Annotated in this window: 56 protein-coding genes, 3 tRNA genes, 1 pseudogene and 1 riboswitch (1 of these 61 cut by a window edge); of the genes and pseudogenes, 29 read left to right on the top strand and 31 right to left on the bottom strand. The window is 55.6% G+C overall.

Annotation, left to right across the window (positions count from 1 at the left end; translation table 11 throughout):
• Positions 1-12: the beginning of an ABC transporter substrate-binding protein gene (locus ACNQ0W_RS13515; RefSeq protein WP_116329902.1), read on the bottom strand. It extends 996 nt beyond the left edge of the window; the window shows 12 of its 1,008 coding nt (coding positions 1-12); the start codon lies at positions 10-12; the stop codon falls past the left edge of the window.
• A 173-nt stretch (positions 13-185) separates the two neighbouring features.
• On the opposite strand from ACNQ0W_RS13515, the gene ACNQ0W_RS13510 reads away from it, so the two are divergent.
• Positions 186-1,799: a mechanosensitive ion channel family protein gene (locus ACNQ0W_RS13510; RefSeq protein WP_062932074.1), complete on the top strand. Its 1,614-nt coding sequence runs from the start codon at positions 186-188 to the stop codon at positions 1,797-1,799.
• A gap of 30 nt (positions 1,800-1,829) precedes the next feature.
• Here the strand turns inward: ACNQ0W_RS13510 and ACNQ0W_RS13505 are convergent, their stop codons facing one another.
• Positions 1,830-2,357 carry a LuxR C-terminal-related transcriptional regulator gene (locus ACNQ0W_RS13505; protein WP_062932073.1) on the bottom strand — a complete coding sequence of 176 codons (528 nt, stop codon included), beginning with the start codon at positions 2,355-2,357 and terminating at the stop codon, positions 1,830-1,832.
• A gap of 254 nt (positions 2,358-2,611) precedes the next feature.
• On the opposite strand from ACNQ0W_RS13505, the gene ACNQ0W_RS13500 reads away from it, so the two are divergent.
• Positions 2,612-2,699, top strand: a tRNA-Ser gene (locus tag ACNQ0W_RS13500).
• 42 nt (positions 2,700-2,741) lie between these two features.
• On the opposite strand, the gene ACNQ0W_RS13495 is transcribed toward ACNQ0W_RS13500, so the two are convergent.
• Entirely contained in the window at positions 2,742-3,743 is a 1,002-nt protein-coding gene (locus ACNQ0W_RS13495) for a magnesium transporter (protein ID WP_062932072.1), read from the bottom strand.
• Positions 3,744-3,803: 60 nt separating this feature from the next.
• A riboswitch (M-box (ykoK) riboswitch) is annotated at positions 3,804-3,973 on the bottom strand.
• 159 nt (positions 3,974-4,132) lie between these two features.
• On the opposite strand from ACNQ0W_RS13495, the gene ACNQ0W_RS13490 reads away from it, so the two are divergent.
• Positions 4,133-4,636, top strand: coding sequence for a DedA family protein (locus tag ACNQ0W_RS13490; RefSeq protein ID WP_017693670.1), 504 nt, complete (start codon positions 4,133-4,135; stop codon positions 4,634-4,636).
• A gap of 2 nt (positions 4,637-4,638) precedes the next feature.
• Here ACNQ0W_RS13490 and ACNQ0W_RS13485 read toward each other — a convergent pair whose 3' ends face one another.
• Positions 4,639-5,388, bottom strand: a complete 750-nt coding sequence (locus ACNQ0W_RS13485; RefSeq protein ID WP_062932071.1) for an SDR family oxidoreductase — start codon at positions 5,386-5,388, stop codon at positions 4,639-4,641.
• A gap of 100 nt (positions 5,389-5,488) precedes the next feature.
• Here ACNQ0W_RS13485 and ACNQ0W_RS13480 point away from each other — a divergent pair, with 100 nt between their 5' ends.
• The gene (locus ACNQ0W_RS13480) at positions 5,489-5,848 is read left to right on the top strand and encodes a winged helix-turn-helix transcriptional regulator (protein ID WP_059295308.1); all 360 of its coding nucleotides are present in this window, start codon (positions 5,489-5,491) and stop codon (positions 5,846-5,848) included.
• A gap of 71 nt (positions 5,849-5,919) precedes the next feature.
• Here ACNQ0W_RS13480 and ACNQ0W_RS13475 read toward each other — a convergent pair.
• A pseudogene (locus ACNQ0W_RS13475) lies at positions 5,920-6,021 on the bottom strand (winged helix-turn-helix transcriptional regulator); the annotation flags it as partial.
• A 152-nt stretch (positions 6,022-6,173) separates the two neighbouring features.
• On the opposite strand from ACNQ0W_RS13475, the gene agp reads away from it, so the two are divergent.
• Positions 6,174-7,415, top strand: coding sequence for a bifunctional glucose-1-phosphatase/inositol phosphatase (gene agp / locus ACNQ0W_RS13470; RefSeq protein ID WP_017693667.1), 1,242 nt, complete (start codon positions 6,174-6,176; stop codon positions 7,413-7,415).
• A gap of 32 nt (positions 7,416-7,447) precedes the next feature.
• Here agp and ACNQ0W_RS13465 read toward each other — a convergent pair whose 3' ends face one another.
• Complete coding sequence (locus ACNQ0W_RS13465) at positions 7,448-7,675, bottom strand: YccJ family protein (protein ID WP_006809324.1); 228 nt, start codon at positions 7,673-7,675, stop codon at positions 7,448-7,450.
• Between the two features lie 18 nt (positions 7,676-7,693).
• Positions 7,694-8,290, bottom strand: a complete 597-nt coding sequence (wrbA, locus tag ACNQ0W_RS13460) for an NAD(P)H:quinone oxidoreductase (protein ID WP_003858109.1) — start codon at positions 8,288-8,290, stop codon at positions 7,694-7,696.
• A gap of 391 nt (positions 8,291-8,681) precedes the next feature.
• Here wrbA and ACNQ0W_RS13455 point away from each other — a divergent pair, with 391 nt between their 5' ends.
• Together ACNQ0W_RS13455 and ACNQ0W_RS13450 are read left to right on the top strand one after the other, a co-directional pair.
• A complete protein-coding gene (locus ACNQ0W_RS13455; RefSeq protein WP_001273664.1) occupies positions 8,682-8,852 on the top strand; it encodes a general stress protein in 171 nt (56 codons plus the stop codon).
• A gap of 116 nt (positions 8,853-8,968) precedes the next feature.
• Positions 8,969-9,895, top strand: a complete 927-nt coding sequence (locus ACNQ0W_RS13450) for a DMT family transporter (protein WP_116329901.1) — start codon at positions 8,969-8,971, stop codon at positions 9,893-9,895.
• A 110-nt stretch (positions 9,896-10,005) separates the two neighbouring features.
• Here the strand turns inward: ACNQ0W_RS13450 and rutG are convergent, their stop codons facing one another.
• Genes rutG through rutA form a run of 7 tightly spaced genes read right to left on the bottom strand, consistent with a single transcriptional unit; the run spans position 10,006 to position 15,440 of the window.
• Positions 10,006-11,328: a pyrimidine utilization transport protein G gene (gene rutG, locus ACNQ0W_RS13445; RefSeq protein ID WP_017384776.1), complete on the bottom strand. Its 1,323-nt coding sequence runs from the start codon at positions 11,326-11,328 to the stop codon at positions 10,006-10,008.
• Positions 11,329-11,349: 21 nt separating this feature from the next.
• Positions 11,350-11,841, bottom strand: coding sequence for an NADH-dependent FMN reductase RutF (rutF, locus tag ACNQ0W_RS13440; RefSeq protein ID WP_047726852.1), 492 nt, complete (start codon positions 11,839-11,841; stop codon positions 11,350-11,352).
• 12 nt (positions 11,842-11,853) lie between these two features.
• Positions 11,854-12,444 carry a malonic semialdehyde reductase gene (locus ACNQ0W_RS13435; RefSeq protein WP_047052687.1) on the bottom strand — a complete coding sequence of 197 codons (591 nt, stop codon included), beginning with the start codon at positions 12,442-12,444 and terminating at the stop codon, positions 11,854-11,856.
• 9 nt (positions 12,445-12,453) lie between these two features.
• Positions 12,454-13,254: a pyrimidine utilization protein D gene (gene rutD / locus ACNQ0W_RS13430; protein ID WP_062932069.1), complete on the bottom strand. Its 801-nt coding sequence runs from the start codon at positions 13,252-13,254 to the stop codon at positions 12,454-12,456.
• A 7-nt stretch (positions 13,255-13,261) separates the two neighbouring features.
• Positions 13,262-13,648: a pyrimidine utilization protein C gene (gene rutC / locus ACNQ0W_RS13425; RefSeq protein ID WP_015570870.1), complete on the bottom strand. Its 387-nt coding sequence runs from the start codon at positions 13,646-13,648 to the stop codon at positions 13,262-13,264.
• 11 nt (positions 13,649-13,659) lie between these two features.
• On the bottom strand, positions 13,660-14,349 hold the full coding sequence (gene rutB, locus ACNQ0W_RS13420; protein ID WP_062932068.1) for a pyrimidine utilization protein B: 690 nt from the start codon (positions 14,347-14,349) through the stop codon (positions 13,660-13,662).
• Positions 14,349-15,440 carry a pyrimidine utilization protein A gene (gene rutA / locus ACNQ0W_RS13415; RefSeq protein ID WP_062938613.1) on the bottom strand — a complete coding sequence of 364 codons (1,092 nt, stop codon included), beginning with the start codon at positions 15,438-15,440 and terminating at the stop codon, positions 14,349-14,351. Before rutA ends, rutB begins: the two co-directional genes overlap by 1 nt.
• 245 nt (positions 15,441-15,685) lie before the next feature.
• On the opposite strand from rutA, the gene rutR reads away from it, so the two are divergent.
• Positions 15,686-16,324 (top strand): HTH-type transcriptional regulator RutR, encoded by a 639-nt coding sequence (gene rutR / locus ACNQ0W_RS13410; RefSeq protein ID WP_023324433.1) that lies wholly within the window; start codon positions 15,686-15,688, stop codon positions 16,322-16,324.
• Here rutR and ACNQ0W_RS13405 read toward each other — a convergent pair.
• Positions 16,321-16,716: a lysozyme inhibitor LprI family protein gene (locus ACNQ0W_RS13405; protein WP_062932066.1), complete on the bottom strand. Its 396-nt coding sequence runs from the start codon at positions 16,714-16,716 to the stop codon at positions 16,321-16,323. The genes rutR and ACNQ0W_RS13405 overlap by 4 nt on opposite strands.
• Positions 16,717-16,816: 100 nt before the next feature.
• Positions 16,817-20,779, bottom strand: coding sequence for a trifunctional transcriptional regulator/proline dehydrogenase/L-glutamate gamma-semialdehyde dehydrogenase (putA, locus tag ACNQ0W_RS13400; RefSeq protein WP_062932065.1), 3,963 nt, complete (start codon positions 20,777-20,779; stop codon positions 16,817-16,819).
• 422 nt (positions 20,780-21,201) lie between these two features.
• On the opposite strand from putA, the gene putP reads away from it, so the two are divergent.
• Positions 21,202-22,710, top strand: a complete 1,509-nt coding sequence (putP, locus tag ACNQ0W_RS13395; RefSeq protein WP_047052682.1) for a sodium/proline symporter PutP — start codon at positions 21,202-21,204, stop codon at positions 22,708-22,710.
• A gap of 76 nt (positions 22,711-22,786) precedes the next feature.
• The gene (locus tag ACNQ0W_RS13390; RefSeq protein WP_062932064.1) at positions 22,787-23,206 is read left to right on the top strand and encodes a DUF3574 domain-containing protein; all 420 of its coding nucleotides are present in this window, start codon (positions 22,787-22,789) and stop codon (positions 23,204-23,206) included.
• Between the two features lie 81 nt (positions 23,207-23,287).
• Here ACNQ0W_RS13390 and ACNQ0W_RS13385 read toward each other — a convergent pair whose 3' ends face one another.
• Entirely contained in the window at positions 23,288-24,472 is a 1,185-nt protein-coding gene (locus ACNQ0W_RS13385) for a NupC/NupG family nucleoside CNT transporter (protein ID WP_062932063.1), read from the bottom strand.
• Between the two features lie 251 nt (positions 24,473-24,723).
• Between ACNQ0W_RS13385 and efeU the strand changes: the two genes are divergently transcribed.
• The 5 genes from efeU to ACNQ0W_RS13360 all read left to right on the top strand — a co-directional run bounded on the left by efeU (position 24,724) and on the right by ACNQ0W_RS13360 (position 31,230).
• Positions 24,724-25,557 (top strand): iron uptake transporter permease EfeU, encoded by an 834-nt coding sequence (gene efeU / locus ACNQ0W_RS13380; protein WP_062932062.1) that lies wholly within the window; start codon positions 24,724-24,726, stop codon positions 25,555-25,557.
• A 40-nt stretch (positions 25,558-25,597) separates the two neighbouring features.
• Positions 25,598-26,725, top strand: a complete 1,128-nt coding sequence (gene efeO / locus ACNQ0W_RS13375; protein ID WP_062932061.1) for an iron uptake system protein EfeO — start codon at positions 25,598-25,600, stop codon at positions 26,723-26,725.
• Between the two features lie 3 nt (positions 26,726-26,728).
• Positions 26,729-28,012 (top strand): iron uptake transporter deferrochelatase/peroxidase subunit, encoded by a 1,284-nt coding sequence (gene efeB, locus ACNQ0W_RS13370; protein ID WP_062932060.1) that lies wholly within the window; start codon positions 26,729-26,731, stop codon positions 28,010-28,012.
• 501 nt (positions 28,013-28,513) lie between these two features.
• Positions 28,514-29,305, top strand: coding sequence for a phosphate starvation-inducible protein PhoH (phoH, locus tag ACNQ0W_RS13365; RefSeq protein WP_169802588.1), 792 nt, complete (start codon positions 28,514-28,516; stop codon positions 29,303-29,305).
• Between the two features lie 419 nt (positions 29,306-29,724).
• Complete coding sequence (locus ACNQ0W_RS13360; RefSeq protein ID WP_062932058.1) at positions 29,725-31,230, top strand: alanine/glycine:cation symporter family protein; 1,506 nt, start codon at positions 29,725-29,727, stop codon at positions 31,228-31,230.
• A 244-nt stretch (positions 31,231-31,474) separates the two neighbouring features.
• Here the strand turns inward: ACNQ0W_RS13360 and ACNQ0W_RS13355 are convergent.
• The 3 genes from ACNQ0W_RS13355 to ACNQ0W_RS13345 all read right to left on the bottom strand — a co-directional run bounded on the left by ACNQ0W_RS13355 (position 31,475) and on the right by ACNQ0W_RS13345 (position 33,258).
• Positions 31,475-31,562, bottom strand: a tRNA-Ser gene (locus tag ACNQ0W_RS13355).
• A gap of 137 nt (positions 31,563-31,699) precedes the next feature.
• Positions 31,700-32,377, bottom strand: a complete 678-nt coding sequence (locus ACNQ0W_RS13350) for an isochorismatase family protein (RefSeq protein WP_003858068.1) — start codon at positions 32,375-32,377, stop codon at positions 31,700-31,702.
• Between the two features lie 20 nt (positions 32,378-32,397).
• On the bottom strand, positions 32,398-33,258 hold the full coding sequence (locus ACNQ0W_RS13345) for a pirin family protein (RefSeq protein WP_062932057.1): 861 nt from the start codon (positions 33,256-33,258) through the stop codon (positions 32,398-32,400).
• A 109-nt stretch (positions 33,259-33,367) separates the two neighbouring features.
• Here ACNQ0W_RS13345 and ACNQ0W_RS13340 point away from each other — a divergent pair, with 109 nt between their 5' ends.
• A complete protein-coding gene (locus tag ACNQ0W_RS13340; protein WP_417933206.1) occupies positions 33,368-34,273 on the top strand; it encodes a LysR family transcriptional regulator in 906 nt (301 codons plus the stop codon).
• A gap of 125 nt (positions 34,274-34,398) precedes the next feature.
• Here the strand turns inward: ACNQ0W_RS13340 and ACNQ0W_RS13335 are convergent.
• Positions 34,399-34,486 (bottom strand) — tRNA-Ser (locus tag ACNQ0W_RS13335).
• A 229-nt stretch (positions 34,487-34,715) separates the two neighbouring features.
• Here ACNQ0W_RS13335 and ghrA point away from each other — a divergent pair.
• From ghrA to ACNQ0W_RS13315, 4 genes are all read left to right on the top strand, one after another.
• Positions 34,716-35,654, top strand: coding sequence for a glyoxylate/hydroxypyruvate reductase GhrA (gene ghrA, locus ACNQ0W_RS13330; RefSeq protein WP_062932055.1), 939 nt, complete (start codon positions 34,716-34,718; stop codon positions 35,652-35,654).
• Between the two features lie 84 nt (positions 35,655-35,738).
• Positions 35,739-36,476, top strand: coding sequence for a phosphatase (locus ACNQ0W_RS13325; RefSeq protein ID WP_003858061.1), 738 nt, complete (start codon positions 35,739-35,741; stop codon positions 36,474-36,476).
• A 19-nt stretch (positions 36,477-36,495) separates the two neighbouring features.
• Positions 36,496-37,050 (top strand): TorD/DmsD family molecular chaperone, encoded by a 555-nt coding sequence (locus ACNQ0W_RS13320; protein ID WP_003858059.1) that lies wholly within the window; start codon positions 36,496-36,498, stop codon positions 37,048-37,050.
• Positions 37,051-37,146: 96 nt separating this feature from the next.
• Complete coding sequence (locus ACNQ0W_RS13315) at positions 37,147-37,629, top strand: DUF1097 domain-containing protein (protein WP_074135656.1); 483 nt, start codon at positions 37,147-37,149, stop codon at positions 37,627-37,629.
• A gap of 43 nt (positions 37,630-37,672) precedes the next feature.
• Here the strand turns inward: ACNQ0W_RS13315 and csgG are convergent, their stop codons facing one another.
• From csgG to csgD, 4 genes are read right to left on the bottom strand one after another with little or no spacing between them, the layout of a single operon-like run.
• Positions 37,673-38,506 (bottom strand): curli production assembly/transport protein CsgG, encoded by an 834-nt coding sequence (gene csgG, locus ACNQ0W_RS13310; protein ID WP_062932053.1) that lies wholly within the window; start codon positions 38,504-38,506, stop codon positions 37,673-37,675.
• A 26-nt stretch (positions 38,507-38,532) separates the two neighbouring features.
• On the bottom strand, positions 38,533-38,949 hold the full coding sequence (gene csgF, locus ACNQ0W_RS13305; RefSeq protein ID WP_062932052.1) for a curli production assembly/transport protein CsgF: 417 nt from the start codon (positions 38,947-38,949) through the stop codon (positions 38,533-38,535).
• A gap of 26 nt (positions 38,950-38,975) precedes the next feature.
• Complete coding sequence (gene csgE, locus ACNQ0W_RS13300) at positions 38,976-39,365, bottom strand: curli production assembly/transport protein CsgE (protein ID WP_003858052.1); 390 nt, start codon at positions 39,363-39,365, stop codon at positions 38,976-38,978.
• A 4-nt stretch (positions 39,366-39,369) separates the two neighbouring features.
• The gene (gene csgD / locus ACNQ0W_RS13295) at positions 39,370-40,020 is read right to left on the bottom strand and encodes a biofilm master transcriptional regulator CsgD (RefSeq protein WP_006809293.1); all 651 of its coding nucleotides are present in this window, start codon (positions 40,018-40,020) and stop codon (positions 39,370-39,372) included.
• A 742-nt stretch (positions 40,021-40,762) separates the two neighbouring features.
• On the opposite strand from csgD, the gene csgB reads away from it, so the two are divergent.
• The 5 genes from csgB (at position 40,763) to ymdB (ending at position 43,193) form a co-directional block, all read left to right on the top strand.
• Positions 40,763-41,218 (top strand): curli minor subunit CsgB, encoded by a 456-nt coding sequence (gene csgB / locus ACNQ0W_RS13290; RefSeq protein ID WP_023299774.1) that lies wholly within the window; start codon positions 40,763-40,765, stop codon positions 41,216-41,218.
• A gap of 39 nt (positions 41,219-41,257) precedes the next feature.
• Complete coding sequence (gene csgA / locus ACNQ0W_RS13285; RefSeq protein ID WP_003858043.1) at positions 41,258-41,713, top strand: curli major subunit CsgA; 456 nt, start codon at positions 41,258-41,260, stop codon at positions 41,711-41,713.
• A 56-nt stretch (positions 41,714-41,769) separates the two neighbouring features.
• Positions 41,770-42,102 carry a curli assembly chaperone CsgC gene (csgC, locus tag ACNQ0W_RS13280; RefSeq protein ID WP_062932050.1) on the top strand — a complete coding sequence of 111 codons (333 nt, stop codon included), beginning with the start codon at positions 41,770-41,772 and terminating at the stop codon, positions 42,100-42,102.
• Between the two features lie 153 nt (positions 42,103-42,255).
• A complete protein-coding gene (locus ACNQ0W_RS13275; RefSeq protein WP_003858038.1) occupies positions 42,256-42,576 on the top strand; it encodes a type 1 fimbrial protein in 321 nt (106 codons plus the stop codon).
• A gap of 80 nt (positions 42,577-42,656) precedes the next feature.
• Positions 42,657-43,193 (top strand): O-acetyl-ADP-ribose deacetylase, encoded by a 537-nt coding sequence (gene ymdB / locus ACNQ0W_RS13270; RefSeq protein WP_062932049.1) that lies wholly within the window; start codon positions 42,657-42,659, stop codon positions 43,191-43,193.
• 41 nt (positions 43,194-43,234) lie between these two features.
• Here the strand turns inward: ymdB and mdoC are convergent, their stop codons facing one another.
• Positions 43,235-44,374: a glucans biosynthesis protein MdoC gene (gene mdoC, locus ACNQ0W_RS13265; protein ID WP_047052420.1), complete on the bottom strand. Its 1,140-nt coding sequence runs from the start codon at positions 44,372-44,374 to the stop codon at positions 43,235-43,237.
• Between the two features lie 255 nt (positions 44,375-44,629).
• Between mdoC and mdoG the strand changes: the two genes are divergently transcribed.
• The 3 genes from mdoG (at position 44,630) to ACNQ0W_RS13250 (ending at position 48,995) form a co-directional block, all read left to right on the top strand.
• Positions 44,630-46,183, top strand: a complete 1,554-nt coding sequence (gene mdoG, locus ACNQ0W_RS13260) for a glucans biosynthesis protein MdoG (protein WP_062932048.1) — start codon at positions 44,630-44,632, stop codon at positions 46,181-46,183.
• Entirely contained in the window at positions 46,176-48,704 is a 2,529-nt protein-coding gene (gene mdoH, locus ACNQ0W_RS13255) for a glucans biosynthesis glucosyltransferase MdoH (RefSeq protein WP_015570846.1), read from the top strand. The genes mdoG and mdoH overlap by 8 nt, the downstream gene beginning before the upstream one ends.
• Before the next feature lie 63 nt (positions 48,705-48,767).
• The gene (locus tag ACNQ0W_RS13250; RefSeq protein ID WP_062932047.1) at positions 48,768-48,995 is read left to right on the top strand and encodes a YceK/YidQ family lipoprotein; all 228 of its coding nucleotides are present in this window, start codon (positions 48,768-48,770) and stop codon (positions 48,993-48,995) included.
• Positions 48,996-49,002: 7 nt separating this feature from the next.
• Here the strand turns inward: ACNQ0W_RS13250 and ACNQ0W_RS13245 are convergent, their stop codons facing one another.
• From ACNQ0W_RS13245 to ACNQ0W_RS13235, 3 genes are all read right to left on the bottom strand, one after another.
• Complete coding sequence (locus ACNQ0W_RS13245; RefSeq protein WP_062932046.1) at positions 49,003-49,377, bottom strand: MysB family protein; 375 nt, start codon at positions 49,375-49,377, stop codon at positions 49,003-49,005.
• Between the two features lie 79 nt (positions 49,378-49,456).
• Entirely contained in the window at positions 49,457-50,692 is a 1,236-nt protein-coding gene (gene mdtG, locus ACNQ0W_RS13240) for a multidrug efflux MFS transporter MdtG (protein WP_062932045.1), read from the bottom strand.
• Between the two features lie 141 nt (positions 50,693-50,833).
• Positions 50,834-51,760: a Kdo(2)-lipid IV(A) acyltransferase gene (locus tag ACNQ0W_RS13235; protein ID WP_003858019.1), complete on the bottom strand. Its 927-nt coding sequence runs from the start codon at positions 51,758-51,760 to the stop codon at positions 50,834-50,836.
• 218 nt (positions 51,761-51,978) lie between these two features.
• Here ACNQ0W_RS13235 and ACNQ0W_RS13230 point away from each other — a divergent pair, with 218 nt between their 5' ends.
• Positions 51,979-53,028, top strand: a complete 1,050-nt coding sequence (locus ACNQ0W_RS13230; protein WP_062932044.1) for a rhodanese-related sulfurtransferase — start codon at positions 51,979-51,981, stop codon at positions 53,026-53,028.
• A gap of 38 nt (positions 53,029-53,066) precedes the next feature.
• Here ACNQ0W_RS13230 and ACNQ0W_RS13225 read toward each other — a convergent pair whose 3' ends face one another.
• Both ACNQ0W_RS13225 and ACNQ0W_RS13220 read right to left on the bottom strand, forming a co-directional pair.
• A complete protein-coding gene (locus tag ACNQ0W_RS13225) occupies positions 53,067-53,645 on the bottom strand; it encodes a YceI family protein (RefSeq protein WP_022650779.1) in 579 nt (192 codons plus the stop codon).
• A gap of 1 nt (position 53,646) precedes the next feature.
• Entirely contained in the window at positions 53,647-54,213 is a 567-nt protein-coding gene (locus tag ACNQ0W_RS13220) for a cytochrome b (RefSeq protein ID WP_017384743.1), read from the bottom strand.
• Between the last annotated feature and the right edge of the window lie 136 nt (positions 54,214-54,349).

Below are 54,349 nucleotides of genomic sequence, written 5' to 3'. Positions count from 1 at the left end.
TTTGAGTAACATAGAACGCAATCCAAAATTGTTATGTTATAACATAATACATATATTGTGATTGAGAGCAACACGCTCACCGTCGCTTGTTGCAGAAACGAAAGGCTGGACTATTCTCAACATACCCACCTGGCATTCGCGGGTTGCCTGAAAAATAACAAGATTTCTGACCTGGGGTAGTGAGGATGAATAAGATCCTGCTCGCGTTTGCGTTCTGTTTTGCCGCCCTTAGCGCCTTCTCATCGTATGCCGCAGAGCCCCGCCAGGCGCCTACGGAGCAGGAGCGCGCCCGAACGGTCTATATCTTCCATCAGCCTATCGTCATGCTACAGGCGAAATTTGGCCTGACCACGCCGGAAGAGCGCGTTTTACGCATCCGCAATACCCTGCGCAATTTTACCGAGGCGGATGTGCGTGAGCCGCTCAGCATCGTCCCCGTGACCCGCTATAACCAGCAGGGACGGCTGATAGTGATGAACGGGAAACCTGTGATGCTGCTGACCGAAGGGGATTTGGACGAAGGGGACGATCTTACCCTCGATCAGGCCGCACAGCGCGTGCTGGCGCGCATGGAAGCGCAGAGAATGGCGCTGCGCGATCAATACGATACCGGCTGGCTGGCGCTGTCGACGGTAAAAACTGCCGCTGGCCTGCTGGGGCTGTTGCTGCTCTGCTATGGCGCGTGGCGTTCCTGGCGCTGGTTCCGGCGCGTCTACCGTCGGCGTATTGTGGAGAATCGCAGCCGGGTGCCGCAAAGCTGGCGGCGATACATTGGCGCCATTGAGATTCGGCTTTACGCCTTGCTGATGTTCCTGCTGGGGCTGATCGGCTTTTACGTCTGGCTGAGCTGGGCGTTCAGTCTGTTTCCGTGGACGCGGGTGTGGGGCACGTCGCTGGGAGACTGGACGCTTCGCGTGGTGCAGCAAATCGCCCTGGCGATTGTCTCGGCCTTACCGGGGCTAACGATTGTGCTGATCATTTTCCTCATTACCGCTTTTATTCTGAAGCTTCTTAAGATGGTGCTGAATCAGGTGGAGGCTGGTCGTCTGCAACTTCCCGGCGTACATCCGGAAACCGTGGGTGCGACCCGTAAGCTCATTTCCGTTGCCGTCTGGCTATTTGCTCTCTCCGCCGCCTGGCCGTTTCTTCCCGGTGCAAACTCGCTGGCGTTTAAAGGTATTAGCGTTTTCTTCGGCCTGATGTTAACGCTGGGCTCGGCAGGGGTGATGAACCATGCCATGAGCGGTCTGGTCCTGATTTACTCCCGCGCGCTGCGCAAAGGCGATGTCATTCGGGTGGCGGATAACGAAGGCAAGGTCAGTGAAGTTGGCATGCTGGCGACCAAAATTATTACCCGGGAAAATTATGTCGTTACCGTGCCCAACGCGGTGGTGGTGAGCGGTAAGATCACCAACCTGAGCGCGCTACAGCCCGATGGCAGCCTCAATCTGACGGTCAGCGTCACGATCGGTTATGACACCCCATGGCGTCAGGTGCATGCCATGCTGGAGCTGGCCGCGAAACGGGCAAAAGGGATTGACCTTTCCGAGCCGCCGCTGGTGCGCCAGTTAGGGTTAATGGACTGGTATATCGCTTACGAATTGCAGGTCCGCCTGCTGCCCGATCAGTCCCTCGCGGTTGCCCGCAATGAACTGCATAGCCAGATACAGGATGTGTTTAACGAATTTAACGTGCAGATTATGTCCCCGAATTTTGTTATGCAGCCAGAGGGCAGCGTAATGGTTGCCAAAGAGAACTGGTATACCGCGCCAGCCAAACCCCCTCAGGGTGAAAACTGATGCCCGGTTTACCCGTGGCAAGGCAAAATGTCACAGTTTCTGATCGACGATCGCCGATTTTACACGGGTCATCGCCAGAATGTTTTTTGAGCGCATATTTAATTTCTCGAGGATCCTCACGCGGTAGGTGCTGGTCGTTTTTTGTGACAGTTGCAGTTTTTTCGCGATCTCATGGTTTTCCAAATGAAACAGCTTCAGCACGTCATACTCGCGTCGCGTAAAAGAGTGTGTTCTGAGCGCCCGATAAAAACGCATCAGTTGCTGAAAAGGGTGAGCAGTAAAATGCATCGACGAATAGATAATATTATCGATTCGTACCGCGCTGTTGGCTTCTATCTCATGCATCAGGATAATGTAATCACGCTTAACTTTTTTGACCTGCCGAATGGTTTTATTGCGTAACTTATCCTGTTCAATCGCAATGATAAAATCCATCGCCTGATCGACCCCATCAAGGTCGTGAATATCCGCGTCATCGCGAATCAAATGGGTCGATGTCAGGGCGCTTGATACGCCCTGGCAAAGGTAGTAGTTATCACTGATAAATAAAAAATTCATAATCGTCGTTAAATAAAGTCATGGCTAATCTCTTATCGCAGTGATCCACGGTTAATGGGTGTTGTACGAAAAAGAGTCTAAATGACCACCTGCGAATCTAATAAACGTTATGAATGTAAAAATAAATGTTTACATTTTAGCCAGCCGATGACGAAGAAATCAGCGGGGCGGAAGGGGACGACGCAAGACGTGTAACGTTATGCAATTTCGTGCTTTACATCATGCTCAGAGATGTTTATAGTGCGCCTCACTTTGGAAGCGTGGCCGAGCGGTTGAAGGCACCGGTCTTGAAAACCGGCGACCCGAAAGGGTTCTAGAGTTCGAATCTCTACGCTTCCGCCAAATTCGAAAACCCTGCGATAGCAATATCGCAGGGTTTTTTCGTTATTCCAGCCCCAGCGTATACTGCGCGATTTTGAAGTAGATAATCAGCCCGGTGCCGTCGATGAGCGTGGCGATAAACGGTGCGGAGACCACCGCCGGATCGATTTTGCAGCGTTTCAGTATCATCGGGATCACCGACGAGACGATGGCGCTCCACAGCGTAATGCAGACCAGCGTCAGGCTGACGATGAGCGTGATTTCCATCCCAATGCCCATCATCCAGGCGCGAACGCAGCCCGCCAGACCCAGCGTGGCGGCAATCATTAACGAGGTGCTCATCTCTTTTCGCAGCACGCGACCCACGTCGCGAAGGTGGACCTCACCCAGCGCCATGGCGCGCACCAGCGTCGAGGTGATCTGCGTCCCGCTGTTTCCGCCAGTGCCAATCAGCAGCGGAATAAAGAACGCCAGCGCGATGGCAGATTCTAGCGCCTCTTCAAAATGCTGGATCACAGAACTGGTATACGCTTCCGCAACAAACAGCAGCAGCAGCCAGACGGAGCGTTTCTTCCACAGGCTGAAGGCGCTGGTTTCCAGATAAGGTTTCTCCAGCGGCAGCGTCGCCCCCTGAAGCTGGGCATCTTCAGTAACGTCATCTTCGAGCAGATGGGCGATTTCACGCTCGGTAAGGCAGCCCACCAGCTTGCCGTGGGTCACCACCGGCACCACATCCGCACCCGCGTGCGCCAGCAGCCCGGCGACATCCGCCCGCTCATCTTCCGGTTTGAGCTGAATAAAATCCGATATCATCAACCCCTTAACAGGCTGCACGGTGTCCGTGGCCTGCAATAATTTGCGTACGGCGATTAAACCCGCGAGGCGCCCGTTATCTTCGATAAAAATATGCGACGGAATATCATCATCTTTTAATTTTTCAAAGAACTGCTCGCGTGCCAGAGCTACGCATAATGAAATTTCGATAACGATAAAATCGGTATTCATATATTGCGCGATGGCGCTGTCATTAAAAGCCAGGTTTTGGTTGTGAATAGCGTAAGACATAGTAAATTCCCTTTGAATAATAAAATCTCTCAGGGGCGAGCAAGACAGGGCATGTCGGAAAGGAGATCCCCACGTCCTGGGTTCAGCACTGTACACCGTATCCCGCAAGGGAAGTTATACTGACAAAGCCTTGATTCGACAGTGCCTGTTTTACCCTGTGCCGGTTCTCTCGAACCCACCAGAGCGATAACGTGTATTTGTACAGGAGCCTCGCCATAACGAGATCGTTGTAAAACGAAAGGGATAATACGCCTGTTTAAATTTAGCGCTCAGAAAATTAAATAATGTTTAAGAACGGTTTAGATAAATCTTATTCATAAAATGTTGAGGGTTTATTTAAGGTTATTCATTTTAAATGGAGAATTAAATTATTAACGGTGGAGGGGAAAATGGCATGGGTTGATAACCTGCTGAATCATTTTGCGCTGTATCCGGCACATCTGTTCGCGCTGTTATTCGTGATGGCGCTGAGCAAATCGACGGTGCTGATCTCCTCCGTGCTGCCGCCTGCGTCGGTGATGCTGCTGGCGGGTATTACCGTCAGCCAGGGGAGCATGCATCCTGCGCTGACGTGGCTCGCCGTAGTGATGGGGGCAACGGCAGGTTCGATGCTGAATTACCATATCGGCCAGCTGATGGGGCATACCCGGATGGTCACGCGCTTCACCTCAAAGCATGCCAATAAGTTCCTGCGGGTCCAGCATCAGCTGCAAAAGAACGGGGTCATCGTGCTTTTTACGTCGCGCTTCCTGGCGGTGTTGCGTTACATCGTCCCGCTGGCGGCCGGGATGCTCAGGCTGAACGCCGTCAAGGTCTACGCCGTCAGCCTGCTTTCCGCCTGTGCGTGGGCGGCGCTGTATGTCGGTGCGGTCACCGGCATCAGCGCCTTATAAAATTACAGGCTCCCCATTCCGCCGTCCACCAGCAGTTCCGTTCCTACCGTGTAGCTCGACTCGTCGGACGCCAGATAGAGCGCGGCTTTTGCCAGCTCGGTCGTCGAGCCCATTCTGCCCAGCGGCACCAGCTTAATGACCTCTGCCATCATCGCGTTAAGCGCCTCGTCGCTTAAGCCCGTTTTCGTGAACGCCGGGGTTTCCACCGGACCGGGGCTCAGGCCGTTGACGCGGATCCCGCGCGGCAGCAGCTCCGCCGACAGCGTGCGCGCCAGCGACAGCAGGGCGGCCTTGCTCGCGGCATACGCGCTGCTAGTGGGCAGGCCGATGCGCGCGCTCACGGAGCCGCAGAGGATCACCGAGGACGGGTTATTCAGCAGCGGCAGCAGCGCCTGAATTAAAAAGAACGGTCCCTTCAGGTTGATGTTCATCAGACGGTCCCAGGCCTCTTCCTGCCAGGCTTCCAGCGGCGCGTGCGTCACGTCACCGGCGTTGAGAAAGACCGCGTCGAGGCGCGGCCAGCGGGCGGCGAGGGTCTCCGCCAGCGCTTTTTGCGACGAAATATCGCCTGCGTCGGTTGGGATCACCCAGGCCTTATCGCCCAGAATGCGCTCTGCTTGGGCGAGGGTGTCCGGGTTGCGTCCGGTCACGGCGACGCGCGCCCCTTCGGCGATAAACACCTGCGCGGTGGCGAGACCGATACCGCTGGTGCCGCCGGTAATCAACGTATACTTATCGGTTAAACGACCCATGTTCTTCTCCTGAAATGTCTCTGGAGAAAGCACTATAGAAACGTTAGTATCGAAAGGAAACCAGGTACCAAATGGATACTAATGAGGCAAGAGGTGTGAAATGGCAGAGATGCTGGAAACGTGCTGCGAAAAAAAATCTGAGGCGTATACCTGCCCGATGACGCAGTTTGTGAACCTGATTTCCGGTAAGTGGGCGATCCCCATTCTCTATCGCCTGATTGTGTTCAATACGCCCGTTCGCTTTGGCGATCTGCTGCGTGCTGCTGCCCCCATCACCCAGAAAGAGCTGACGAAGCAGCTGCGCCTGTTTGAGCAGCGCGGGCTGGTGACGCGAACGGTCTACCCGGAGATCCCGCCACGCGTGGAATATCAGATCACCGAGCTGGGGCTAACCCTTCAGGACGCACTCTCGCCGCTGGCCGCCTGGATGAGCGAATACGGCGACCAGCTCCAGCGTTAGGCTACTGTTTTACGTAGCGCGGTGCCAGAATGCCGGTGCGCGCACTGTTGAACAGCTCAAGGCGCGCCGCTCCGTAGCGCGTCGCGAACAATCAGCAGCGACCACCAGTCGCCGATAATATCCAGCGAACGGGCGACGGGGCAGGTGCTCTCTTCAAGGCGGGTACGTTTCACAGCGAATTCTCCGGTGGGGTATGGTTTTTTTATAAAACTCATCGGCACACGCCGTAAGCACGTTAATCATCAGTTTGAGAAATGCTTCCCGAAAAACCTGTCACGGATCTGTCACACTCAGGGCGACATTAAAAACGTGTGAGGAATTAGGGATGAGAAAAGCACTACTCGCAGTTGCCGTGGCAGGTACCCTTTCCGTGACCTTTGGCGCACAGGCGCAGGACACGCCGGATGGCTATCAGCTGGAACAGGTGCTCATCATGAGCCGCCACAACCTGCGCGCGCCGCTTGCCAATAACGGCAGCGTGCTGGAGCAGTCCACGCCGAAGCAGTGGCCGGAGTGGGACGTCCCGGGTGGACAGCTCACCACCAAAGGTGGCGTACTGGAAGTGTATATGGGTCACTATATGCGCGAGTGGCTGGCAGAGCAGGGGATGGTGAAGACGGGTGAATGCCCGCCAGCGGATACCGTCTATGCCTACGCCAACAGCCTCCAGCGCACCGTGGCGACCGCGCAGTTCTTTATCACCGGCGCGTTCCCGGGGTGCGATGTTCCTGTGCATCACCAGGAAAAAATGGGCACCATGGACCCCACCTTCAATCCGGTCATTACCGATAACTCCCCTGAGTTTCGCGAGAAAGCGCTGAAAGCGATGGAGACGGAACGGCAGAAAATGCAGCTGGATGAAAGCTACAAACTGCTGGAACAGCTGACAAACTACAGCGACTCGCCGTCCTGCAAGGAGAAAAAAGTCTGCTCCCTGACGGAGGCGAAAGATACGTTCAGCGCCGATTATGAAAAAGAGCCGGGCGTCTCCGGGCCGCTGAAGGTGGGTAACTCGCTGGTGGATGCGTTTACGCTTCAGTATTACGAAGGCTTCCCGACAGACCAGGTGGCCTGGGGGGAAATCAAAACCGATCAGCAGTGGCGCGTGCTGTCGAAGCTGAAAAACGGCTATCAGGACTCGCTGTTTACGTCGACGGAGGTGGCGCAGAACGTGGCTAAACCGCTGGTGAAGTACATTGATAAAGCGCTGGTGACCGACCAGGCAAAAGCGCCAAAAATCACCCTGCTGGTGGGGCACGACTCAAACATCGCCTCGCTGCTGACCGCGCTGGACTTCAGGCCTTACCAGTTGCACGACCAGCAGGAACGCACCCCGATTGGCGGTAAAATTGTCTTCCAGCGCTGGCATGACAAAAACACTAATCAGGAGCTGATGAAAATTGAGTATGTCTACCAGAGTTCAGAGCAGTTACGTAACGCCAGCGTACTGTCGCTGCAATCCCCTGCGCAGCGCGTGACGCTGGAACTGAAGGGCTGTCCGGTGGATGGCAACGGCTTCTGTCCTGTCGATAAATTCAATGCGGTGATGAATAACGCGGCGAAATAGAAGATAACCCCCCGCGCGGGCGGGGGGAACGTTCAGACGTTTTTACGTTCGATGGTTTGCTCGCCCCAGAACAGCGAGTCTTTGTCGGTTTTTTCGAAGGCGCGAACCAGCACTTCATCGTTGCCTTCTTCCCAAATCTGCTCAGCCAGCTTTTCGTCATAATTGGCGACTTCAAAGATGGCTTCGGCAATCTCCGGAGAGGTATTGCGTAAACTTGCCCATTCGCCCACGTGGTGAGCTTTGGATTCTTGAGTTGGCATACTTGTCCTCCTGTTGGGTTAGCCGTTCAGTTTTTTGGCAAGACCCGCGACGTATTCACCCTGATAGCGGGCGATAGAAAGTTCTTCATTGCTTGGCTGACGTGAACCATCCCCACCGGCAATGGTTGTCGCGCCATACGGTGTCCCGCCACGAACCTGGGAAACATCGAACAGTTCCTGCGCGCCGTAGCCAATCGGCACAATCACCATCCCATGATGGGCAAGGGTAGTCCAGGTGGAGGTGATCGTCTGCTCCTGGCCGCCGCCCGTGCCGGTAGAGCTGAACACGCTGGCCAGCTTGCCGTATAACGCGCCGGAGGCCCAGAGCCCGCCCGTCTGGTCGAGGAAGGTGCGCATCTGGCCGGACATATTGCCGAAGCGGGTCGGGGTGCCGAAGATAATGGCATCATAGTCCGCGAGCTCCTGCGGGGTGGCGACCGGGGCGTTTTGTGTTTTCCCCCCGGCTTTGGCGAAGGCTTCCGCCTGCATGGTTTCCGGTACGCGTTTAACCACGACCTCAACGCCGTCTACTTTGTTTGCGCCTTCTGCTACTGCGTGAGCCATGGTTTCAATGTGTCCATACATGGAATAATAGAGCACCAGAACTTTTGCCATTTTGCATCACTCCTCGTTGGTTTTTCTTACAGCGGATCGCTGCGTTCCTTTAAAGATATGACATCACAGCCAGACTGCAAAAATGAACGGCATTTCTTTGATATATAACAATATCTTTTGGATACGCGCCTTGTAGCAAAATGAAACAACTTTCGCGGCGCGGATTTTTCAAAATATAAGAACGGCTTATGAATGACTTCCCCGATATTTCATACGAAAGGCTGAGATCATGTTGCAGAATATTACCTCTCGCTTGCCGGATAGCCGCATTACACTAAGCTTAGTTTCACGCGGCACAGATAAAGGCACTGTCCTTGAGCCGCGAGGTGAAAGAATCCTCTTTTACTGAATGCAATATGATGTCTAATGTTTCACACTCTGGAGGTTAGAGATGGCAAACCATCGTGGTGGTTCAGGTAATTTCGCTGAAGACCGTGAAAGAGCATCAGAAGCAGGTCGTAAAGGTGGCCAGTCTAGCGGGGGCAACTTTAAAAATGACCCTCAGCGCGCATCAGAGGCTGGTAAAAAAGGGGGTAAAAATAGCCACGGCAGCAACAAGTAGTACGCCGGGTTAACTCCCTGCCGCCGGGTTTCCCGGCGGTTTTTTTATGTCTGCTACATTGAACTGTCATCAAAGGCATCGCACACTACAGGATTGATTCTTCGTGCTGGTGTCCCATGTCCGTTTCCCGTTTTACCTTCTCCATTAAGCCTCAGGAAGCCATCCTGATTTTGATCACCATGTTCTGGGGCGGAACCTTTCTTGCCGTTCAGTACGCGGTCACGATGAGCGATCCGTTTTTCTTTGTAGGGCTGCGCTTTGCAACCGCGGCGATTGCCGTGGCGCTTATTTCGCTGAAGACCCTGCGCGGGTTGACCCTGAGAGAGCTTAAAGCGGGTGTCGCCATTGGCGTGGCGATTGCCATGGGCTACAGCCTGCAAACGTGGGGGCTCCAGTCTATCTCCAGCAGTAAATCCGCCTTCATCACCGCCATGTACGTACCGCTGGTGCCACTGTTGCAATGGCTGTGCCTCGGCAGAATGCCGGGCCTGATGTCGTGCATTGGCATCGTGCTGGCGTTCATCGGCCTTATTTTATTAGCCGGGCCGGAAAATAATCTGCTGGCGCTGGCGCTGGGGCCGGGGGAGATCATCACTCTGGTGGGGGCCGTCGCCATTGCGGCAGAAATTATCCTGATTAGCGCCTGGGCAGGAAAAGTGGACGTCAAGCGGGTGACGGTGGTGCAGCTTGCCACCGCGTCGCTGGTGGCGTTCGCGACGATGGTGCCGGCAGGGGAGTCCGTCCCGCCGATGTCTACCGGGCTTATCGTCGTGGCGCTGGGGCTGGGCATTTTCAGCGCCATTATCCAGGTCACCATGAACTGGGCGCAGCGCAGCGTATCCCCGACACGGGCGACGGTCATTTATACCGGTGAACCGGTGTGGGCGGGTATTTTCGGGCGACTCGCCGGGGAGCGTCTGCCGCTGCTGGCGCTGGTAGGTGCGGCGTTTATTATCGCCGGGGTGCTGGTGAGCGAGTTGAAGTTAAAAAAACGACGTAAGGCGACTGCCGGATTGAGTGCTGAACAAGGGGCAGATAGCTAACAACGCGCACCCTGCCCGTTTAGCCCGGCGGCGCTTCGCTTGCGCGGGCCTACTTGCCAATTGTAGGCCGGGTAAGCGTAGCGTCACCCGGCAAGAAAACGGCACGTATTTCAGGTGGAGGGGGTGATGGCTTTTCCTTGCGGTACATCCCTTTTCCGGCGGCTCAGCAGAGCATTGAGCAGGATCGCGCCGAAGGTCGCCGTGCCAATCCCGCCCACCGTAAACCCGCCCAGCGTCAGGGCGAAATCACCCGCCCCCAGCACCAGCGTTACCGCCACCATGATCAGGTTACCGTTCTGGCTCAGATCAACATGATTCTGCACCCAGATACGTGCCCCCGCGACGGCAATCAGACCAAATACCACAATCGAGGCGCCGCCAATCACGGGTGCCGGGATGGTGTGGATCAATGCGCCGAATTTCGGGGAAAAGCCGAGCAGCATCGCCATCACCGCCGCCGCCACGAAGACCAGCGTCGAATAGACTTTGGTCACTGCCATCACGCCGATGTTTTCCGCGTAGGTCGTCACGCCGCTGCCACCGACCGAGCCGGAGAGCATGGTCGCCAGACCGTCTCCCACAAACGCCCGTCCCATATACGGATCCATATTGCGCCCGGTCATTCCTGCTACGGCTTTCAGGTGGCCCAGGTTTTCAGCCACCAGAATCACTGCGACAGGCGCGATGAGCATCATCGCCTGAGCGTTAAAGGTGGGGGAGGTCATCTGTGGCAGGCCGAACCAGGCGGCCTGGTGAATCAGTGTGAAATCAACCGGTTTGCCGAGGCCGAACACGTTCGCCAGCAGCGCGTAGACCAGACAGGCCGCAATCAGCCCGACCAGGATCAGCAGCCGCTGGATCATGCCGCGCGTAAAGACCGCCACCACGCCGATGCACAGCACCGTTATCACCGCCATCCAGCTTTCAAACGGCGAGCCGGATACGCTCTTCACCGCAATCGGCGCGAGGTTCAGGCCTATCGCCATCACCACCGCCCCGGTGACGACGGGGGGCATCATCCGCTCGATCCAGCGTGTGCCGACTTTCATCACCACCAGACCGGTCAGGGTGTAGACCAGCCCACAGGCGATAATACCGCCGAGGGCCACGCTCAGGTTGGGGTTAATACCCTGACCGTTAAACCCAGTCGCTGCAATGACTACCCCAACGAAGGCGGCGCTGGAGCCCAGATAGCTGGGCACACGCCCGCCGGTGACAAAAAAGAACAGCAGGGTACCCATACCCGACATCAAAATGGCGAGGTTAGGATCCAGCCCCATCAGCATGGGCATCAGCACCGTCGCCCCAAACATCGCGACCGCATGCTGCACGCCCATCACCATGGTCTGCCCGAGCGGGAGCCTTTCATCCGGCGCGACCACGCCTGCTTCTGTGGAGGTCGATTTCAACTGCCAGTGGGGAAGTCCGAACATGATCTGTCTCCTGAATGCGGATTAACAGGCGGGTCGCATAAGCGCGTGATAGCCGCGGTCGAACCACACCAGCCCTTGCGGCGCCGGGTGGCGTACGATGGATACAATGTCGCAAAACAGAATGTCGTGAGTGCCAACGCTCACCACCTGGCTGATGCGGCAGTCGAACGAGGCCAGCGCATTTTCCAGACGCGGGCAGCCCGTGTCGCCTGTCTGCCAGCGGGCAGCGGCAAAGCGTTCCGCCATCGGCGTTTTCCCGCCAAACAGGTTGGATAACGGCTCCTGTCCGGCACTCAGCGTGTTAACGCACAGGGTGCGGTTCTCGCTGAAAATCGGCCAGACCGACGCGCCGCGGTTCAGGCACACCAGCAGGGTAGGCGGGGAATCCGTAACGCTGCATACCGCGCTGGCGGTGAAGCCCGCCATTCCCGCCGGGCCGTCGGTGGTGATGATATTGACCGCTGCGCCGACGCAGGCCATAGCGTCGCGAAAGGTTTGTTTATCCGGTGTCATCACGTTCGCTCCTTACGCCAGCCCGCAGGCATCGTCAAAGGCCAGACGCGGCAGGCGTCCGTACAGTTTGGTCGCATCGCCGTAGCCGATGTTGATCAGCAGGTTGCTTTTGAGCAGCGTTCCCGTGAAAAAGGCCGCGTCCACTTTTTCCCGGTCAAAACCGGACATCGGCCCGGTGTCCAGCCCGAGCGCGCGGCAGGCGAAAATCAGGTACGCGGCCTGCATTGAGCTGTTGCGAAAGGCGGTCTCTTCCGCCAGCGCGGGGCTTGCGGTAAACCAGCTTCTGGCATCGCCGTGCGGGAACAGTTCAGGCAGGCGCTCATAAAACTCGCTGTCCCAGGCGACAATCGCCGTGACCGGGGCAGTGAGCGTTTTCTCAAGGTTGCCGCTGGAGAGCGCCGGGCGCAGCTTCTCTTTTCCTTCCGGGCTTCGCACAAACACAATGCGCGCCGGGGAGCAGTTGGCGGACGTCGGCCCCCATTTCATCAGGTCATAAATCTCGCGCAGCGTCTCGTCACTGACCGGTATATCCAGCCAGCCGTTATGGGTACGTGCGCCGGTAAACAGCGTTTCCAGCGCGGCGGGCGTGATGGCTTCGCTCATTCAAGCTCCTTACAAAGCGGGTTCTGGGCTGTGCAGCAGGCTGGCAAGCCCGTTCAGCAGCAAAGTGTTAAAGGTGTCCGGCTCGGTCACATTGCAGGCATGCCCGCCCTGGCGCATGACCGTTTTGCGGGCGTGCGGGAGGGCGGCGTGCAGTTCAGCGGAGCAGACGGACGGCACCAGCAGATCGTCGGTGGAACAGATAATCTGCACGGGGCAGCGAACGCGTGCAGCGTGGCGGCTGAAATCGGCCTGTTTCAGCGCATCCAGCCTGCGCAGCAGATTGGCTTTGCCCTGAAAATGGGCCAGCGCCAGCGCGTCCTCGGCCTCCAGCCGCGGGGCGCGGGCGGCCATCCAGTCTGCCGGGTAGAGGAACAACGGCTGTGCCTCTACCCACGCCTGCGCCCCGCCCGCATGCAGCAGACGTTCGCGAACGTCAAAACAGCGGCGGGTATGGGCATTGAGGGTCAGCCAGCCGTTGACGCAGACCAGCGCGGTGAGGGCGTCGGGCTTATCGATGGCCAGCCGCAGGCCGACCAGCGCCCCCAGCGCGTGGCCGACCACGCAGTAACGGGCGATCCCGGCCCCGGCTAACGCCAGTGCAAGCTCGTCGGCCATGTGTGCGAGGGTGTAGTCTTCCGGCAGGATATCCGGGTTATTCCCCGTGCCCCGCTGGTCGTAGCACACCACCTGATACTCCTGCCCCAGCACGGCGAGCTGGGGCAGCCAGTAGCTGCCGCTGCCGCCGAGCCCGGCAATCAGTACCACCACGGGCGCGCCCGCAAAGGGGGGCGGTGAAATGGACAGTTTCATGGCCGCCTCACTTCGCGATGTGCGCAACGGTGGCAATTTCAACCAGCGCTTCGGGCTTTACCAGCCCGCACTGGATGCAAAACCGCGCCGGTTTATCGCCGGGGAAAAACTCCGCGTAGATTTCGTTAATCGCGGCGTAGTTTTTCCAGTCGGTGATAAAGATGCTGTTGAAGGTCACGTCCTCCATCGTCCCACCCGCCGTTTCGATCACGGTTTTGATCGTCTCCAGCACGTGGCGGGTTTGCGCCTTTGGGTCATCGATAAACACCACGTTGTTATCTTTATCAAACGGCAGCGTGCCCGAGACATACACCACGCCGTCAGCGAGGGTGCCGGGGACAAACGGGGCAATCGGGGTGCTGGTGCCCGGCGGAATAATCACGGATTTCGGCATAGCGGTTCTCCTCAGGCGATGCGGGCGAGCGGCGGCGTCAGCGCGTCGCAGAAATCATTGACGTTACTGACCCAGCCAAAAAAGGTTTCGATATTGAACAGGGCGGCTTTCTGGGCAAAATCCGGTCCGGCCTGATGGGTGGCGTCTTCCAGCACCACCCCAAAATACTCGAGGAAAAAGCCGTCGCGCAGGGTCGACTCCACGCACACGTTGGTGGCTATGCCCGTAAAGACCAGATGACGAATGCCCCGGCTGCGCAGCAGGCTGTCGAGCGGGGTATTGAAAAAGCCGCTGTAGCGCGGTTTCGGCAGCACGATATCGCCGGGTTCCGGTACCAGCTCATCCACCAGCTGATAATCCCAGCCGCCTTTCGCCAGCAGCGTGCCCTGGAGTTCGGGCCGTTGGCGCATGGTTTTCAGGGCGTTGGATTTGTGAAAGTTGGGTGAGCCGGGACCGCCAGCCTCGACGTACTGGTCGTCCCAGCCGTTCTGGAACCAGACGATCAGCATGCCCGCAGCACGCGCGGTGCTCACGGCGGTTTTGATATTCTCAATCACCGGCTGCGTGGTGGAGACGTCAAACCCGGCCAGATCCAGATACCCGCCTTTACTGGCATAGGCGTTTTGCATGTCTACCACGATCAGCGCGCTGCGCTGCGCGTCAAAGGTAATGGCTTCCGGGCGAGCGTTGAGGGTCGTCATTACGCCACCTCCTTCGTCACGGCAGGGATGTGGGCGCGGCACTGCATCAGCGGCTGGATGCGCTCGCCGAAGGTTTCCACGCCGGTGAGAAAATCATCGAAGGTCAGCAGTACGCCTTCGGCGCCGGGCACGGCAGCCACTTCGTCGAGCATTCTGGCGACGCTGGCATACGAGCCAACCAGGGTGCCCATGTTGATATTGACGGCAGACGTCGGGTCGGCCATCTGGCGCACATTGGTGTCCGCGCCGGAGCGGGTATCTTTCTGGCTCTGCTCGGTCAGCCAGCGCAGCGCGTCGTCATCCGCGCCGTCCTTGTATCGTTCCCATTTGGCGCGCGCGGCGTCGTCGGTTTCGTCGGCAATCACCATAAACAGCACGTAGGAGCCCACGTCGCGCCCGGTTTTGTCGGCGGCCGCTTTCATGCGTGCCGCGGTGGGCGCGAAGGCGGCCGGGGTGTTAACGCCTTTGCCGAAGCAGAAGTTGAAGTCGGCGTATTTCGCGGAAAATTCCATTCCCGCGTCGCTCTGCCCGGCGCATATCACCTTCATCGGCACCGACGGCTGCGGGCTGACGCGGCAGTCGTTCATAGTGAAGAAGTCGCCTTTGAAATCGCTTTTGCCGGTGCCCCACAGATCGCGCAGCACCTGCACATATTCGGTCAGGTAGTCGTAGCGACGGGAGAAGTAATCGTCCCCAGGCCAGATCCCCATCTGCTCGTACTCCGGCTTTTGCCAGCCGGTGACCAGGTTAACGCCAAAGCGCCCGCCGGAGATGGAGTCGATGGTGGAGGCCATCCGCGCCACGATTGCCGGGGGAAGGGTAAGGGTGGCGGCGGTGGCGTAAATCTGGATGCGCGAGGTTACCGCCGCCAGGCCCGCCATCAGGGTGAAAGACTCCAGGTTGTGGTCCCAGAATTCGGTCTTACCGCCGAAACCGCGCAGCTTGATCATCGAGAGTGCAAAGTCGAAGTGGTAGTGCTCCGCTTTCTGCACGATGGCTTTATTCAGCTCAAAGGTCGGCATGTATTGCGGGGCAGTGGTCGAGATAAGCCAGCCGTTGTTGCCGATCGGTACAAATACGCCAATTTTCATCACGAACCTCTCTTCATTACGTCGCAGGTGTCACGGTGTTTTTGCAAAGGGAGTGCCAGTTTTGAAAATTACTTTGTTATCAAGGTGTTAAATGATGGTTGTAAAAATTAACAGCGAAAATGTGGACTAGCTGGTCAAAATCATTGCACAGAAAACAGGCACTCATGCGCGCTGAGGGTGCAGAAGGTCGTGGCGAGACGGGGGTTTTGCTATGCTGAGCGCAGGACAGAAAATGGAGAGCGGAAATGACACAAGGCGCAGTGAAAACACCCGGTAAACGTTCGCAGGCGGTGAGCGCCAAGAAACAGGCCATCCTCAGCGCCGCGCTGGAGACATTTTCGCAGTTTGGTATTCACGGTACGCGCCTTGAGCAGGTGGCGGAGCAGGCCGGGGTGTCCAAGACCAATCTGCTCTACTACTACCCGTCGAAAGAGGCGCTGTATGTGGCGGTGATGCAGCAGATCCTGGATATCTGGCTCGCACCACTTAAAGCATTTCGCGAAGAGCTGGCCCCGCTGGTGGCGATAGAGGAGTACATACGCCTGAAGCTGGAGGTGTCGCGTGATTACCCGCAGGCATCAAGGCTGTTCTGCCTGGAGATGTTGCAGGGCGCGCCGCTGTTGCAGGCGGAGCTGACCGGCGATTTAAAGCAGCTGGTGGACGATAAATCGGCCATTATTGCCGGATGGGTCGCCAGCGGAAAACTGGCGCCCGTCGATCCGCATCATCTGATCTTCATGATTTGGGCCTCAACCCAGCACTACGCTGACTTCGCGGCCCAGGTCGAGGCGGTGACCGGTAAAACGCTCCAGGACGAGGCGTTTTTCCAGAGCACCCTGGAAAACGTACAGCGGATGATTATCGAAGGGATCCGCGTGCGCTAGTTTCCCGGCGGAAGAGGACAGCTTAAGTCGCCCTCTTCACACTGCATCAGCGTGGCCAGAAACGCTTCGCGCTCCGCGGTTTTCTCCGCCAGACACTGGTTAACAATCATTGGCTGAACGCTCCCGCCTTCCGTACCCGAACCGATAAACGCACAGTCCGCATCGCGCAGGTTGATCCACGCCTGCTGCGCCTTTTTAAGCAGATCGCGCTGAGGCGCTGGCGCACGTTTGATGGCGGCCTGATACGTCTCGTTGAGCTTTTTATCGGCGGCCTGGTACTGCTGCGCGCTACAGGTGTTCAGTTCAAGCTGGGTGGTCGCGTTGTCGCACTCGTCGGCCAGCGCGCTGGCGCTCATGAGCAGGGCTGCACCTGCGAGAAATACTCTTTTCATCATCCCCTCCATGTAAAAAAGCCGGATACGCTGTGCTTATCCGGCCTGGGCTGTTTTGTCGCCCCGGTAAGCGTAGCGTCACCGGGGAGAGTTTACACGATTAACCGATTGTCATCAGGCTGGCGTTACCGCCCGCCGCCGCGGTGTTGACGCTGAGCGAGCGCTCAACGTACAGGCGCTCCAGCAGCAGGTTGGTCTCCCCGCGGGCGAAGCCCTGCACCGAGACAATCGCGCCGCTGCGGGCCGCCACCTGCTCGCACAGTTCGCGCAGCTGGTCGGAATCACCGTGGTAGATCACCGCGTCAAACGGCTGGGTCAGCAGGGCATCGGCCTTCGCAAAGCGAATGCGGGCCGAGACCGCTTTTGGCAACTGTTTGGCGAGGTCGCGATGCAGGGCATCTTCCGGCCACAGCACCTCACAGCCCGTTGCCGTTGCGGCTGCCAGCTGCACCAGCGCATCCTGCTCGTTATCCGCCACGCACAGCACACGCTCGCGCGGCATCAGCGTCCAGGTGTTGCGCTCACCGGTTGGACCCGGCAGCAGACGCTGTGTTCCCGCCTGCGCCAGCTCGCCGTACTGCTGTGCAATCGCACGCAGCTCAGGACGATTTTCAGCCCACTTAATCAGCGCATCCAGCGGCTGGGTCAGCACGGCTTTCACCTGCGCATCCACCGGATATTCCGCGTCCTGACGCGCCAGCGTCACGCCCAGCGCATTTTCCGGACGGTTTGCCAGCAGGCGGTACAGATAGAGCGGACCGCCCGCTTTCGGACCGGTGCCGGAGAGACCTTCACCGCCGAATGGCTGCACGCCCACGACCGCGCCAACCATATTGCGGTTGACGTACAGGTTGCCGACTTTAGCATTGCCAGTCACCTGGGCAATGGTTTCGTCGATACGGGTATGCACGCCAAGCGTCAGGCCGTAACCCGAAGCGTTGATCTGATCGATCAGCTCGTTGAGGTTGTTACGGTTGTAGCGCACCACGTGCAGTACCGGACCGAAGACCTCTTTTTTCAGCTCGTCGAAGCTTGCCAGCTCAATCAGCGTTGGCGGCACGAAGGTGCCGGTCTGCCACTCGCGGGCATCTTCGCTGTTCTCGCGCACCGCCTGGAACACCGGACGGCCTTTGGCACGCATGGTCTGAATGTGGTTTTCGATGTTGGCTTTGGCTTCCGCGTCGATCACCGGCCCGATGTCGGTGGTGAGACGGCCCGGGTTGCCCATGCGGCATTCCGCCATCGCACCGCGCAGCATCTTCAGCGTGTGGTCAGCCACGTCATCCTGTAAGCACAGTACGCGCAGGGCGGAACAGCGTTGGCCCGCGCTGTCGAAGGCAGAGGCCAGCACGTCAACGACGACCTGCTCGGTGAGGGCAGAGGAGTCCACGATCATGGCGTTCATGCCGCCGGTTTCAGCGATCAGCGGGGTAGGACGGCCCTGCGCATCCAGACGGGTGGCGATGTTGCGTTGCAGCAGGGAGGCCACTTCGGTCGAACCGGTAAACATCACGCCGCGCACGCGGTTATCGGAGGTCAGTTTGGCGCCGACCGTTTCACCGCGCCCTGGCAGCAGCTGCACCACGCCCGCCGGTACGCCCGCTTCCAGCAGAATGTTAATGCCCTGGGCGGCAATCAGCGGGGTCTGCTCTGCCGGTTTTGCCAGCACGCTGTTGCCTGCGGCCAGCGCTGCGGCAATCTGGCCGGTGAAGATCGCCAGCGGGAAGTTCCACGGGCTGATACACACCACCGGGCCGAGCGGACGGTGGGTTTCGTTGTCGAAATCATCGCGCACCTGACCGGCGTAGTAGTGCAGGAAGTCGACCGCCTCGCGCACTTCGGCGATGGCGTTGCTGAAGGTTTTACCCGCTTCACGCACCAGAATGCCGATCAGCTGCTGCATCTGATCTTCCATCAGCACCGCCGCGCGTTCCAGAATGGCGGCACGCTCCTGCGGCGGAGTGGCAAACCAGATTGGCGCGTTGTTCACCGCGCTCTCCAGGGCCTGCTCCACTTCCGCTTCCGTGGCTTCGCGCACGTAGCCGACGATATCCTTCGGCTCTGCCGGGTTGATCACCGGCTGCATTTCACCGTCCTCAACGGACTGCTCAAGGATCGGTTTAGCCTGCCACTTCTGCAATGCGCTGTTAAGCAGGGCGGAAGAGAGCGACGCCAGACGGTGTTCGTTGGCGAGATCCAGACCCGCCGAGTTGACGCGACCTGCACCATACAGCTCGCGCGGCAGGGCAATCTTCGGATGCGGCAGACCAATCTGGCCTTCCTGCGCCGCCATCTTCTCAACGGCCTGTACCGGGTCGGCCACCAGTTCGTCCAGCGGCAGGGTGGTATCGGCGATGCGGTTAACGAAGGAGGTGTTCGCCCCGTTCTCCAGCAGACGACGCACCAGGTAGGCCAGCAGGGTTTCGTGTGTCCCAACCGGGGCATAAATACGGCACGGACGGTTCAGCTTGCCGTCCGCCACTTTACCGGTCACCTGCTCGTACAGCGGTTCACCCATGCCGTGCAGGCACTGGAACTCGTACTGGCCTGGATAGTAGTTCTGACCCGCGAGGCTGTAGATCGCCGCCAGGGTATGGGCGTTGTGGGTGGCGAACTGCGGATAAATCAGGTTCGGCACGCCGAGCAGCTTTTTCGCACAGGCGAGGTAAGAGACGTCGGTGTAAACCTTGCGGGTATAGACCGGATAACCTTCCAGACCTTCCATCTGGGCGCGTTTGATTTCGCTGTCCCAGTAGGCGCCTTTTACCAGGCGGATCATCAGGCGGCGACGGCTACGGCTTGCCAGGTCAATCAGGTAATCAATGACGAACGGGCAGCGTTTCTGGTAGGCCTGGATGACGAAACCAATCCCGTTCCAGCCCGCCAGCTCCGGCTCGAAGCACAGTTTTTCCAGCAGATCGAGGGAGATCTCCAGACGGTCCGCCTCTTCGGCGTCGATGTTGATGCCGATGTCATACTGGCGCGCCAGCAGGGTCAGGGACTTCAGGCGCGGGTAGAGTTCTTCCATCACCCGATCGTACTGCGCGCGGCTGTAGCGCGGGTGAAGGGCGGAAAGCTTAATCGAGATGCCCGGGCCTTCATAAATACCGCGGCCGTTGGACGCTTTACCGATGGCGTGGATCGCCTGCTGGTAAGAGACCATGTAGGCCTGCGCGTCGGCGGCGGTCAGCGCCGCTTCACCCAGCATATCGTAGGAGTAGCGGAAGCCTTTATCTTCCAGCTTACGGGCGTTCGCCAGCGCTTCGGCAATGGTTTCCCCGGTGACGAACTGCTCGCCCATCAGGCGCATCGCCATGTCCACGCCCTTGCGGATCAGCGGCTCGCCGCTCTTGCCGATGATGCGGTTCAGGGAGCGCGACAGGTTGGCTTCGTTATGGGTGGAGACCAGCTTGCCGGTGAACAGCAGGCCCCAGGTGGCGGCGTTAACGAACAGGGACGGGCTGCGGCCAATGTGGGAGTGCCAGTTGCCGTTGCTGATTTTGTCGCGGATCAGGGCATCGCGGGTGGCTTTATCCGGAATACGCAGCAGCGCTTCCGCCAGACACATCAGCGCCACGCCTTCCTGCGAGGAGAGGGAGAACTCCTGCAACAGCCCCTGCACCATACCGGCGCGTCCGCTGGCGGTTTTCTGATTACGCAGCTTGTCGGCGAGCTGATATGCCAGGCTGTGCGCCTGAGCGGCAACGGCTTCCGGCAGGCGCGCCTGCTCCAGCAGCATCGGCACGGCGTCGGTTTCGGCACGGCGGTAGGCGCCGGTAATGGCGGCGCGGCTGACGGACTGCGGCAGGATCTGCTCGGCAAATTCCAGGAACGGCTGGTGATTCTCTTCAACGGCCGTCGCGGCCTCTTCGCTTTCGTTCGCTGCGCCCGCCAGCAGGGCAGGCAGCTCCGGCAGACCTTCTTCACTCTCCAGTCTTTCCAGATAGTTAAAAATCGCCTGCTTGATTAACCAGTGCGGTGTGCGGTCAATGCGGGTTGCAGCGGTTTTAATCCGTTCGCGGGTAGCGTCATCCAGCTTAACCCCCATGGTGGTCATCCCCATGCCAAAACTCCTGTTGTTCTGTAATAGCGTTCTGTTGATAGCGTGAAATATCCACCATGTTGCAACTTTGTGCAACCGTGTTAAATGTGACCTGGTCTGCAAGCTGGAAAATGAATGGATTGTTAACGATTAGTTAGCCGTGAAAAAGAACGTGCGGCGGTTTCTGAGCCCAGTTTTTATGCGGTGCTTAACACTTTTTAAAGGTGCAACCCGTAAAAGCGTGAGCGAGTGCAACCTATAGGAAAGACGTATAAAACCAGGGATGAAATTCATGTAAATGCAGTGTTAAATCGTTTGTCAGTGGGATGCGTATACGGCAGGATAGCGCGCCCAACGGAAACACATACACACATCACTACGTTCCGGTGATGACATAACAAGGCAACCCGGACGGTTGTCGCTCGACATTTTGGAGAATTTGAATGGCTATTAGCACACCGATGCTGGTGACATTTCTCGTTTATATTTTTGGCATGATCCTGATAGGGTTTTTGGCATGGCGTTCCACTAAAAACTTTGACGACTACATCCTCGGCGGGCGCAGCCTAGGCCCGATGGTGACCGCGCTCTCTGCGGGCGCTTCCGACATGAGCGGCTGGCTGTTGATGGGCCTGCCGGGTGCGATTTTCATCTCCGGTATCTCCGAAAGCTGGATCGCCATCGGCCTGACCGTTGGCGCGTGGATTAACTGGAAGCTGGTGGCAGGCCGTCTGCGCGTGCACACCGAAGCCAACAACAACGCCCTGACGCTGCCGGACTACTTCACCGGACGCTTTGAAGATAACAGCCGTATCCTGCGCATTATCTCGGCGGTGGTGATCCTGCTGTTCTTCACCATCTACTGTGCTTCCGGCATCGTGGCGGGCGCGCGTCTGTTCGAAAGCACCTTCGGCATGAGCTATGAAACGGCGCTGTGGGCCGGTGCGGCCGCGACCATCCTCTATACCTTCGTGGGCGGATTCCTGGCGGTAAGCTGGACCGATACCGTGCAGGCGAGCCTGATGATCTTCGCCCTGATCCTCACTCCGGTGATTGTCATTTTCACCGTCGGCGGCTTTGGCGAATCGCTGGAAGTGATCAAGCAGAAGAGCATCGAAAACGTCGATATGCTGAAAGGGCTGAACTTCGTCGCCATCGTCTCTCTGATGGGCTGGGGCCTGGGCTACTTCGGCCAGCCGCACATTCTGGCGCGCTTCATGGCGGCGGATTCCCACCACACCATCGTTCACGCGCGTCGTATCAGCATGACGTGGATGATCCTGTGTCTGGCGGGGGCGTGTGCGGTCGGCTTCTTCGGTATCGCGTACTTCAACAACAACCCGGCGCAGGCGGGCGCGGTGAACCAGAACGCCGAGCGCGTATTCATCGAGCTGGCGCAGATCCTGTTCAACCCGTGGATTGCCGGTATTCTGCTCTCCGCGATCCTCGCGGCGGTGATGTCCACCCTGAGCTGTCAGCTGCTGGTGTGCTCCAGCGCCATCACCGAAGACCTTTACAAAGCGTTCCTGCGTAAGGGCGCGAGCCAGAAAGAGCTGGTGTGGGTAGGGCGCTTTATGGTGCTGCTGGTTGCGCTGGTGGCGATTGCGCTGGCGGCAAACCCTGAAAACCGCGTGCTGGGGCTGGTGAGCTATGCGTGGGCGGGCTTTGGCGCCGCATTTGGTCCGGTGGTGCTGTTCTCTGTACTGTGGTCACGCATGACCCGCAACGGCGCGCTGGCAGGGATGATTATCGGTGCGGTTACCGTTATCGTCTGGAAACAGTTCGCGTGGCTGGGCCTGTACGAGATCATCCCGGGCTTCATCTTCGGCAGCCTCGGTATTGTGGTGTTTAGCCTGCTGGGTAAAGCGCCGTCTGCCGCGATGCAGAAACGCTTCGCGGAGGCGGACGCGCACTATCACTCAGCGCCGCCGTCTAAGCTCCAGGCTGAGTAAAAACATACCCCCTCACCCTAACCCTCTCCCCGGTGGGGAGAGGGGATAGTCCTTTCACCTATGTGAGTCTTCATCAATGAGAATTAAAACAGGGTTAATGGTGGCAGCATTCGTGATGCTGGCGGGCTGTAGCGCACCCGCACAGCATGCGGCGGTGGAAACCTGCAAAGCAGAAAATCAGATGCAGCAGACCACGCTCTATTTCGGCTTGAATCGTCCGGCCGGGGCGCAGATTACCGGCAGTGAGTGGCAGCAGTTTGTCGACCAGGACGTGACGCCGCGCTTTCGCGATGGCTTAACGGTGTTTGATGCGCGTGGGCAGTGGCTGGGTAACGATGGCAAAGTGGCACGCGAACCCAGCAAGGCATTGATGCTGATCCACGGTAAAGATGCGCAGAGCGAGAAGAACATCGAAGCGTTACGCGGAATTTATAAATCCCGCTTCGCGCAGGAGTCGGTGATGCGCGTCGACCAGCCGGTGTGCGTGCAGTTCTAATAAAAACGGCGGGATAACCCGCCGTTATTGTATCGTAGGCCCGTGCAAGCGAAGCGCCGCCGGGCATTAACCGCACAAAACTTACAGCACCAACCCCGCAAAGCTCGCCGACAGCAGGCTCACCAGCGTCGCGCCGTACACCAGACGCAAACCAAACCGCGACACCACGTTGCCCTGCTGCTCGTTCAGGCCCTTAATCGCCCCGGCGACGATGCCGATGGAGGCGAAGTTCGCGAACGATACCAGGAACACGGACAAAATACCCAGCCCACGCGGTGACATTTGATGGGCTATTTTTTGCAGCTCGATCATCGCTACAAATTCATTCGCCACCAGTTTAGTTGCCATAATGCTCCCCGCGTTTAAGGCATCGCTCAGCGGAATACCAATAAGCCACGCCAGCGGATAAAACACATAACCCAGAATTTGCTGGAAGCTCATGCCAAATATGCTGGAGAAGAGGGCGTTAACGGCGCTAATAAGGGCGATAAAACCAATCAGCATCGCCAGAATAATCATCGCCACCTTAAAACCGGCCAGAATATACTCGCCCAGCATTTCAAAGAAGCTCTGGGATTCGTGCAGTTTTTCCAGCCTGATATCCGGCTCCGCTTCCGGGCGGGTCGGGTTAATGACCGAAAGAATAATAAAGGTGCTGAACATGTTCAGGATCAGCGCCGCGACGACAAATCTGGCGTCGAGCATAGTCATATAGGCCCCGACAATCGACAGCGACACCGTCGACATGGCCGTGGCAGCCATCGTAAACAGACGACGCGAGGAGAGATCCCCGAGTACGCCCTTGTAGGCAATGAAGTTTTCCGACTGACCGAGGATCAGTGAGCTCACCGCGTTAAAGGATTCAAGCTTGCCCATGCCGTTCAGTTTTGACAGTAGCGTCCCGATCACCCGAATAAAGATCGGCAGAATGCGCCAGTGCTGAAGAATACCAATCAGCGCCGAGATAAAAATAATGGGGCAGAGCACGCCAAGGAAAATAAATGCCAGCCCTTTTTCACCCATCCCGCCAAAGACAAAATTCGTCCCTTCGGCAGCGAATTTAAGCAGCGACTCAAAGAAACCGGAGACGTATTTAATAATAAACAGACCGCTTTCTGCGTGGAGGAAAAAGAACGCCAGCGCAATTTCAATCACGATCAGCTGTAAAACGAAACGAATACGAATTTTTCGGCGGTCGAAACTCACCAGCCAGGCAAGCGCAAGAATAATCACCAGCGCCAGCAGGAAATGGACAATTTTAAACATGGTTTATTTTCAGTTGGTTTTCGAGGTGGACATTTAGCCACAGCCCCGGTTAACCGTAAATGGGCATTTTCGTTATACCTTATAAACGTAGCGGTTACTCAGGCAATTATTACTCCGCAATGCGTTTACATCTGGTCATCAAAACGCAACACATTTCGCTTGTTTTTCTTCTTGCCGTAATGATAATCACTATCACAAGAATTTACCTTTCTTTGCATCAGTTGACCGCGATAAACATTTAAGGTGTCGGCATGTTTGTTCCATTTCTCATTATGTTACGTGAAGGCCTTGAAGCGGCCCTGATTGTTAGCCTTATCGCCAGTTATCTGAAGCGTACCCAGCGCGGACGCTGGATTGGCGTGATGTGGGTTGGCGTTTTCCTTGCCGCGGCGCTCTGCCTGGGGCTGGGTATTCTTATCAACGAAACCACCGGTGAATTTCCGCAGAAAGAGCAGGAGCTGTTTGAAGGTATCGTCGCCGTAATAGCGGTGGTGATCCTCACCTGGATGGTGTTCTGGATGCGCAAGGTCTCCCGTAACGTGAAGGTACAGCTTGAGCAGGCGGTGGATAACGCCCTGCAAAAAGGCAACCACCACGGCTGGGCGCTGATCATGATGGTCTTTTTCGCCGTGGCGCGTGAAGGCCTGGAGTCTGTGTTCTTCCTGCTCGCGGCTTTTCAGCAGGACGTGGGCATCTGGCCGCCGCTGGGCGCGGTGCTCGGGCTGGCCACGGCGGTTGTGCTTGGCTTCCTGCTCTACTGGGGCGGCATTCGTCTTAACCTCGGGGCGTTCTTCAAGTGGACCAGCATGTTTATTCTGCTGGTGGCCGCAGGGCTGGCGGCAGGGGCGATCCGCGCCTTCCACGAAGCGGGCCTGTGGAACCACTTCCAGGACGTGGCGTTCGATCTCAGCAACGTCCTGTCGACCCATTCACTGACCGGTACCCTGCTCGAAGGGATCTTCGGCTACCAGGAAACGCCGAGCGTCAGCGAAGTGGCGATGTACTTTATCTATCTGGTTCCGGCGCTGATCCTGTTCGCTATGCCGCCGCGTACCGGCTCGCAGACGTCGCGGGTAGCGCCGTAAGTGCTGTTTTAGTTACAACATACTTTTAAAGGGAAGAGTCATGGCCATTCAGTTCCGTCGTAGTGCGTTATGCGCAGGCATTGCCGCGCTGTTCGTGTCTGCCTTCACCGCTCAGGCGGCAGATATTCCGCAGGTAAAAGTCACCGTCAACGATAAACAGTGCGAGCCGATGACCATCACGGTTAACAGCGGTAAAACGCAGTTTATTATTCAGAACCACAGCCAGAAGGCGCTGGAGTGGGAAATCCTGAAAGGCGTGATGGTGGTGGAAGAGCGCGAGAATATTGCGCCGGGCTTCAGCCAGAAGATGACCGCAAATCTTCAGCCCGGGGAATATGACATGACCTGCGGCCTGCTGACTAACCCGAAAGGTAAGCTGATCGTCAAAGGCGCAGCGACGGCGGACGCGGCCAAAGGCACGGCGCTGCTGAGCCTCGGCGACGCCATTACCGCCTATAAAGCCTACGTCACCAAAGAGACGGCGGACCTGGTGGCAGGCACCAAAGCCTTTACCGATGCGGTGAAAGCGGGGGATATCGAAAAAGCGAAATCCCTGTATGCGCCTACCCGTCAGCACTACGAGCGCATCGAGCCGATTGCCGAACTGTTCTCTGACCTTGATGGCAGCATTGACGCCCGCGAAGACGACTACGAGCAGAAGGCCGCCGATCCAAAATTCACTGGTTTCCACCGTCTGGAAAAAGCCCTGTTTGGCGATAACTCCACCAGTGGGATGGAGAAATACGCCGATCAGCTCAACAGCGACGTGCTGGAGCTGCAAAAACGCATCAGCGAGCTGGCCTTCCCGCCGTCGAAAGTGGTGGGTGGTGCAGCGGGCCTGATTGAAGAAGTGGCCGCGAGCAAAATCAGCGGTGAAGAAGATCGTTACAGCCACACCGACCTGTGGGACTTCCAGGCCAACGTCGACGGCGCACAGAAAATTGTCGATCTGCTGCGGCCTCAGCTGCAAAAAGAGAACGGCGAACTGCTGGCGAAAGTGGATGCCAACTTTAAGAAAGTTGACGCTATCCTGGCGAAATACCGCACCAAAGACGGGTTCGAAACCTACGACAAGCTGACCGATGCAGACCGTAACGCGCTGAAAGGCCCGATTACGACGCTGGCGGAAGATCTCTCCCTGCTGCGTGGCGTACTGGGTCTGGATTAAACGATGAACAAGCATGACGAGTACGACGTGGCGGAACCTTCCCGACGTCGGTTGTTAAAAGGGGTAGGGGCGCTGGGCGGCGCGTTTGCCCTGGCGGGCGGCTGTCCGGTGGCGCATGCGGCAAAACCGCAAAGCGCCCCCGGCACGCTCTCCCCGGATGCGCGTATGGAAACGCAGCCATTTTATGGTGAGCACCAGGCGGGGATCCTGACGCCGCAGCAGGCCTCGATGATGCTGGTGGCTTTCGATTCGCTGGCGAGTGATAAGGCCGACCTTGAGCGGCTGTTCCGCCTGCTGACGGCGCGCATTGCGTTTCTTACCGCGGGCGGTCCGGCACCGGAAACACCGAATCCGCGCCTGCCGCCGATGGATTCCGGGATCCTCGGGGCGTTTATCGCTCCCGATAATCTGACCATCACCGTGTCGGTGGGGGAATCGCTGTTTGATGATCGCTACGGACTGGCGAAGCAGAAGCCGAAAGCGCTGCAAAAAATGACGCGATTCCCGAATGACTCTCTCGACGCGGCGCTGTGCCACGGCGATCTGCTGTTGCAGATCTGCGCCAATACCCAGGATACGGTGATCCACGCCCTGCGCGATATCATCAAACACACCCCGGATCTGCTGAGCGTGCGCTGGAAGCGGGAAGGTTTTATCTCTGACCACGCCGCGCGCAGTAAAGGGAAAGAGACGCCGGTCAACCTGCTGGGCTTCAAAGACGGCACCGCCAACCCGGACAGCAGCAATACCGCGTTGATGAAGAACGTGGTATGGGTGACGGCGGATCAGGGCGAACCGGCCTGGGCGGTGGGCGGCAGCTATCAGGCGGTGCGTATCATTCAGTTCCACGTGGAGTTCTGGGACCGCACGCCGCTGAAAGAGCAGCAAACTATCTTCGGTCGCGATAAGCAAACCGGCGCACCGCTCGGCATGAAGCACGAGCACGATGAACCCGACTACGCCCGCGATCCGAACGGGGATGTCATCGCGCTGGACAGCCATATTCGCCTCGCCAATCCTCGCACCAAAGAGACGCAATCCAGCCTGATGATGCGCAGGGGCTACAGCTACTCGCTGGGGGTGACCAACTCCGGTCAGCTTGATATGGGACTGCTGTTTGTCTGCTATCAGCACGATCTGGAGAAGGGATTCCTCACCGTGCAGAAACGGCTCAACGGCGAAGCGCTGGAGGAGTATATCAAGCCCATCGGCGGCGGCTATTTCTTTGCCCTGCCCGGCGCGCGTGACGCGAACGGCTGGCTCGCTCAGGGTCTGATAGAAGCCTGATAATCGTCCCTGCGACAGTTCGCAGGGACATTATTTTTTCGGGGGGACTATCTTATTGTTATATTTCTGTAATATTTCTATATAAGACTGATTTTCCATGTAGGGGCAGTCTGAAAAGTTGCATTCAGGTAAAATAAATGTTGCATTTATGATAATCCCTGATGTACTTAAGATAAGACAGCGGTAGTTCCCGGCAGTGATGTTAACTCACTATGGAGATCGCGAATGGTTGCGTCCTGTACTGGACAAGGTAAACACATCAACCGCAGTATCCGGCGCGGAGGCTCAGACTCCGGCAGCGATTTCCTCACCACCAAATTCTCTCATTCACCTCAAGAACCTTTTTCTACCGACGTGCATAACGGTGCGCGTAGCCGTTGTATATCGTCATCCGGTAATGCAAGCAATGGCTTACAAGGAAGCCAACCCTCTGATGTTCGTGCGCATAATCGTGCCGATGCTGGCGCGTGTGATGAATACCAACAACTCAAGGTGCTATCCATGGGAAGACAGAAAGCAGTGATCAAAGCTCGTCGTGAAGCAAAACGTGTGCTGAGACGGGATTCACGTAGCCATAAACAGCGTGAAGAAGAATCGGTCACCTCGCTTGTGCAGATGAGCGGCGTAGAATCCATTGGCATGGCGCGGGACAGCCGCGATGCATCGCCAATTGTGGCGCGGAATGAAGCTCAGGCGCACTACCTGAATGCTATCGAGAGTAAACAGCTCATCTTTGCAACCGGGGAAGCCGGATGCGGGAAAACCTGGATCAGCGCCGCCAAAGCGGCGGAGGCGCTGATTCATAAGGACGTGGAAAGGATCATCGTTACCCGTCCGGTACTGCAAGCGGATGAAGATCTGGGCTTCCTGCCCGGCGATATTTCCGAGAAGTTTGCCCCGTACTTCAGGCCCGTCTATGACGTGCTGGTGAAGCGGTTGGGCGCTTCCTTTATGCAGTATTGCCTGCGACCAGAGATTGGCAAGGTGGAAATCGCGCCGTTCGCCTATATGCGCGGACGTACATTTGAAAATGCGGTCGTTATTCTTGACGAGGCTCAGAACGTGACCGCTGCGCAAATGAAGATGTTTTTAACGCGCCTCGGGGAGAACGTGACGGTTATCGTCAACGGCGATATTACCCAATGTGACCTGCCGTCGGGCGTGAAGTCCGGCCTGAGCGATGCCATGTCACGTTTTGAGGAAGATGAGATGATAGGGATGGTCCGCTTCACCAAAGATGACTGTGTGCGCTCAGCGCTATGTCAACGAACGCTGGAAGTGTACTCCGACTAAGATCATTTCATATTTTAAGTCATTACTTCCCGGCGTTATGCCGGGAAGCTTCCTTTATTCCCTCTGCACGCGTGGCTTTTTTTAAATCATATTTATTTCCTATAGCATTCAACGGGATTTACGCACCGTTTTGCGGTAATAATAATATTACTGTTAATTTGCTGCGAACGCTTTTTATACAGATCACGGAAATGTGATATGTATTTATAATACCCACAAAATATCGATGAATATAATGATCATGCTAATTATTGGTTTAAAATTAAACGTGAATGTTGTCACAGAACATGACTAAGCAGTAAAAATTAAGTTGGTGTCTTTTGGGTAATTATCTATGTTTCGTACTTGTTCAGACAAAATTCTAAAAAGAAACTCGCCAGGGGATCGTTTCCTCTGGAACATCACGCTAAGGGTCATACATGAACGAACTGGTTAGTGCAATTAACGGTGTTATCTGGAGCCCGGCGTTAATATTTTTATGTCTGGGTGTCGGCCTCTATTTCTCGCTGCGTAGTCGCTTTCTACAATTACGGCATATAAAACTTATGATTACCCTGATGTTTCAGGGGCGTCCTACCGAGGCAGGCGTGTCGTCGTTTCAGGCGCTGACGATGACGCTGGCGGGCCGCGTGGGGACAGGGAATATTGCCGGTGTAGCGACCGCCATTACCTTTGGTGGACCCGGTGCGCTTTTCTGGATGTGGATCGTGGCATTTTTGGGGGCAAGCTCTGCTTTTGTCGAATCCACGTTAGGTCAGGTTTATAAAGAGAAAATTAACGGCGAATATCGTGGTGGCCCTGCCTTTTATATTGAGAAAGGGTTAGGCGTGAAGTGGTACGCATGGTTATTTGCCATCGTAACGATTTTCTCCTGCGGATTATTACTGCCAGGTGTGCAGGCAAACTCTATTGGTGCGAGCCTGGATATTGCCTTTGGTCTGAGCCCAAATGTCACGGCGGCGTTACTTGCTGTGCTGTTGAGTTTTATTATTTTTGGTGGCGTAAAAAGGATTGCCAGCTTTAGCAGCATGGTGGTTCCGTTTATGGCGCTCGGCTATATTATTGTCGCGTGCGTGATTATCGCTATCAATATTGATCAGCTTCCTTCAGTTATATTGCTGATCTGGAAAAGTGCTTTTGGCCTTGAAGCTGGGTTTGGCGCTATTCTGGGCCAGGCCATCATGTGGGGCGTGAAGCGTGGCGTCTATTCCAACGAGGCGGCGCAGGGTACCGGGCCACATGCCTCCTCGGCGGCGGCCGTAAGCCATCCGGTGAAACAGGGGCTGGTTCAGGCGTTCTCCGTGTACATCGACACGCTGTTTGTCTGCTCCGCGACCGGGTTTATGCTGTTGATCACCGGGCTGTATAACGTGCAGGGCGTCGACGGCGCAGCGCTCTATACCGGAATAGCAGGCGTGGCCGCAGGACCGGGATATGTCCAGACGGCAATGGAAAGTATGATGCCGGGCTTCGGTAATTACTTTGTTGCCATCGCGCTGTTCTTCTTTGCCTTCACCACGATCATTGCTTACTACTACATCGCTGAAACGAATATCGCCTACATCAACCGTAAGATTCATCGCCCGTGGCTGACGTTCCTGCTCAAGCTGTGTCTGATGGCGTCGACGGTATATGGCACGGTACGCACCGCGGATCTGGCCTGGGGATTAGGGGATATTGGCGTAGGGCTGATGGCATGGCTCAACATTATTGCCATCGTTCTGTTGCATAAAAAAGCGTTTGCCAGCCTGAAGGATTATGAAATCCAGAATGCACAGGGGCTGGATCCACACTTTGACCCGGTTCGGCTGGGGATTAAAAATGCGGATTACTGGCTGGAGGAGCGTAAGGATGAAGCGGGTGCTCAGCCTGAGCAGGTTTTATCTCCTGAAGGAAAGGAGTCGGTAGGGAAGTTGAATAGCTGAGGAATGGTTGAGACAGGCCCGTACTTTTGTACGGGCTTTCTTTTTTTGTAGGTGAGGCAGCTCGTGTCGCACCGGGGGGGATTGACTCGCTTCGCTCGCCCTGCGGGCAGCCTGTTCGCTACGCTCTCAGTCTGTCCAACTGGCTGCGCCAGTTGTCGAACCCCGGTCGGGGGTTCTCATCCCCCCCTTACGAGAATATAAAAGAAAAAAGCCCGTACTTTCGTACGAGCTCTTGTCTTGAATATGGCGGTGAGGGGGGGATTCGAACCCCCGATACGTTGCCGTATACACACTTTCCAGGCGTGCTCCTTCAGCCACTCGGACACCTCACCATATTGTTTTGCTGCCTGACCGCTTGGGGGGCAACGGGGCGCTACTATAGGGAGTTGCGCTAAAACGGTCAAGCAGATTTTCAGCATTCGTGCTTGTTCGGTTAAGCCTTAATCAGCTTATGTCGCAGCGCGCAGGATTAACGCTGCGAATCGAGCACTTCGCTATTTTTCACCACGTCCTGCGCTTTGCTGTAGCTTTCGATCAGCAGCTGGTAGGCCGGGAAGATGTGTGTGTACACCTCAGCCCATTCACCCGCATCTTCACGGTTCCACGTGCGCTGAATTTCGGAAGCAACAGCAGCCGTGTCCATTGGCACCACGCCTGCCTGCACCACGCGCGCCAGGGTGATCTCCTGCGCCATTTTGCTGTAGGTGCCGGAGGCATCAATCACCGCAAACACTTTATATCCGTCCGCCACCGCGCTGATAGACGGGAAGGCCATGCAGACGCTGGTGATCGTCCCCGCGATAATCAGCGTTTTGCGCCCGGTGGCTTTCACCGCTGCCACGAACTCCGGGTTATCCCAGGCGTTGATCTCACCCTTGCGTGCCACATACTGTGCGTGCGGCGCGTTGGCGTGGATCTCCGGGATAAGCGGGCCGTTCGGTCCCTGTGGAACCGACGCCGTGGTGATCACCGGGATCTTCGCCAGCGAGGCGATTTTTGCCAGCGCCGCTGCACGGGCGCGCAGCTCAGGCATTGGCATGTCTCCTACGGTCTGGAACAGCCCGCTCTGGTGATCGATAAGCAGCATAACGGCATCGTTTACGTCAATAACGGGACGTGCACCGTTGAAGTTTGCAGGGGTAGACATAATGCGCTCCTTTATTACGTTTAGATTTGGCCAAAGCGGCCGGAATTGAAATCGCGAATAGCCTCGGCAATTTCGGTTTTACTGTTCATAACAAACGGGCCATAGCCCACGATGGGTTCATTCAGCGGCTCCCCGGCCATCAGCAGCACTTTGGCATCACTGCTGGCTTCGAGATGCAGTTTGTCACCGCTCTGACTCAGCACGACCAGTTGCGCCTCACCGGCAGGCGTGGTGCCGTTCACCGTCACGTTGCCTTCAACGACAACCAGCGCCGTGCTCCAGCCTTCGGGCTGATTAAGCGTCAGGTGGTTACCCTGGTGCAGCGCGAGATCCCACACGTTCAATGGTGAGAAGGTATGCGCCGGGCCGGTTACCTCTCCAAAGCGGCCAGCAATCACGCGCAATGTTCCGCTGTTATCCGGCAGGGTGACCACCGGGATATCCGCCTGAGTGATGCTCTGGTAGCCAGGCGTCGCCATTTTGTCTTTAGCGGGCAGGTTGACCCACAGCTGCATCATTTTTAGTTCACCGCCTTTCTGCGAAAACGCGCTGGAGTGGAACTCCTCGTGCAAAATGCCTGCGCCTGCCGTCATCCACTGCACGTCGCCTGGGCCAATAACGCCGCCTCTGCCGGTGGAATCACGATGCTCCACTTCGCCTGAGTAGACGATGGTCACCGTTTCAAAACCGCGATGAGGATGCTCGCCCACGCCGCGTTTCGCGCCGTCCGCCGGGAAGGTATGCGGTCCGGCGTAGTCCAGCAGCAGGAACGGACTCAGGGGCTCGCCGTGCGTCTGGTAAGAAAACATCGAACGAACCGGAAAACCGTCACCGACCCAGTGCGGACGAGGTGCGGTATACACGCCTGTTACGTTTTTCATGATTAACTCCTGATGTCCTGTTGATGGAATTAGCTTATATTCAGGGTTAATATCCCGGTAGATAGCAAAAATGACATTCACTGTTCCTTAAATGGAACAATGGAGGCGTATGCAGGATCTCAATGATTTCGTATGGTTTGTGAAGGTGGTGGAGCATGGCGGCTTTGCGGCGGCGGGGCGGGCGCTCGATCAGCCTAAGTCGAAACTGAGCCGTCAGATTGCGCAGCTGGAAGAACGCCTGGGCGTTCGGTTGATACAACGTACCACGCGGCAGTTTGCGGTGACGGAGGTGGGGCAGACGTTCTATCAGCACTGTAAAGCCATGCTGGTGGAGGCTGAAGCTGCGGAGGAGGCGGTGGCTGCTTTACAGGCTGAGCCGCGCGGTATGGTCCGGATCACCTGTCCTGTCACCTTGCTGCACGTTCACGTGGGGCCCATGCTGGCACGGTTTATGGCGCGCTATCCGGGGATCAACCTCCAGCTTGAAGCCACCAACCGCCGGGTCGATCTGGTGGCGGAGGGGGTGGATGTGGCGATCCGCGTTCGTCCGCGCCCGTTTGATGACAGCGATTTAGTATTAAGGGTGCTGGCGGACAGGGGGCACTGTCTGGTTGCCGGGCCGGCACTGATTGAACGGATGGGCAACCCGGCGGTGCCCTCTGAACTCAGCGAGTGGCCGGGGTTAAGTATGGGGGCGGGCAAGCACCTGCATAAGTGGGAATTGAGCGGGCCGGAGGGCGCAAAGGCAGAAATTCACTTCACGCCGCGTCTGGTGACTACCGACATGCTGGCGCTGCGGGAGGCGGCGATGGCGGGCGTGGGCGTGGTACAGCTGCCCATTTTGATGGTGAAGGATCAGCTGGCTTCAGGTGAACTTGTTCGGGTGCTGAATGCCTGGGAACCCAGACGGGAAGTGATCCACGCGGTGTATCCTTCCCGGCGCGGCCTGCTGCCGTCGGTCAGGACACTGGTGGATTTTCTCACCGAAGAGTATGCAAAGATGGTTGAAGACTAGCTTTTTGTAGGTCGGGTAAGCGTAGCGCCACCCGACATAAAGGGCGCAGGGAGTGCACTGAACCCCCTTACGGAGAATATAAAAGAAAAAAGCCCGTACTTTCGTACGAGCTCTCGTCTTGAATATGGCGGTGAGGGGGGGATTCGAACCCCCGATACGTTGCCGTATACACACTTTCCAGGCGTGCTCCTTCAGCCACTCGGACACCTCACCATATTGTCATCCCGTTGTTGTCGGGACGGGCGCTAATGTAAGGAAAAGCCGTACTGCCGTCAACCCACTTTTTCAGTAATTTAGCGTGTTTAGACAAACTTCAGGCAACCTGATTCCGAAATGTGCGAAATGCGCCTCTTTTATCAGCAACGCGGTTTAGCGATAAATTTGTTATGCTGGCAAGCCAGTTGAAAATGAAAATAAAACAGCGCAATAAAAGGCAATGACTATGGATATTATCTTCTATCACCCCACTTTTGATACGGCTTACTGGATTAACGCGCTCACGGCGGCACTGCCTGGCGCACGCGTTCGCGAATGGAAACAGGGCGATAATGAACATGCCGACTACGCGCTGGTCTGGCATCCCCCGGTCGAAATGCTTCAGGGACGCCGTTTGAAGGCGGTGTTTGCTCTTGGTGCGGGTGTGGATTCCATCCTCAGTAAGCTGAAGGCACACCCTGAAATGCTGCCGGAGGATATTCCCCTGTTTCGTCTGGAAGATACCGGTATGGGGCAGCAGATGCAGGAATATGCCGTGAGCCAGGTGCTGCACTGGTTCCGCCGCTTCGACGATTATCAGGCGTTCAAACAGCAATCCCACTGGGAACCGCTCCCGGATTATCAGCGTGGAGATTTCACCATCGGCATCCTCGGCGCGGGTGTACTGGGCTCAAAAGTCGCCGAAGCGCTCGCCCCGTGGGGCTTCCCACTGCGCTGCTGGAGCCGGAGCCGTAAGGATTATCCAGGCGTCGAGAGCTTTGCCGGAACGGACGAACTCCCGGCGTTCCTGAAAGGGACTCGCGTCCTCATTAACCTGCTGCCGAATACGGCGGAAACGGTCGGCATTATCAATGGCACGCTCCTCAACCAGTTGGCAGAGGACAGCTACTTAATGAACCTGGCGCGCGGGGTACACGTTGTGGAAGACGATCTGCTGAAAGCGCTGGATAGCGGTAAACTGAAAGGCGCAATGCTGGACGTGTATAGCCGCGAACCGCTGCCGACAGACAGCCCGCTCTGGGCACATCCGCGCGTGGCGATGACGCCCCATATTGCGGCCGTGACGCGACCGGCGGAGGCCGTGGCGTACATCTCGCATACCATCAGCGAAATAGAGAAGGGCAACACGGTGACCGGACAGGTCGACAGACAGCGAGGCTACTGAGAGAAACCCGGCGTTCGCCGGGTTTTTGCTAATATTCGCCGCTGATAACTGCTATCCTTTGGAAAAACCGCAGAGGAGAGAAAGATGTATCCCGTTGACCTGCATATGCACACCGTCGCCAGTACCCACGCTTACAGTAACCTCCATGATTATATCGCTCAGGCGAAGCTGAAAGGCATTAAACTGTTTGCGATAACCGATCACGGTCCGGATATGGCGGATGCGCCGCACTACTGGCATTTTGTGAATATGCGTATCTGGCCACGCCTGGTGGACGGTATCGGGATACTGCGCGGCATCGAAGCGAACATCAAAAACACCGACGGTGAGATTGACTGCACCGGCCCGATGCTGACCTCGTTAGATCTGATCCTCGCCGGCTTCCACGAGCCGGTCTTTGCGCCCCAGGATAAAGAGACCAACACCGCAGCGATGATTGCCACTATTGCCAGCGGCAATGTGCACATTATCAGCCACCCGGGTAATCCGAAATACCCAATTGATATTCAGGCCGTGGCGCAGGCGGCAGCGAAGCACCGCGTGGCGCTGGAGATTAACAACTCCTCCTTTGTTCACTCGCGCAAGGGCAGTGAAGCCAACTGCCGCGAAGTGGCGGCGGCCGTGCGTGACGCGGGCGGCATGGTGGCGCTGGGCTCTGATTCACATACGGCCTTCACGCTGGGTGATTTCAGCGAGTGCCTGAAAATATTGCGGGACGTGAATTTCCCGGAAGAACAGATCCTGAACGTCACGCCGCGTCGTATGCTCGATTTCCTTGAGTCGCGCGGCATGGCGCCGATTGATGAATTTGCCGATCTTTAATTAATAACGGAATAAAAACATGAATGAGTTTTCCATCCTTTGCCGCGTGCTGGGCACCTTATATTACCGCCAGCCGCAGGATCCGCTGCTGGTTCCGCTGTTTACCCTGATTCGTGAAGGTAAACTGGCGCAGAGCTGGCCGCTGGAACAGGATGAGTTGCTGGAACGCTTGCAAAAAAGCTGCGATATGCAGCAGATTTCAACGGATTACAACGCGCTGTTTGTGGGGGAGGAGTGTCGCGTGTCGCCGTATCGTTCTGCCTGGCAGGAAGGTGCGACCGAAGCGGAAGTTCGGGCGTTTCTTTCAGAACGCGGCATGCCGCTGACGGATATGCCTGCCGATCATATCGGTACCCTGCTGCTGGCGGCCTCCTGGATTGAAGATAATGCAGGTGATGATGAGAACGAGGCGATTGAAACCCTGTTCGAAACGTATCTGCTGCCGTGGGTTGGCACCTTCCTGGGTAAAGTTGAAGCCCACGCCACTTCGCCGTTCTGGAGAACGCTGGCTCCGCTGACGCGTGACGCTATCGCAGCCATGTGGGACGAGCTGGAAGAAGAGAACGAAGAGTGATTTGAATCACAAAAATTCTGCAACGATACATTTCAACTTGCACGTAATGTGCTTCTGATCTCATTTCTATGGTGCGCATCTGCTAAGATGCGCACCATGAACATATTACTTTGTATTGCAATCACGACTGGCATTCTCTCCGGCCTCTGGGGTTGGGTGGCGGTATCTCTCGGCTTGTTGAGCTGGGCCGGTTTTCTTGGCTGCACGGCCTATTTCGCCTGCCCGCAGGGGGGGCTCAAAGGGCTCTTTATTTCAGGCTGCACGTTACTGAGTGGCGTGGTCTGGGCGCTGGTCATTATGAAAGGCAGCGCGCTGGCGCCGCATGTGGAAATCCTGGGGTACGTCATGACCGGTATGGTGGCCTTCCTGATGTGCGTTCAGGCAAAACATCTGCTGTTGTCCTTTGTGCCCGGCACGTTCATGGGTGCCTGTGCGACCTTTGCAGGGCAGGGGGACTGGAAGCTGGTGGTCCCTTCGCTCATGCTGGGGTTACTGTTTGGCTACGCCATGAAGAACAGCGGTCTCTGGCTTGCGGCCCGGCGCGAGAAGAGCCAGAGCGTTCCTGCGGTAAGCAAATAAAAAAAGGCGAGACGTAAATCTCGCCTTTTTTATGCGCCGCCTATTATGACTCTGGCGGCACCGACATCTCACGGTATTTCACCAGCACCGCATTACTCACATCACTTTTATTCTGAAGATCCCACAAGCCGCGATCGATACCGTCATTAATGAGGAAAATCACGCCGGTTTCGATGGCCGACATCAGACACAGCATGACCGGCTCGTTAGAGGTATAGCCAATTTCACCCTCCAGCAGACGCTGGTAATCGATAAAGCGGAATACCCCGGCCTGCACTTCATAAGAGAGAATCGTTTTGCTGGTGGTCACGGAGGATAATATCTCACCCGTGCTCACGTTAACCACGCGCAGGTTGACGGCAATCTGATCCAGCTGATACTGCGTGTCGGCCCCGATGCCAAAGTAACGCGCACCCGCGCCGCCAGATTTCACGTTACTTTCGTAGCCGATAATCGACCCTTCCACCATGATATTGGCAGCGGTGAGAGACTGTAGCGGCATGCGGTTATTGACGCCAACGGTACCATTCTCCTGCGCGGCACGAATGATTTTTCGTTCGTTAAGCAGGTTTTGCAGCCCCTGACGTTCCAGCGGGATAAACCAGCGAGAATCTTTCAGGGCGGTAACCAGCATCGCGGTGGCGCTCTGCGGTACGGCCGTCGAGAAGTTACTGGCCGGATACGGTTTGAACTGACCCGTCTCATCCTGAATATTATACACCGAGACGAATATCTTCCCGGTTGGGACCGGCAGATGCGTCAGGTCCCGATAGCTCTGGGCACGGGGCATCAGGGTGGGTTTAGCGGCTTCTTTTGGCGGGGCAGTTAAACAACCGCTTAATAAGCACACTGCAACTAAAATAAATAAGCGCTGCATAATAATTGTCCTTATTTCGGGGTTGTTTAGAAATCAGTTGAACTGGTCTGCAAACCAGAAACCTGGATTGTCGACGTTTTACCGGTTTTTCGGTCAGTCACATTTAACTGAAGCTGCCCGTCTTTATTGGCAATATCGACGATAAAGTCGTTAGTGACCATCCGGCCGGGTTTTCCGGTATTAATGTTGGTTAATAAGCCACCTAATATTTGCGACTGGATGGCCTGAGTAAAATTGTCCAGGGCTGACGGGGTCTCGATACCGAAATCATCGTCATAGCCGGGGTCTTTATAGGAGTTTTGAGCCTGAGCCTGGTTAAGCATAAAGGCTCCGTTATTCGGGTTGCCGCCAAAATTAGGGTTGCGGAACTGGAATGTCATATTTCCGGCCCAGCTCAACGGCGCAATGAGCATTAACGAAATCACTGTGTGTGCGAGACGCATTACAGCCTCCGAAATAGGTGTCGTTGCTAGAACTCATCTTTTGCTAAATCGCCTGTGCTCAAAAGGGCTTTGTCTAACTGTAGGCGGTTAATAGCTTCTTCTGTTTGTGCCAGCGCGAAAGCGACGTTCTGATCGAAGTCTCTTTTCGTTGGGAATAAAAAAGTCTGGTAAATAACGTCCTGATTAGCGGTTATTGTGATCCAGCTTCCCCACCGCGCACTGGGCCGTTCGTTGATGGTTAAGTTACCCGGATAATCGCTTTCCCACTTATCGCTGAAGGCACGATAAAAATCGTGTCCGACAGAGGTGACGGTGTGGTCGGTCAACAGTCCGGGAACTTCCACCTCAACAGCCTGAAGGTTTCCGGCAGCAAGCATAATGCCTGCGGCGGCAATCCAACTTAGGGTGCGTTTCATGCTATTAACGCCTGAGGTTATCGTTTGCCCACGACACCGCCTGCGTGCGATTTTTAACAGCTATCTTTTTGAAAAGATTATAAAGATGCGTCTTAACCGTATTTTCGCTGATAAATAACGAACGGGCGATTTCAATATTTGAAGCACCAATACGCAGTTTGTTCAGGATCTCTTTCTCACGGTGCGTCAGAAGGGCCGATTCTGAACTGTTATAGCGATAATTTCCGGAGTGGGTAATGAGGTAGCTGGCCAGTTTTTGCGAGAAATAACACTCCCCGCGCAATATGCCCTGCAAACCTTCCACGACACGGTTTTCTTCTTCAGTGACGTAAAATACGCCGTTAATATGCGGCCAGCTCTCAATTTCGCGGAAAGGATACTCATCAGGCGTATTTAATAACAATACGCGGATATTATTGTTTTTCCTGCTTAAATTATCTTGCCAGTAATGAATGAGTTTTTTATCCGCTTCCATCATATCGAGAAGAATGATGCTGCCAGGAGCGATGTCATCAAAAGAACGTTGAATATTATGTAGTTTCCCGTTAAGGGACAGGCATTGCTTTAAATGCTGCAATAACGCTGTCGCTTGTAAGGAAGGTTTTGTGATCAACAATAATGTATGACCGGGTAAGCTATGGACTTCATTAAACATGATGAAACCCCACGTTATTTATGACACCCGGCAGCTGCCCTCGTATTATTGAAAAGGGCACCAGAAGTACTGACAGGTGTGGCACTGCTGTGTGTAGTTAAAAACCTCCTCCAAAGGAGGCGGTAAAATTAAAAACAAATAACGTACTGCTGTTTTCAATCTAGCTATTGCAAACTTTAAAGCAAGTGTTAATCGTGTAACAGAATGTAAAATTCGATATTAAGTTGTGTATTTTGCAGGGCTAATAGATTTTAAGGTAAGGGGAAAGTTGTACAGGCGTATAAACGTGCACAGATTTTAAAAACCATACTCTATATTATAATGAATTGAATTATCTGGATTTGTATTATTGTAAGCCAGCCGGTAAAAAGTATGAACTCTGCTAAAAACATAAGACTTCCCTAAGCCAGAATGTTTTCTTAAGAAAACTTGCTTCGTGTCACGCACGTGGCAAAGGGTATTGTCGTTTTTGTCTGAAGAAGCCGGTGCAGGTTGGACAGTCTGTCTCGCTGTTGTACAAGCGCAGGAAGACTTTTTTGGTTTCTGCTTCAGGCGTGTATCGCATCGTTTCAGGCAAGATTTACGACTTTGAGGTGAAGGAGAATATAAAAATAAGGCACACGGGTGAGATATTAAATATGTTTCGGCAGACATACTCTTTTCCGTAACGCGGCGTTAACAAAACGAATCGCGTTAACGGAGTCAGGAATACCTTTTATATAGCCAGGTCCAGGGTGACAGCATGAAAAACAAAACGTTGTTTATGATGTTTACATTACTGGGTGCGCCTGGGTTTGTAATCGCAGGTGATTCAGATTTAGCCAGTTCTGAATATAATTTTGCGATAAATGAATTAAGTAAAGCTTCATACAATCAGGCAGCCATTATTGGTCAACAGGGTTCAGGTAATAATGCTGATGTACGCCAGGGCGGTTCTAAATTGCTGTCCGTTATTTCCCAGGAGGGCGGGAATAACCGCGCGAATGTTGATCAGTCAGGGACGTATAACCTTGCTTATATCGATCAGACCGGCAACGGGAATGATGCGAGTATTAAGCAGGGCGCTTTTGGCAACACCGCCATGATTATCCAGAAAGGCTCGGGTAACAGGGCGAATATAACGCAGTATGGTACGCAGAAAACAGCAGTTGTAGTGCAGAGACAGTCGCAAATGGCTATTCGCGTTATTCAACGCTAGCGATGTGTGACGCCTTAATCAATCCGATGGGGGTTTACCATGAAACTTTTCAAAGTGGCAGTTATTGCAGCAATCGTAGTTTCTGGCAGTGCTTTCGCAGGTGCGGTACCACAATTTGGCGGCGGCCACGGTGGTGGCTGGGGTGGCGGCAATAACGGCCCTGACTCAACCCTGAGCATTTACCAGTACGGCGGCGGTAACTCCGCGCTTGCTTTGCAGACGGACGCCCGAGATTCTGAATTGACCATTACCCAGCATGGTGGCGGTAACGGCGCAGATGTTGGCCAGGGCTCTGATGACAGTTCTATCGATCTGCTGCAAAAAGGCTTTGGTAACAGCGCTACCATCGACCAGTGGAATAGCAAAGACTCTGTTATCAACGTGAAACAGTTCGGCGGCGGCAATGGCGCGGCGGTAGACCAGACAGCGTCCGGCTCAACGGTGACTGTGCACCAGGTTGGCTTTGGCAACAACGCGACCGCACACCAGTACTGATTCATTTCTGTACCAAAAAACAGGGCATGCGCCCTGTTTTTTTTCGGGAGGATCTCATGAGTACCTTCATTCTCCTTGCCGCGCTTGCCAGTCAGATAACGTTCAGCACCTCACAGCAGGCAAATATGACAATCATTATTCCTCAGGTCACGCTGGCAGACGCCTGCGAATGTCAGGTTGAGGTGTTATCTGTCCGACAGGGGCAGGCGGGACAAAGTACATCGCGGCAGAAAAATACTCTTTTTATACCCGCTAATCAGCCGATTGATTTAACGCGAATCAGTTTAAATATTCGCTCAGGGGATGCGGTAAAAATAATCGTCACCGTTTCCGATGGAAAATCGCTTCATTTATCACAGCAGTGGAACGCACCGGCAAGTACGCTTTAATCATTCATGAAATCAATGGGTTAATAGAGTGGCGGCGCTGCACAGGTAAGCTATGCTGATATCAAGAACCCAGCAATCGGGTTGCTTAAATTGATACGTCATAACGGAGCGTTTTTACCCCTCAAGGACGAATTTCATTGAGGAGTACAAATAATGTTCAAATCCGCAGCGTGTATTATTTCTGGTCTGGGACTGATCCTGTCCTCTTTTTTTTCTCCGGCTTATTCAGCAACTATAGAAAATGGTGGGGTGATTCATTTTCGTGGCGCGGTGGTCGCTGACCCGTGCGAAGTCACGCCCCGGCATCAGCAGTTCGCAATCTCCTGCCCGGAAAATAACCGTATGAAAACGCATACCATCAGTTATGACGAGGCGCTCCGGGGCCATCATCCTCATTCAGCTCTGGCCGCTGTCAGCATGAAATACCTGAATGAACAGAAAACGCTTGCGGTCGTTCAGGTAGATTACCGTTAACCGCCGTTTTTTTTGCGGCAGTTTTTCTCCTTCTCCCTCTGCGATACACTGAATAAAAAGGCGGGTTGCAGAGGGTGTTTATGAGACCGCAAATCGACGTTATTCATGGCGATATCACGACGGTGCACGTTGACGTGATTGTCAACGCAGCCAATTCCTCCCTGCTGGGTGGGGGCGGGGTGGACGGTGCCATTCACCGGGCCGCAGGCCCTCAACTCCTTGAAGCATGCAAAACCGTGCGTCAGCAGCAGGGGGAGTGCCCGCCGGGGCATGCTGTTATTACGCTTGCGGGCGATCTCCCGGCCAAAGCGGTGATCCATACCGTTGGACCCGTCTGGCACGGTGGCGACCGCCAGGAGGCTGAGATTCTGGAGCAGGCGTATCGTAACTGCCTGCGGCTTGCGGCGGATAACGGCTATAAGACCATGGCGTTCCCTGCCATTAGCACCGGGGTGTACGGTTATCCAAAGGAAGCGGCAGCTACGATCGCCGTGAATACCGTTTATCACTACCTTTCCCTCAAACCCATGCCGGAAAAAGTCATTTTTGTCTGCTTCGATGAGCACACCGCCGACCTGTATCAGCGGATTTTGACCGCGCGCAGCCAGGCTTTTTGATGTCTGAAATGCAAAAACGGCGCCCTGAAGGCGCCGTTTTGTTATCCCGCTTTAACCTGAGGTTTGCCTGAGAACAGGAAACGCAAAAGCGGGATCCGCAGGTGGATTTCATACAACACGATGGCAATGCCAACCACAAAGACCAGGCCGGTAAAGAAGCCCAGCGCATTCGAGGCGATATGCGGCGTAATGTACGCCCCGAAAAACAGCGTCAGCGGATGGTGAACCAGGTAGATAAACAGCGAAGCATTAACGAAATAGGTGACGCGGCTGGATTTAAAATTCAGCAGACGATGGCCAAGGGCGAACACCACGTTAACCATCCACAGGCCCATCAGCATCGTTATCACGCTCTCTGTCTCATACATCCACGCGTCCCCGCTGCCATAGCGCTGATTGAGAAGATAGGCGGCAAAGGCCAGCGCAGCACCCACCGCACACCAGGGGGAGGGGGTGGTAAACAGCGCTTTAAGCCGGGGATGAATAAATGCCAGCGCCCCGATCAAGAAGAAGGGAATGTAGAACAGGGTCTGCATCACCACGAAATTAAACAGCCCATCGCTCAGAATGGGAGGGTAGACAATGAGCAGGGTGCGCCTGACGGCGGCATACGCGACCCCCAGCGCAAGAAACAGCAGCGACAGCTTGCCCAGGGTGATGTTGGCGAAGAAGGTCGAGGATGCGCTACTCGCGCGCTGGCGCAGCCGGCTGAAGATCAGCAAACTCACCGTGGTTAGCACCACCAGTACCAGCAGGAACCAGAGGTGGGAAATCAGCTCCCAGACCAGGGTGTTGTATTTCTCATAGAAGGAGAGATTCGGCCAGTTTTCCGCCTTGCCTTTAACATGCTGCAACATGATGAACTGCGGCAGCGTCAGCAGCGGAATGGCCGTCAACATCGGTATGCCCACGCGCTCCACGCGCACTTTCCACCACCGCTTGAGGGGATAGCGCAAGAAGAGCATGTAAGAGAAATAACCGGAAATGACAAAAAACACCTGCATGCGGAAGGCATGGATAAAATCATTAAACAGCGTCAGCCACCAGGAGGGCATCTGGCTGTTCACGTGCCAGGTGTGGCTGGAATAGATCAGTGAAATATGAAAAGGGATCCCCAATAGCATGAGCCATGCGCGGATCGAGTCGAGGAAATATTCACGTTGTACAGGGGTTGTGCTCATATAACTTTGCGCATTCTCAGACTTTTCGCCTTATCCCTAAGGCTCATAATGGTTACATTCGGAGCCAACCCTACACCAAGACCGACACCCTGTCTCCAGGATAAGCACGCAAAGTGAAAAGCGGGTTCTTTCATTTGCTTAATCCATGAGCCAGCGAGCTGAACAAAGCAGTGATAATGTTGTCGGATTGCCTGAGTTTCCATTAAAATGGATCGGATCGATATAAGCACACAAAGGGGGAAGTGCTTACTTATTATGAAACATAAACCACAAATGATGAAAATGCGTTGGTTGGGTGTAGCAGTGCTGTTGTCACTGTATACCTCATCTGCACTGGCCTTTAACATCGATGATGTCGCAAAACAGGCTAAATCGATGGCGGGCAAGAGCTACGAAGCGCCAAAAAGTAACCTGCCCTCCGTTTTCCGCGACATGAAATACGCGGACTATCAGCAGATCCAGTTCAATCACGATAAAGCGTACTGGAACAATATTAAAACCCCGTTCAAGCTTGAATTTTACCACCAGGGTATGTACTTCGACACGCCGGTTGCCATCAACGAAGTGACGGCGACCGCGGTACGCAAAATCAAGTACAGCCCGGATTATTTCAATTTTGGCGATGTGCAACACGATAAAGACACGGTGAAAGACCTCGGCTTCGCAGGCTTCAAGGTGCTTTATCCGATTAACAGCAAAGATAAAAACGACGAAATCGTCAGCATGCTTGGCGCCAGCTACTTCCGCGTGATTGGCGCGGGGCAGGTGTACGGGCTTTCTGCGCGCGGTCTGGCAATTGATACCGCGCTGCCATCAGGTGAAGAATTTCCACGTTTTCGCGAGTTCTGGATCGAACGTCCAAAACCAACCGACAAACGTCTGACAATTTATGCGCTGCTGGACTCCCCTCGTGCGACAGGCGCTTATCGCTTCGTGATCATGCCAGGGCGTGACACGGTGGTTGACGTACAGTCTAAAGTTTACCTGCGCGATAAAGTGGGCAAACTGGGCGTCGCGCCGCTGACCAGCATGTTCCTGTTCGGGCCGAACCAGCCGTCTCCGGCGACCAACTTCCGTCCTGAACTGCATGATTCCAATGGCCTCTCCATTCATGCGGGTAACGGCGAGTGGATCTGGCGTCCGCTGAACAACCCGAAACACCTCGCTGTCAGCAGCTTTACGATGGAAAACCCGCAGGGCTTTGGTCTGCTGCAACGTGGCCGTCAGTTCTCCCGCTTTGAAGATCTGGATGACCGCTACGATCTGCGTCCAAGCGCCTGGGTGACGCCGAAAGGCGACTGGGGTAAAGGCAAAGTTGAGCTGGTTGAAATTCCAACCAACGATGAAACCAACGATAACATCGTGGCGTACTGGACACCGGATCAGCTGCCGGAAGCCGGTAAAGAGATGAACTTCAAGTATGCGATCACTTTCAGCCGTGACGAAGACAAGCTGCACGCGCCGGATAACGCGTACGTGATGCAGACGCGTCGTTCGACGGGTGACGTGAAGCAGTCCAACCTGATTCGTCAGCCGGATGGCACGCTGGCATTTATCGTGGACTTCACCGGGCAGGATATGAAAAAACTGGCGCCGGATACTGCCGTGACGGCACAGGCCAGCATTGGCGATAACGGTGAAATCGTTGAGAACGCCGTGCGCTACAATCCGGTCACCAAAGGGTGGCGTTTGACCCTGCGCGTGAAGGTGAAAGATCCGAAACAGACCACTGAAATGCGCGCCGCGCTGGTCAGTAACGATAAGCCGCTGAGTGAAACCTGGAGCTATCAGCTACCTGCCAATGAATAATACATCTGAATATATTGATGCCATGCCGCTGACGGACATTGAAAAAGCGGCACTCCCTGCGAGCGACATCCGCGCGGTTCACACCGCGCTGGATGGTGAACATCGTCACTTTTCCCGTGATGATGATACGCCGCTGGGGTCAGTGAAGGCACGTCTGGAGCAGGCATGGCCGGACTCGCTGGCAGAAGGGCAGTTAATCAAGGATGACGAAGGGCGTGACCAGCTACAGGCGATGCCGAAGGCCACGCGTTCCTCCATGTTCCCCGATCCGTGGCGCACCAACCCGGTGGGCCGCTTCTGGGATCGCCTGCGTGGGCGAGACGTGACGCCGCGCTATCTGTCACGTCTGACCAAAGAACAGCAGGCGTCCGAGCAGAAATGGCGTACCGTAGGAACGATTCGTCGTTACATTTTGCTGCTGCTGACGCTGGCGCAGACGGTTGTCGCCACCTGGTACATGAAAACCATTCTGCCGTACCAGGGCTGGGCGTTAATTAACCCTGCTGACATGATTGGCCAGGATATCTGGGTCTCCTTCATGCAGCTGCTGCCGTATATTTTACAGAGCGGCATTCTTCTGCTGTTCGCCGTGCTGTTCTGTTGGGTCTCCGCCGGGTTCTGGACGGCGCTGATGGGCTTCCTGCAACTGCTGATGGGGCGTGACAAATACAGCATTTCCGCGTCGACGGTCGGAGATGAACCCCTCAATCCTGAGCACCGTACCGCGCTGATCATGCCTATCTGTAACGAAGACGTTGACCGCGTATTCGCCGGGCTGCGTGCCACCTGGGAGTCCGTGAAGGCGACCGGTAACGCGGCGCATTTCGACGTCTATATCCTGAGCGACAGCTACAACCCGGATATCTGCGTGGCAGAGCAAAAAGCCTGGATGGAGCTGATTGCCGAGGTGCAGGGCGAAGGGCAGATCTTCTACCGTCGTCGTCGTCGTCGTGTTAAGCGTAAGAGCGGAAACATCGATGACTTCTGTCGTCGCTGGGGTAACCAGTACAGCTACATGGTGGTACTGGATGCAGACTCCGTGATGAGCGGCGACTGCCTGAGCGGGCTGGTCCGTCTGATGGAAGCCAACCCGAACGCGGGTATTATTCAGTCCTCGCCAAAAGCGTCCGGTATGGACACGCTGTATGCGCGCTGTCAGCAGTTTGCGACCCGCGTCTACGGGCCGCTGTTTACTGCCGGTCTGCACTTCTGGCAGCTGGGTGAATCTCACTACTGGGGCCACAACGCCATTATCCGCGTGAAGCCATTCATCGAGCACTGCGCCCTGGCGCCGCTGCCGGGTGAAGGGTCGTTTGCCGGGTCCATTCTGTCGCATGACTTTGTGGAAGCCGCGCTGATGCGTCGCGCAGGGTGGGGCGTCTGGATTGCCTACGATCTGCCGGGCTCGTATGAAGAGCTGCCGCCGAACCTGCTGGATGAGCTCAAACGCGACCGCCGCTGGTGTCACGGTAACCTGATGAACTTCCGCCTGTTCCTGGTGAAAGGAATGCACCCTGTTCACCGTGCGGTGTTCCTGACGGGCGTTATGTCCTATCTGTCTGCGCCGCTGTGGTTTATGTTCCTGGCGCTCTCAACCGCGTTGCAGGTTGTGCATGCCCTGACGGAGCCGCAGTACTTCCTGCAACCGCGCCAGCTGTTCCCGGTGTGGCCGCAGTGGCGTCCGGAGCTGGCGATCGCGCTGTTCGCGTCGACCATGGTGCTGCTGTTCCTGCCTAAGCTGCTCAGTATCATTCTGATCTGGTGTAAAGGTTCGAAGGAGTACGGTGGTTTCTGTCGCGTGACCCTTTCACTGCTGCTGGAAGTGCTGTTCTCGGTCCTGCTGGCGCCGGTGCGTATGCTGTTCCATACGGTGTTTGTGGTGAGCGCGTTCCTGGGATGGGAAGTGGTGTGGAATTCACCGCAGCGTGACGATGACTCTACGCCGTGGAGTGAAGCCTTTATGCGCCATGGCTCTCAGCTGCTGCTGGGCCTGGTGTGGGCCGTTGGTATGGCCTGGCTGGATCTGCGTTTCCTGTTCTGGCTGGCGCCAATCGTCTTCTCGCTGATCCTGTCGCCGTTTGTGTCGGTGATCTCCAGCCGTTCCACGGTGGGCCTGCGTACCAAACGCTGGAAGCTGTTCCTGATCCCGGAAGAGTATTCTCCGCCGCAGGTGCTGGTGGATACCGATACCTATCTGGAGCAGAACCGCAAACGCACGCTGGATGATGGCTTTATGCATGCCGTGTTTAACCCGTCATTCAACGCGCTGGCAACCGCGATGGCGACGGCGCGTCACCGCGCCAGCCAGGTGCTGGAGATCGCCCGCGATCGCCACGTTGAGCAGGCGCTGAACGAGACGCCAGAAAAGCTTAACCGCGACCGTCGTCTGGTGTTGTTGAGCGATCCGGTGACGATGGCACGGCTTCACTACCGCGTGTGGTCCGCGCCGGAGAGATACTCTTCGTGGGTGAACTACTACAAGGACGTGAAGCTGAATCCGCTGGCACTGAAGGCGAAGTAACGCTTCTTTGCCCGCCAAATAAAATACCGGCTTAAGCGCCGGTATTTTTTTAGAGGTTTAACAATGAAAGTCGTCATTGTAATCATGATGGCATGCCTGCTCAGCGGCTGCGGCAGCATTATCAGCCGCACCATCCCCGGGCAGGGCCACGGGAATCAATACTACCCCGGCGTACAGTGGGACGTTCGCGATTCCGCATGGCGCTATCTCACCGTGCTCGATCTGCCGTTTTCGCTGATTTTCGATACGCTACTGCTGCCCATCGATGCCAGCCACGGCCCCTACAAGTAGCGGTAACTTATCGCTCGTCCCATTCGTCCGCTGCGGCCTGACCCTCTTCGGTATCCAGCGGCGGTTCGAGCTGAAACTCACCTTCGTCCCATTCGTGCAGCGTATTTTCTTCCAGCCACTCCTGACGTAACTCAATTTCGTCATAGTCGCCGTCAAATACCGCCTGCGCACCTTCACCACTCAGTATCGGCAGACATTCACTGTCTTCACCTTCATCAGCAAAGAATTCGGCCTGCCACATAATATCGCCGTCCTGTAGGACGTATTTTTGGATATTGAGTTGTTGCACGTCAGCATCTTCTTCCTCAATGCCGGGATTATCGGCGAGGAACTCTTCGCGAGCGGCATCAATTGCTTCTTCCAGCGTGGCGTACATGGTCATTGGTGTCTCCCTGTTTTTCGTGAAGGTATTCAGGGAAAGAATAGCTGATTATGTGATTTTGCAAGTATGAATGCGAAAATTAGCCGTCACGATGTTGTCTTATTCGCGCCGGGCGTAGCGCCCGGGATAAGCTGAGCCACGAATAAACGGCGTTGAACAGCACGACGCCTGCCGTCACGATAAAGACCGCCCGGAAACCGAAACTGGCCGAAATCCCCGCGCCGACCAGCGGTCCGGTGACGTTACCCAGATCGCGAAACGACTGGTTATAGCTGAAAATACGACCGGCTATCTGGTTGGTGGAGTTATAGACCAGCAGCGTCTGTACAGCCGGGAGTAGCGCACCATCCGCAGCCCCCAGCAGGAAGCGCAGGACGCCGAGTTGCCAGGGAGACTGCACCATCGCCATGGGGATCAGCAGCAGGACGGAGACGATCAGGGCGCAGATCAGGATCTTTTCCGGGCCGATACGGTCTCCAAGCTTGCCGAGCCGCGGCGCGCTCAGTAGCGCCGCCACGCCGGGAACAGAGGCGATCAGGCCGCTGATAAAGGCGATATTGCTGACGTTTCCTGCCAGATCGCGGACATAGAGCGTCAGAATAGGCGCGATTGAACCGGTGGCCACCTGGATAATCATGGTGGTTACAAACAGGCTCAGCACCAGCTTTGGGTTTTTCAGCGAGGCCAGCACATCCCGGGCGTGCAGCATCTCTTTTTTGGCCACGGGCGTGAAATTCTCGCGGATGCAGATAAGCGTCACCAGGAAGCAGAGGAACAGCACGCTGGCGGTAATGAAGAATACCGGCCGCAGTCCGTAGTGGTCGGCCAGCAGCCCGCCCGCCAGCGGACCCAGCAGTGCGCCGCTTACGCCGCCAGTGGAGAGCGTGCCCAACGCCCAGCCGCTTTTCTGGCGCGGAATTTGGGTGGCGATCAGGGCGTTGGCGTTAGGGATAAATCCCCCGAGCAGGCCCAGAAGCGCGCGTAATATCAGGAACTGCCAGACGTTCTGCGCCACCCCCATCAGCAGCATAATGATCGCCATGCCGAGCGCGGAGCGCAGCAGCATAATTTTGCGGCCTTTGCGATCTGCCAGCCCACCCCAGAACGGGGACGCAATGGCGGAGAACAGGAACGTAATGCTGAACACCAGGCCGGACCACATATTCAGGGCGCTATGGCCAGTGACGCCGAGCTGTTCAACGTAGAGGGGCAGAAAGGGCATCACCAGGCTAAAGGCGGCGCCAGTAAGAAAACAACCCAGCCACGCAACCGTCAGGTTACGTTTCCAGTTTATGGGAGCATCTGTGGGGGACATAACTATCCGCATAATGAGGTGCAGGGCACCATGACCAGTGAGGTAGTAAGCCTGCTAATTATGCGCCCGGGGTATGATTGCCGCAATGACGGGGAGCTTTTAAAGCTAAAACAACATGCGGCCCGGAAGGCCGCATGCAGGTTAATACCGGGAAGGGACGCCCTGAGGCCGGGTTTTAAAGCGGCGATGCAGCCACATGTACTGCTCCGGGGCGAGCATGATGCATTTCTCGACAACGCCGTTCATCCAGCGGGCGGTGGTTTCCGCATCAATCAGCGGCGGCGCGAGTTCCGGCTCCAGCATGATGAGCTGATAGCCTGAACCGTCTGGTTTACGGCGCGGCACAAACGGCACGATAGCCGCTTTGGACATCCGCGCCAGCATCCAGGTCCCGGTGGTCGTCGCTGCATCTTCCACCGCAAAGAACGGAACAAACACGCTGGATTGCGGGCCATAGTCATGATCCGGGGCATACCAGACCACTTCACCTGATTTCAGGGCGCGGATCATCCCTTTCAGGTCTTTGCGATCGATCATGCTTTTATTGGAGCGCATGCGTCCGTTGGTCTGGATCAAATCGATCACCGGATTATCGTTAGGACGATAAACCCCAATTCCCGGCGCCTGCATGCCGAACATGCGCGCGCCAATTTCGAGCGTCAGGAAATGAACGCCAATCAGCAGGACGCCAGTCTGGTTGGCCTGAAGAGTATGCACCGGCTCCATGCCGGTCCCGGCCACTTCCGTCCAGCGCGCCATGCGCTTATCCGACCAGAACCAGGCCATACCGGTCTCCATCAGCCCCATGCCGACAGATTCGAAGTTTTTAACCACCATGTCGTGGCGCTCAGATTCACTCATCTGAGGGAAGCAAAGCTCAAGGTTACGATACGCGATCCTGGCGCGACGCTTCATAAACTGCTGAGCAATGCGGCCCAGTCCTTTACCCATGCGGAAAATGACGGGATAAGGCAGCTGTACAATTAGCCACAACAAGCCAATGCCTGACCATGTTAACCAATAGCGGGGATGCAAAAGCGCGGCAGTAAATTTCGGTAACTGGGTCATGTCTGTCCTGTGTTCTAACGTCCTGAAAGGCTATTGTCTCATTTTTTAAGGCATAGCCAAAATGTCTGTCATCGAAACATGAAAGAATATGCAAATGTTAAGTCTGATTAATCAGGTTGACTGAAATGTAGCGTAAATTGTGTGGATGTAAATTGTCTTTGTTTGCTATATCATGCCGACCGATTTTTAATTCTCAACGATTGCAGGACTTGTACACCATGCCAGTGTTACACAACCGCGTTTCGAATGAGATGTTGAAAGCGCGTATGTTGGCCGAAACCGAACCGCGCACAACGATCTCTTTCTATAAGTATTTCACCATCAACGATCCCCAGGCGACCCGCGATGCACTTTACCAGGCTTTCACCGCCCTGAACGTGTTTGGTCGCGTCTATCTGGCGCGTGAGGGGATTAACGCGCAGATCAGCGTGCCGGAAAGCAAGGTCAGCGCCTTCCGCGACCTCCTTTACGGGTTTGATCCGGCGCTTAACGGCTTACGTCTGAACATTGCGCTGGATGATGACGGTAAATCATTCTGGGTGCTGCGCATGAAGGTCCGCGAGCGTATTGTGGCGGATGGCATTGACGATCCAAGCTTCAATGCCGCTAATGTGGGGGAGTACCTCAAGGCCGCTGAAGTGAACGCGATGCTCGACGATCCGGAAGCGGTGTTTATCGATATGCGTAACCACTACGAATATGAAGTGGGGCACTTCGAGAATGCGATGGAAATTCCTGCCGACACCTTCCGCGAGCAACTGCCGAAAGCGGTTGAGATGATGCAGGAGCATAAAGACAAAAAGATCGTGATGTACTGCACCGGGGGGATCCGCTGTGAAAAAGCCAGCGCCTGGATGAAGCACAACGGGTTTAATAAAGTCTGGCACATTGAGGGTGGGATCATTGAATATGCCCGCCGCGCCCGTGAGCAGGGTTTACCGGTGCGTTTTATCGGTAAGAACTTTGTGTTTGATGAGCGTATGGGCGAGCGAATTTCAGAGGACGTGATCGCGCACTGCCACCAGTGCGGTACGCCTTGCGATACGCATACCAACTGCAAAAACGACGGGTGTCATCTGCTGTTTATTCAGTGCCCTGCATGTGCCGAGAAGTTTAACGGCTGCTGTAGTGAGCTGTGTAGTGAAGAGAGTATGTTGCCTGAAGAAGAGCAACGTCGTCGCCGTGCCGGACGCGAGAACGGGAATAAGATCTTTAATAAATCCCGGGGCCGACTGAATACCAAACTGGGTATTCCGGACCCGGAGTAAAACACTGCCCGGCGGCTCGCAAGCCTGCCGGGCCTGTTTTATGACTTCTGCTGAACGCCTTCCACCGAAATAATCAGCTCTACATCCTGCGATGCCGGGCCTAAATCCGTGGTGATATTAAAATCTTTCAGATGAATTTTGCCTGCGGCTTCAAAGCCAGCACGTTTTCCGCCCCATGGATCGTCGCCCTGTCCAATTAATTTGGCATCCAGTGTGACCGGTTTTGTTACGCCGTTCAGCGTCAGATTACCGGTAATAGCGAGCTTATCACCGTCTTTCTTCACCTCTGTCGACGCGAAAGTAGCTTGCGGGAATTTGCCCACGTTCAGGAATTCAGCGCTGCGCAGATGTTTATCACGCTCGGCGTGATTAGTGTCGACGCTGTTGGTATTAATGGTGACGTTCACTTTATCGGCAGCAGGGTTTTTCTCGTCGAAAGTAAATGTGCCATCGAAATCATTAAACGTGCCATATAACCAGCTGTAACCCAGATGCTGAATACGGAAATTGACGAAGGCATGCTGGCCCTCTTTATCAATTTTATAGTCGGCGGCCAGGGCCGAACCGGTGGTAAATAGCAGCGAACCTAATGCGATACCCAACAGGCGTTTTTTCATTTTATGCTCCAGAGTCAACTGACGAACGGCCAAGCATGCGCTTCAGCGTATCGTCTTTATCAATAAAGTGGTGTTTCAGGGCCGCAAGGCCATGCAGGACAGAAAGGATTACTACGCTCCATGCCAGCCACAGATGAACCACACCTGCGGTGTCAGCCTGGGAACCGGCGTCAGCCAGCGTGGCTGGGACGTCAAAAAGCCCAAACACGCTGATCGGTTTACCGTCTGCGGTGGAAATGAGATAGCCGCTGATCAGAATGGCGAAAAGCAGGGCATAGAGTGCGATATGCGCGCCAACAGCGCTTATGCGGGTAAGTCGGCCATGGCTTTTGGGCGCTGGAGGTGGTGGAGAGATATGTCGCCAGATCACGCGAAAAACCAGACCCATCATCAGCAGAACCCCAATGCTTTTGTGCAATTCGGGGGCCTGATGATACCAACCGTCATAATAGCTTAATGTCACCATCCACAGGCCGAGACCAAACATGGCATAAACGGCAAGTGCAAATAGCCAGTGTAAACACATGGATATTATTCCGTAGCGACGGGAGGAGTTACGCCATTGCATATGAATTTCCGTTCTCAAATGACTGAGCAATAAAAATGGACGGGTTAAATAAATAATGCAACTGAAAAAAATGAATAATGTATTTTATCTAATTTATTTCAGCGGATTTGAATATGTTCCCGCAATGTATTTCAAT

It is taken from the genome of Enterobacter cloacae complex sp. 6730903 (assembly GCF_048283985.1).
Taxonomy (GTDB): Bacteria; Pseudomonadota; Gammaproteobacteria; order Enterobacterales; family Enterobacteriaceae; genus Enterobacter; species Enterobacter hormaechei_C.
The sequence above is the reverse complement of the archived record's forward strand: the minus strand, read 5'-3'. Positions and strand labels throughout refer to the sequence as shown.

What these genes read in the sequence shown, in the direction of transcription:
- ACNQ0W_RS13510 (WP_062932074.1), top strand. Translation starts at nt 186, where the DNA reads ATGAATAAGATCCTGCTCGCGTTTGCGTTCTGTTTTGCCGCCCTTAGC.
- ACNQ0W_RS13505 (WP_062932073.1), bottom strand. Translation starts at nt 2,357, where the DNA reads ATGAATTTTTTATTTATCAGTGATAACTACTACCTTTGCCAGGGCGTA.
- ACNQ0W_RS13495 (WP_062932072.1), bottom strand. Translation starts at nt 3,743, where the DNA reads ATGTCTTACGCTATTCACAACCAAAACCTGGCTTTTAATGACAGCGCC.
- ACNQ0W_RS13490 (WP_017693670.1), top strand. Translation starts at nt 4,133, where the DNA reads ATGGCATGGGTTGATAACCTGCTGAATCATTTTGCGCTGTATCCGGCA.
- ACNQ0W_RS13485 (WP_062932071.1), bottom strand. Translation starts at nt 5,388, where the DNA reads ATGGGTCGTTTAACCGATAAGTATACGTTGATTACCGGCGGCACCAGC.
- ACNQ0W_RS13480 (WP_059295308.1), top strand. Translation starts at nt 5,489, where the DNA reads ATGGCAGAGATGCTGGAAACGTGCTGCGAAAAAAAATCTGAGGCGTAT.
- agp (WP_017693667.1), top strand. Translation starts at nt 6,174, where the DNA reads ATGAGAAAAGCACTACTCGCAGTTGCCGTGGCAGGTACCCTTTCCGTG.
- ACNQ0W_RS13465 (WP_006809324.1), bottom strand. Translation starts at nt 7,675, where the DNA reads ATGCCAACTCAAGAATCCAAAGCTCACCACGTGGGCGAATGGGCAAGT.
- wrbA (WP_003858109.1), bottom strand. Translation starts at nt 8,290, where the DNA reads ATGGCAAAAGTTCTGGTGCTCTATTATTCCATGTATGGACACATTGAA.
- ACNQ0W_RS13455 (WP_001273664.1), top strand. Translation starts at nt 8,682, where the DNA reads ATGGCAAACCATCGTGGTGGTTCAGGTAATTTCGCTGAAGACCGTGAA.
- ACNQ0W_RS13450 (WP_116329901.1), top strand. Translation starts at nt 8,969, where the DNA reads ATGTCCGTTTCCCGTTTTACCTTCTCCATTAAGCCTCAGGAAGCCATC.
- rutG (WP_017384776.1), bottom strand. Translation starts at nt 11,328, where the DNA reads ATGTTCGGACTTCCCCACTGGCAGTTGAAATCGACCTCCACAGAAGCA.
- rutF (WP_047726852.1), bottom strand. Translation starts at nt 11,841, where the DNA reads ATGACACCGGATAAACAAACCTTTCGCGACGCTATGGCCTGCGTCGGC.
- ACNQ0W_RS13435 (WP_047052687.1), bottom strand. Translation starts at nt 12,444, where the DNA reads ATGAGCGAAGCCATCACGCCCGCCGCGCTGGAAACGCTGTTTACCGGC.
- rutD (WP_062932069.1), bottom strand. Translation starts at nt 13,254, where the DNA reads ATGAAACTGTCCATTTCACCGCCCCCCTTTGCGGGCGCGCCCGTGGTG.
- rutC (WP_015570870.1), bottom strand. Translation starts at nt 13,648, where the DNA reads ATGCCGAAATCCGTGATTATTCCGCCGGGCACCAGCACCCCGATTGCC.
- rutB (WP_062932068.1), bottom strand. Translation starts at nt 14,349, where the DNA reads ATGACGACCCTCAACGCTCGCCCGGAAGCCATTACCTTTGACGCGCAG.
- rutA (WP_062938613.1), bottom strand. Translation starts at nt 15,440, where the DNA reads ATGAAAATTGGCGTATTTGTACCGATCGGCAACAACGGCTGGCTTATC.
- rutR (WP_023324433.1), top strand. Translation starts at nt 15,686, where the DNA reads ATGACACAAGGCGCAGTGAAAACACCCGGTAAACGTTCGCAGGCGGTG.
- ACNQ0W_RS13405 (WP_062932066.1), bottom strand. Translation starts at nt 16,716, where the DNA reads ATGAAAAGAGTATTTCTCGCAGGTGCAGCCCTGCTCATGAGCGCCAGC.
- putA (WP_062932065.1), bottom strand. Translation starts at nt 20,779, where the DNA reads ATGGGGATGACCACCATGGGGGTTAAGCTGGATGACGCTACCCGCGAA.
- putP (WP_047052682.1), top strand. Translation starts at nt 21,202, where the DNA reads ATGGCTATTAGCACACCGATGCTGGTGACATTTCTCGTTTATATTTTT.
- ACNQ0W_RS13390 (WP_062932064.1), top strand. Translation starts at nt 22,787, where the DNA reads ATGAGAATTAAAACAGGGTTAATGGTGGCAGCATTCGTGATGCTGGCG.
- ACNQ0W_RS13385 (WP_062932063.1), bottom strand. Translation starts at nt 24,472, where the DNA reads ATGTTTAAAATTGTCCATTTCCTGCTGGCGCTGGTGATTATTCTTGCG.
- efeU (WP_062932062.1), top strand. Translation starts at nt 24,724, where the DNA reads ATGTTTGTTCCATTTCTCATTATGTTACGTGAAGGCCTTGAAGCGGCC.
- efeO (WP_062932061.1), top strand. Translation starts at nt 25,598, where the DNA reads ATGGCCATTCAGTTCCGTCGTAGTGCGTTATGCGCAGGCATTGCCGCG.
- efeB (WP_062932060.1), top strand. Translation starts at nt 26,729, where the DNA reads ATGAACAAGCATGACGAGTACGACGTGGCGGAACCTTCCCGACGTCGG.
- phoH (WP_169802588.1), top strand. Translation starts at nt 28,514, where the DNA reads ATGGGAAGACAGAAAGCAGTGATCAAAGCTCGTCGTGAAGCAAAACGT.
- ACNQ0W_RS13360 (WP_062932058.1), top strand. Translation starts at nt 29,725, where the DNA reads ATGAACGAACTGGTTAGTGCAATTAACGGTGTTATCTGGAGCCCGGCG.
- ACNQ0W_RS13350 (WP_003858068.1), bottom strand. Translation starts at nt 32,377, where the DNA reads ATGTCTACCCCTGCAAACTTCAACGGTGCACGTCCCGTTATTGACGTA.
- ACNQ0W_RS13345 (WP_062932057.1), bottom strand. Translation starts at nt 33,258, where the DNA reads ATGAAAAACGTAACAGGCGTGTATACCGCACCTCGTCCGCACTGGGTC.
- ACNQ0W_RS13340 (WP_417933206.1), top strand. Translation starts at nt 33,368, where the DNA reads ATGCAGGATCTCAATGATTTCGTATGGTTTGTGAAGGTGGTGGAGCAT.
- ghrA (WP_062932055.1), top strand. Translation starts at nt 34,716, where the DNA reads ATGGATATTATCTTCTATCACCCCACTTTTGATACGGCTTACTGGATT.
- ACNQ0W_RS13325 (WP_003858061.1), top strand. Translation starts at nt 35,739, where the DNA reads ATGTATCCCGTTGACCTGCATATGCACACCGTCGCCAGTACCCACGCT.
- ACNQ0W_RS13320 (WP_003858059.1), top strand. Translation starts at nt 36,496, where the DNA reads ATGAATGAGTTTTCCATCCTTTGCCGCGTGCTGGGCACCTTATATTAC.
- ACNQ0W_RS13315 (WP_074135656.1), top strand. Translation starts at nt 37,147, where the DNA reads ATGAACATATTACTTTGTATTGCAATCACGACTGGCATTCTCTCCGGC.
- csgG (WP_062932053.1), bottom strand. Translation starts at nt 38,506, where the DNA reads ATGCAGCGCTTATTTATTTTAGTTGCAGTGTGCTTATTAAGCGGTTGT.
- csgF (WP_062932052.1), bottom strand. Translation starts at nt 38,949, where the DNA reads ATGCGTCTCGCACACACAGTGATTTCGTTAATGCTCATTGCGCCGTTG.
- csgE (WP_003858052.1), bottom strand. Translation starts at nt 39,365, where the DNA reads ATGAAACGCACCCTAAGTTGGATTGCCGCCGCAGGCATTATGCTTGCT.
- csgD (WP_006809293.1), bottom strand. Translation starts at nt 40,020, where the DNA reads ATGTTTAATGAAGTCCATAGCTTACCCGGTCATACATTATTGTTGATC.
- csgB (WP_023299774.1), top strand. Translation starts at nt 40,763, where the DNA reads ATGAAAAACAAAACGTTGTTTATGATGTTTACATTACTGGGTGCGCCT.
- csgA (WP_003858043.1), top strand. Translation starts at nt 41,258, where the DNA reads ATGAAACTTTTCAAAGTGGCAGTTATTGCAGCAATCGTAGTTTCTGGC.
- csgC (WP_062932050.1), top strand. Translation starts at nt 41,770, where the DNA reads ATGAGTACCTTCATTCTCCTTGCCGCGCTTGCCAGTCAGATAACGTTC.
- ACNQ0W_RS13275 (WP_003858038.1), top strand. Translation starts at nt 42,256, where the DNA reads ATGTTCAAATCCGCAGCGTGTATTATTTCTGGTCTGGGACTGATCCTG.
- ymdB (WP_062932049.1), top strand. Translation starts at nt 42,657, where the DNA reads ATGAGACCGCAAATCGACGTTATTCATGGCGATATCACGACGGTGCAC.
- mdoC (WP_047052420.1), bottom strand. Translation starts at nt 44,374, where the DNA reads ATGAGCACAACCCCTGTACAACGTGAATATTTCCTCGACTCGATCCGC.
- mdoG (WP_062932048.1), top strand. Translation starts at nt 44,630, where the DNA reads ATGAAACATAAACCACAAATGATGAAAATGCGTTGGTTGGGTGTAGCA.
- mdoH (WP_015570846.1), top strand. Translation starts at nt 46,176, where the DNA reads ATGAATAATACATCTGAATATATTGATGCCATGCCGCTGACGGACATT.
- ACNQ0W_RS13250 (WP_062932047.1), top strand. Translation starts at nt 48,768, where the DNA reads ATGAAAGTCGTCATTGTAATCATGATGGCATGCCTGCTCAGCGGCTGC.
- ACNQ0W_RS13245 (WP_062932046.1), bottom strand. Translation starts at nt 49,377, where the DNA reads ATGACCATGTACGCCACGCTGGAAGAAGCAATTGATGCCGCTCGCGAA.
- mdtG (WP_062932045.1), bottom strand. Translation starts at nt 50,692, where the DNA reads ATGTCCCCCACAGATGCTCCCATAAACTGGAAACGTAACCTGACGGTT.
- ACNQ0W_RS13235 (WP_003858019.1), bottom strand. Translation starts at nt 51,760, where the DNA reads ATGACCCAGTTACCGAAATTTACTGCCGCGCTTTTGCATCCCCGCTAT.
- ACNQ0W_RS13230 (WP_062932044.1), top strand. Translation starts at nt 51,979, where the DNA reads ATGCCAGTGTTACACAACCGCGTTTCGAATGAGATGTTGAAAGCGCGT.
- ACNQ0W_RS13225 (WP_022650779.1), bottom strand. Translation starts at nt 53,645, where the DNA reads ATGAAAAAACGCCTGTTGGGTATCGCATTAGGTTCGCTGCTATTTACC.
- ACNQ0W_RS13220 (WP_017384743.1), bottom strand. Translation starts at nt 54,213, where the DNA reads ATGCAATGGCGTAACTCCTCCCGTCGCTACGGAATAATATCCATGTGT.